Origin of the sequence: Streptomyces sp. SS7 (assembly GCF_037993025.1) — a bacterium.
Taxonomy (GTDB): domain Bacteria; phylum Actinomycetota; class Actinomycetes; order Streptomycetales; family Streptomycetaceae; genus Streptomyces.
Map to the genome: position 1 here is coordinate 5239151 of NZ_CP141223.1, position 57671 is coordinate 5296821.

A 57671-nucleotide genomic window follows, 5' to 3' on the forward strand; every position below is an offset into this window, starting at 1 on the left:
TCGGAGCGGGATCAGGTGATGACGGTCCAGCGGAGCGCTGACGGCGTCTGGGACGAGCACGACGGGTACGCCGCCCGGGCTCTCGACCACGTCTACGGCTCAGGTGTCATCGAGAACTACGTGGTGCACATCAAGGGCGGTGCGGGCCGGTCCGAGTCGCACCCGGTGGGCACGCTGGAGCATCTCTACGTCATCAGCGGCCGGGTGCGCGTCGGTCCTGTCGACAGCCCGGTGGAGTTGTCCGCCGGTGACTTCGTGCGCTACCCCGGCGACCGTGCCCACGTGTACGAGTCCCTGGAGGGAGAGAGCCTGGTGCACATCGTTGTCAGCGTGCCCCGTGCGCACCCCGGGACGTCGACCTCCCCGAGCACCCACGCGGGCGTCCCGCGCTGACCGGACCTCCGGTCAGGCTAAGGTCGCGGCCTGCCGGCCCTTGGTGAGCGTCGCCACGGCCCGCGTCGCCTCGTAGGCCACCCGGCGCAGCGCCGGAGCGAAGCGGGACGGGTCGAAGCGGTACTCGGCACCCGCGACGGAGAAGGCGGCTACCGGCCGGCCGGCGGGCCCCATGATCGGTACGGCGACGCAGGTGAGGCCGTAGGCGGCTTCCTGCCGATCGTACGCGATGCCGGTGCGGCGGATGTGGCCCAGTTCGGCGCGGAAGGTGGCGGGGTCGGTGACGGTGTACTCGGTGAGCTGCGGCAGCCCCGCGAGGACGGCGGCCTCCGCGGCGTCGTGGTCGAAGGCCAGCAGCGCCTTGCCGACGGCGGTGCAGTAGGCGGGCAGCCGGGCGCCGATGCGGGACGGGGAGCGGGCCGCGCGGTGGCCGTGGATCTTGTTGACGTACACGATGTCCGTGTCGTGCAGCACCGCGAGGTGCACCGTCTCCTGCGTCAGCACGTAGAGGTCCGCGAGGTGCGGCAGCAGCCGTTCCCGCAGATGCAGGGGGACCGGGCCGTACACCCGGTCGCCGATGTCGGAGATCCGGGCACCCAGCCGGTAGTCGCTCCCGACGCGCTCGACCATGTCGTTGCGCTGGAGAACGCCGAGCAGCCGGAAGGTCGTCGACTTGGTGAGGCCGCTGCATCGGGCCAGCTCACTCACGCCGAGTTCCCCTCCCTGGTCGGCGAGCGACTTGAGGAGGGCGAGCGCCTTGTCCACCGAGGTCCGCTGGTCGGACAGGGCTGCGGCGGCTGGGTGAGGGGGGGTGTCGGGGCGCTCGGCCAGGGGGGAGCGAAGCGTCATGGGGGGCTCCTGGAACGATGCAAAGAACACTATCGAAGTGGACGAACGTCCAACATAGAAGACGATTTCCTGGTTGTAAACGGCCGGACGGAACACCCATCCGGACATCTCGGTGTGCCGCATCCCGGCACACCGGCTGGGCGGGACGCCCCCGCTCCGCGTCTGCTGTAACCCCGCCGGATTCCCCCCACCCGTCCGACCCCGAATCAGCAGAACGGAAAGCCGCCGTGCGACCGAGCCGATCGCTCCGCCGCCTCGACCCCACCCACGCCGAGGAGTTCCACCGATGACATCCACGCCGGCCCGGCCGATGGACCGGCTCGCCCCCCTCGCGCGCCCGTCCGCCGACGTGAGCACGTGCTTCGACCTGGACAACGGGCTCGTCGACCGCACGATCTTCAGCGACACGTCCCTGTACCAGCAGGAACTGCGCCGCGTTTTCGCGCCCAGCTGGCTGTTCCTCGCGCACGAGAGCCAGTTCCAGCGGCCCGGAGACTTCTTCACCACCTACATGGGCGAGGACCCGGTCATCGTCGCCCTGGGCCGCGACCGCAGGATCCGCGCCTTCCTCAACGCCTGCCGCCACCGCGGCATGCGGGTCTGCCGCGCCGACGCGGGCGCCACCAAGGCGTTCACGTGCAGCTACCACGGCTGGTCGTACGACACCTCGGGCAAGCTCGTCAACGTCCCCAACCAGGGCGACTACCCGGACCACTTCGAGCAGGACCGCTGGGGCCTGGTCGAGGTCGCGCAGCTCGACACCTACCACGGGCTGATCTTCGCCACCTGGAACCCCGAGGCGCCTCCGCTCACCGAGGCACTCGGCGGCATGACCTGGTACATGGACGCCATGCTCGACCGCGACCCAGAGGGCACCGAGGTCGTCGGCGGGGTCCACAAGTGGGTCCTGGAGGGCAACTGGAAGCTCGCCGCCGAGCAGTTCGCCTCCGACTGGTACCACGTCAACATCTCGCACGCCTCCGCGCTGATGGTCATGTCACCCAACGGCAAGGGACCCAAGACGGACATCGTGCAGACGCCGGGCCGGCAGTACACGGACCCGCTCGGCCATGGCCACGGCTTCCCGACCCACCCCAAGAGCCGCTTCGACGACCGGGTCGTGCACGACTGGTACGACTACGACGCGCTGCGCACACGGCTCGGCGACGCCCGCGTCGAGGGACCGATGACCACCGGCCACGCCACCGTCTTCCCCAACTTCTCCTACCTCCCGGTCAACGGCTCCATCCGCGTGTGGCACCCCAAGGGCCCGGACAAGATGGAGGTCTGGGCCTGGACCCTCGTCGACAGGTCGATGCCCGACGAGGTCAAGAACGCCCAACGGCTCTACAACCTGCGGACGTTCGGACCCACCGGCATCTTCGAGCAGGACGACGGCGAGAACTGGTCGGAGGTCCAGGCCACCGCCCACGGCTTCATGTCCGGCTCCATGACCCTCAACTACCAGATGGGCCTCGGCCTGCAGAGCCAGGACGGGGTCCACCCCGGCACGACCGGCCGCCTCTATTCCGACGGTGCCGCCCGCGGGTTCTACGCCCGGTGGCGCGACCTGATGAACACCCCCGCCTGGCACGAGAAGCCCGGGAAGGACACCTCCTCATGAGCGACAACACCACCGGCGTCCAGGTCGCCTCCGTCGGCGACATCGAGGACGGTGAAGGGCTGCGCGTACCGGCTGAGGCGACCGGACACGGCGGCGATATCGCCGTCTTCCACGACGGCGGCACCTACTACGCCCTCGACGACCTCTGCTCCCACGGCCAGGCATCGCTGTCGGAGGGGTGGGTGGAGAACGGAGAAGTCGAGTGCCCGCTGCACTCCGCCCGGTTCTGCCTGAAGTCCGGTGAGCCGCAGTGCATGCCCGCCACCCTTCCCGTCGCCGCCCACCGGGTAGAGGTCCGCGACGACGCCATCTGGGTGTTCCCCGGTCAGGGGGCCACCGGATGAACCCGCTCCGGCGGATCGCCGTCGTCGGCGCCGGCCTCGCGGCCGTGTCCGCGTGCGACGCGCTGCGCGCCCACGGCTACGACGGCGATCTGGTGCTGTACTCCGCCGAGGACGGCCTGCCCTACGACCGCCCCCCGCTCAGCAAGGACGTCCTGCTCGGCAAGAGCCGCCGCGACGACATCCTGCTGCGCCCCGAACAGTGGTACGACGAGCAGCGCGTCCGGCTCCGGGACGGCACCGCCGTCCAGGCGCTCCGCCTCCAGGAGGGCGGGGTGGAACTGGACGGCGGGGTGGTCGAGACGGCCGACCGGATCGTGCTGGCCACCGGCGGCACGCCCCGCGCGCTGCCCGTACCCGGCGGCGCAGACCCGGAGATCGGCCTGCTGCGCACCTGGGAGGACGCGCGGCGGCTGCGCGAACGGCTGCTGCCCGGCGCCCGGGTGACCGTCGTCGGTGCCGGGCTGATCGGTGCCGAGACCGCTGCCGTGGCCGTCGCCCTAGGCTGCCGGGTCACCCTCGTCGACCCGGTCAGCGTGCCGCTCGCCCCGGCCGTCGGCGACGACGTCGCGACGGCGCTGCACGACCGCCACCGGGTCGCGGGCGTCGACGTGATCACCGCGGGAGTCGACCAGGTGGAGCGCCGGGAGGGCCGGTTCCTGGTCCACCTGTCCGGATCCGACGAGGCGGTGACCGCCGACACGGTCGTGGCCGGCATCGGCATCCGCCCCGCCACGCGGCTCGCCGAGGCGGCCGGCCTGCGGGTGGACAACGGCGTCGTCGTCGACGCGGACCGGCGCACCTCGCACCCGGCCGTCCACGCCGTCGGCGACGTCGCCCGCGAGGACGGACGGCGGACCCGGCACGAACACTGGGAGGCCGCCCAGCGGGACGGCGAGGCCGCCGCCCGCGGCATCCTCGGCCTGCCCGCCGTGGACGCGGGCGCGCCCTGGTTCTGGTCCGACCGGTACGGCATGCGGCTGGAGGCGATCGGCACGATGGCCGACGCCGAGCGGACCGTGCTGCGCGGCACCGTCGAAAGCGGCGCCTTCCTCACGTTCGGCCTGCGCGGCGACCGGGTGGTGGCCGCCGCCGCGATCGACCGCACGCGTGACATCAAGGCGGTCCGCAGGATCGTCGACCGGGGCATCGCCGTCGACCCCGCCGAGCTGGCCGACGAGAGCACCGATCTGCGCGGCCTGCTCAGAGGCTGACACCCCGGCAGCACAGGGGCCCGGCCCTTCGGGACGGGGCTTTCGGGCCGGGCCGAGGAGGGCCGGCGCAGCACACCGCCGACGACGCCGGGGGAGTGCGTGCCAGACGCCGACTCCGCCCGGCCCGGGCCGGAGGGAGGGAAGCCCGACCCGGCACCAGCCCCGCGGAGTGTTGCCCCGTACCGGCAGAGTTCCTGCCGTGCCGTCCACCGGCACACCCGCTCCCCGTACCCCGTACCCCGCGCTGCAATTGAGCCCGTCCGGCGTGGCCCGCAGGAGGACCGACTGATGAGCATCCACACCCCGGAGCCGGTGACGGACGCGCCCCGCGCGTACGACGACGACATCCGGCTCCACTTCGAAACACAGCGCCTGTACAGCCGGGAGGCGCAGTTCCTCGACCAGCACCGCTACGCGGACTGGCTGGAGCTGTTCACCGAAGACCTCCACTACTGGGCGCCTGTGCGCACCAACCGGCTGCGCCGTCAGCAGGCACTGGCCGACGGGGCACCCGGCGAGGTGGCGATCTTCGACGAGACGAAGGCGAGCCTGGCCTGGCGGATACGCCGCTTCGACTCCGGCATGGCCTGGGCGGAGGACCCGCCGTCCCGGACCCGGCACCTGATCACCGACGTCATGGTCCGCGCGGCCGACGAACCCGGGGAGTACATCGCCGAGTCGTCCTTCCTCTGCTACCGCAACCGCCTGGAACGCGAGGTGGACCTCTACGCGGGCGGCCGTACCGACCTGCTGCGCCGCGCCCCGGACGACGGGCGCCTGCTGATCGCCCGCCGCACGATCCTGCTCGACCAGAACGTCCTGCTCGCCAAGAACATCAGCACCTTCCTGTGAACCGGAGAACCCACGTGTCCCCTACCGAGACCGAAGAACCGAAGCTGGTCGAGCACCTCGTGCACACCCCGCTCGGGGACATGGCGGTCAGCGAGAGCGGCGCCGGGCCGGCGCTCGTCATGCTGCACGGCGGCGGCCCCGGCGCGAGCGCGGTCGCCAACTACCACCAGAACCTGCCCGCGCTCACCCGGCACTTCCGGGTGGTCCTCCCCGACCAGCCCGGCTTCGGCGGCAGCTACCGCCCCGCCGAGGAGGACCTGGACGTCCGCAGCATCACCGAGATCACCGTGGACGCGCTGGTACGGACCCTGGACGCGCTCGGCATCGACCGCTTCCACCTGCTCGGCAACAGCCTCGGCGGCGCCGCGGCCATCGCCACCGCCCTGGAGATCCCGGACCGGGTCCAGAAGCTGGTCCTGATGGCGCCGGGCGGCGGCTGGCTCCCCTTCGGCCCCACCCCCACCGAGGGGCAGAAGGCGATGTTCCGCTACTACAACGGCGAGGGCCCGACCCTGAAGAAGATGCGGGACTTCATCGGCGTGATGACCGCCGAGCCGCGCCGCTGGGCGGACACCGCCCAGGCCCGCTACGAGGCGTCCCTCGACGAGTCCCACATCGCCTTCTACCACCGCTACAACGCGTCCTTCGCGAAACGGCACGGCATGGACCCGCTGTGGCAGCGCGTTCACAAGATCAAGGCGCCCACCCTCCTGCTCTGGGGGCGTGACGACCGGACGATCACCCTGGACGGTGCCCAGCTGATGCTCAAGCAGATCCGGGACGTCCAACTCCACGTGTTCGGGGGCTGCGGCCACTGGGTACAGCTGGAACGGCAGGCCGAGTTCGAGCGGCTGGTCACCGGCTTTCTCAAGGAGAACTGAGCGTGCGCCGGGGGTGGTTGGAGGGCGATGTCGCGCTCGTCACGGGGGGAGGTTCCGGTATCGGCCGGGCCGTCGCCCTGCGCTATCTGACGGAGGGGGCCCGGGTCGCCGTCATGGGCCGGGGCGCCGCCCAGCTGGAGGAGGTGGTGGCCGCCGCCGGTGAACTCGGCGACCGCGTGCTGCCCCTCACCGGTGACGTCCGCAGCCCACAGGACATGCACAAGGCGGTCGAGGCCACGGTGGCGCACTTCGGAAAGCTGGACGTCCTGGTGCCGAACGCGGGCATCTGGGACTACCACCGCAGCGTCACCCGGTTGACCGGCGAGGAGCTGGCCGAAGCGTTCGACGAGCTGTTCGCCATCAACGTCAAGGGGTACCTGCTCGCCGTCGAGGCCGCCTGGCGCGAGCTGGTCGCCACGCGGGGCAGCATCGTGATGACCCTGTCCAACGCCTCCTTCCACACCGACGGCGGCGGCTCCCTCTACACCGCGAGCAAGCACGCCTGTCTCGGCCTGCTGCGCCAGTTCGCCTTCGAACTCGCCCCGAAGGTCAGGGTGAACGGGGTGGCCGTGGGCGGTATGCGCACCCAACTGCGCGGTCCCGAGAGCCTGGGTCTGCAAGGCCGCACCCTCGCGGCGTCCTTCGCGAAGAACGAGGCCGCCGAGGCCGCCTCGGGCGAGCGGACACCGCCCCTCATCCCGCTGTACGACTCCAGCGTCGAGCCGGAGGACTTCACCGGCCCCTACGTCCTGCTCGCCTCCCGCACCGACAGCTCCACCATCACCGGTGCCGTGATCCCCGCCGACGGCGGCATCGCCGTACGCGGTTTCCGTGCCCCCGCCGGCGGTTCGGTTCTGTGACCCGAACCGGTGAACCCCTGCCCTGAGCCCTTGTAAGGAGCCGACGCCATGGTCGCCGTCGACATCAGCCCCGCCGCCGCGCTGTACCGAAGAGCCCTGTACCCCGGCCCGCCCGCCGTGATCTACGAGGACCGGGAGATCCTCGCGGACGAACTCGGCCGTACCGTCAGTGAGTTCGCCGCCGGGCTGTCCGAGCGCGGGCTGCGGCGCGGCGACCGGATCGCGTATCTCGGCTTCAACAGCCCGGCGTTCCTCGTGACCCTGTTCGCCGCGGCCCACCTGGGCGCGGTCTTCGTCCCGGTCAACTTCCGGCTGGCCGCCGACGAGGTCCGGCACATCCTCAACGACTGCGGCGCCCACACCCTGGTCGTGGAGGAGGGCCACCGCGAACTGGTCGCCTCCGTACGGCAGGACGTCCCCGCCCGCGGCCTGGTGCTGGTCGACACCGACCCCGAGTGCCCCGCCACACCGGAGCCGGGCCCCGCGTGGACGCCGCTGTCCGCGCTGCTCGGCGCGCACCGCCCCCTCCGCGAACCCGTCGCCCTGTACGAGGGCGACCTCGCGGCTCTGATGTACACCTCCGGAACCACCGGACGGCCCAAGGGCGTCATGCTCACCCACGGCAACCTGTGGTGGAACGCCGTCAACGTGGACTCCGTCGTGGACACCCGCGCCGACGACGTCAACCTGGCCGTCGCCCCGCTGTTCCACATCGGCGGCCTCAACGCCCTGACCCTGCGCACGCTGGTGCGCGGCGGCACCGTCGTCCTGCGCCGGGGCTTCGACCCCGCCCGCTGCCTGGAGGACCTCGTCCGGTACCGGGTGAACACCTTCTTCGCGGTGCCCGCCATGTACGCGGCGCTGGCCCGCACGCCGGGGTTCGCCGAGAGCGACCTGAGCGCCCTGCGTTCCCCGATCGCCGCCGGCGCCCCGGTGCCGCCGCAGCTGATCCGGGACTACGGCGCGGTGGGGCTGCTGCTCCAGCAGGCGTGGGGGCTGACCGAGACGGCCCCGTTCGCCACCTACCTGCCGGCCCCGCTGACGTCCCGGAAGACCGGATCGGCCGGGCTCCCGATGCCGTACACCGAGATACGGCTGATCGACCCGGTCACCGGCGCCGAGATCGACAGCCCGGACACCCAGGGCGAGATCTGTGTCCGCGGCCCGAACGTGGCCGCCGGCTACTGGGACAACCCGCAGGCCACCCGGGCGGCGTTCGACGAGCGGGGCTGGTTCCGCACCGGCGACATCGCCTACCGGGACGAGGACGGCTTCTATTACATCGTGGACCGGCTGAAGGACATGATCATCAGCGGCGGCGAGAACATCTACCCGGCGGAGGTCGAGCGGGTCCTCGTGGAGCACCCCGACGTCCTGGACGCCGCCGTCGTCGGGGTACCGGACCCCAAGTGGGGCGAGACCGTCCTGGCCGTCCTGGCCTGCAGGCCAGGCGCGCGGCCCACGGTGGAGGAGGTGCGCGAGTTCACCGGCCGCCAGCTGGCCCGCTACAAGCTCCCCACACGGGTCGAGGTCCTCGAACGGCTGCCGCGCAACGCCAGCGGCAAGCTGGACAAGCCGGAACTGCGCCGCCAGGTGACCGCACGGCAGGCCGTCCCCACCCCCTGACCCCCCACACCGGGCCCCGGCACCCCACTGATGCCGTTGGCAATTGACCAACGGCATCACCCCACTGCCGGGGCCCCCGACCCCAGGAGCGGCGCCGTGGCCCTTTACTCCGACTCCGTGCCGACGCCCGAGCTGCCCGCCCTCGACGGCGGCTGGGCCCTGCGGCCGGCCGGCGCTCAGGCGCACACGTACCTGGCCTCCCACCCCGACGGCCCTGAGGCGTTCACGGTGGACGTCCGGCGCGTGTGGCAGGACCCGTTGCGGGCCGCCTACCCCATCGGCGCGCACGACATCGCCGTACGGCTGGACCCGTCCGCGCCGGAGTGCGCCGCCGGGCTGCTGCGGGCGCTCGCACCCGCCCTGTTCGCCGCCGACCCGCGCTGCCGCCGGATCGTCGCCGCGCCGCACGAGGACGACCCGCGCACCCAGCGAGTCCTGGCGGACGGCGGCTTCCGCCGTGTCGCCGAGGCGGACCTGCCCGGCGGCCCGGTCGTGCTGTTCGCCGCCGAACCCCCGCACGTCGCCGGCCTGTCCACGGCCCTCGACGACATGCCCCACTGAGCGCGGCCCTGTGCCGCAGCGGGCCGGAAGCAGCCTCCCCAGGCTTCCGGCCCGCTGCCGTGCCGTGGCCCGTGACCTGCGTGCTGCCCAGCGGCACAGCGGTTAGGGCAGGTGGGCGGCGCGGGGCGACCGTGGACGGGTGCTTGCTGCAATCGCCATTTCCCAGAGCGCCACCGACCCGTTGTCGGGGCTGGTGCTGCGCGACGTACCCGAACCTGCCCCGCGGCCGGGCTGGTCACGTGTCCGCGTGATGGCCTCGTCGCTGAACATGCATGACCTGTGGACGCTGAAGGGGGTGGGACACCCCGCGGACCGGCTGCCGATCGTCCTCGGCTGCGACGCGGCCGGCTACGACGAGGACGGCAACGAGGTCATCGTCCACCCGGTGCTGGGCGACCCCGACGCGGGCGGCGGTGACGAGACGCTCGACCCGGACCGCGCGCTGCTGTCCGAGCGCCACGACGGGGCGTTCGCGCAGTACCTGACCGTCCCCACCCGCAACCTGGTGCCGAAGCCGGACTGGCTCTCCTTCGACGAGGCCGCCTGCCTGCCGGTCGCCTGGACCACCGCCTACCGCATGCTGTTCACCCAGGCCCGCATCACCCCCGGCGACCGGGTCCTCGTGCAGGGCGCGGGCGGCGGCGTCGCCTCCGCCGCGATCCGGCTCGCGGTGGCCTCGGGCGCCGTCGTCTACGCCACCAGCCGCAGCGCCGACAAGCGCGCGGAGGCCGTCTCCTGGGGCGCGCGGGCCGCCGTGGCCCCCGGCGAGCGGCTGCCCGAGCGGGTGGACGTGGTGATCGAGACGGTCGGTGAGGCGACCTGGCAGCACTCGCTGAAGGCGCTGCGCCCCGGCGGCACCCTCGTCATCGCGGGCGCCACGAGCGGCATGAACCCGCCCGCCGACCTCGGCCGGATCTTCTACCTCCAGCAGCGCGTCATCGGCTCGACCGGCGCCACCCGGTCCGAACACGTCGCCATGCTGCGTCTGATGGAGGCCACGGGGGCCCGTCCGGTCATCGACCGCGCCCTCCCGCTCACCGAGATCCACAAGGGCTTCCAGCTCATGATCGACGGTGCGCTCACCGGGAAGCTCGTCATCCATCCGTCCGCCCCGGAAACCGGCCAGAAGTAGGGAGCCGCCATGACCGCAGCAGCCGTGGGGCTGTCCCACTCGCCCCTCATCGGCAAGAACGACCCCGCCCTTGACGTCCTGGCCCGGGTCGAGGAGGCGGTCGCGGGCGCACGGGACTTCGTCCGAGCCTACGACCCGGAGCTGGTCGTCCTGTACGCCCCGGACCACTACAACGGCTTCTTCTACAAGGAGATGCCCCCGTTCTGCCTGGCCACCGAGGCCCGCGCGGTAGGTGACTTCGGCACGCAGGCGGGCCCGCTGTCGGTCGACACGGCCGCCGCGAAGGCGCTGGCCCAGGGCGTCCTCGACCGGGGGGTCGACCTGACCGTCTCGGCCCGGATGACCGTCGACCACGGCTTCGCCCAGCCCCTGGAGGCGCTCTTCGGTGGGATCGACCGGGTGCCGGTGGTGCCGGTCTTCGTCAACGGCGTGGCCACGCCGCTCGGCCCGGTCGCCCGCGTCCGCGCGCTCGGCACCGCGCTCGGCGAGGCCGCCGCCGAACTCGGTCGCAGGACGCTGTTCCTGGCCTCCGGCGGCCTCTCCCACGACCCGCCCGTACCCGTCCTCGACGGTGCGCCTCCCAAGGTCGCCGACGCGCTCATCGAGGGCCGGCCGCCGACCCCCGAGCAGCGGGAAAGGGGCGAGCAGCGGGTGGTCAGGGCGGGCCAGGAGTACGCCGCCGGCACGACCTCGATGATCCCGATCAACCCCGACTGGGACAACCGGTTCCTCGACCACCTGGAGAAGGGGGAACTCTCGGAGTTCGACTCCTGGACCGTCGCGGGCATGGCGCGGGAGGGCGGCGGCTCCGCCCACGAGGTCCGTTCCTGGATCGCCGCGTTCGCCTCGCTCGCGGCCACCGGACCGTACGAGACGACCTCCCGCTTCTACGAGCCGATCCCCGCGTGGATCGCCGGATTCGCCGTGGCCACGGCGCAGGGCCGGTGAGCGGCATGACAGTCGAACCGCACGCGGTCGCCCGGGCCGCCGCCCGGCTGGTCACCGCGGAGCGCGAGGGCGCTCCCGTGGCCCCGGTCCGCGACCTGCTGGGCGAACAGGACATCGACGCCGCCTACGCCGTCCAGCAGGAGCTGACCCGGCGCAGGCTGGCCGCCGGCGCGGTCGTCACCGGCCGCAAGATCGGCCTCACCTCGCCCGCCGTCCAGCGCCAGCTCGGCGTCGACCAGCCGGACTTCGGCGTCCTCTTCGCGGACATGGACGTCTCGGCCATGGCGGAGGTTCCCTCCGGGCGGCTGCTCCAGCCGAAGGCCGAGGCGGAGATCGCGTTCGTCCTCGGGGAGGACCTGGCCGACGGGGTGTACGACACCGCCCGGGTCCGGGCCGCCGTGGAGTACGCCGTCGCGGCCGTCGAGATCGTCGACAGCCGGATCGCCGACTGGGACATCCGGCTCACCGACACCATCGCCGACAACGCCTCCAGCGGCCTGTACGTCCTCGCCGACCGCCGCCTCACCCTCGCCGAGTTCGAGCCGCGCGAGGTCACCATGCGGATGTACGCCGAGGGCGAGCCGGTCTCCGAGGGCACGGGCGCCGCCTGTCTCGGCGACCCGCTCAACGCCCTGGCCTGGCTGGCCCGTACGGCCCAGGCGTACGGCGACCCGCTGCGGGCCGGGCAGGTCGTCCTGTCGGGGGCGCTGGGCCCGATGGTCCCGGCACCGCCCGGCACCCGTATCCATGCCGAGATCGGACCGCTGGGCACGGTCACCGCCGCATTCTCCGAGAAGAGGGACGTGTGAAGAGAACCAAGGTCGCCGTCATCGGCTCCGGCAACATCGGCACGGACCTGATGATCAAGGTCATGCGGCTGTCGGACACCCTGGAGATGGGTGCCATGGTCGGCATCGACCCGGACTCCGACGGGCTCGCCCGCGCCGCCCGGCTGGGGGTGCCCACCACGCACGAGGGCGTCGACGGCCTCATCGCGCTGCCCGGCTTCGCCGACATCGACGTCGTCTTCGACGCCACCTCGGCCAAGGCGCACCTGGCCAACGCCGCCAAGCTGGCCCCCTACGGCAAGCGGCTCATCGACCTGACCCCGGCGGCGATCGGCCCGTTCGTCGTGCCGCCGGTCAACGGGGACGCCCACCTCGACGCCCCGAACGTCAACATGGTGACGTGCGGCGGCCAGGCCACCATCCCCGTGGTGGCCGCCGTCTCGGCGGTGACCCCGGTCCACTACGCGGAGATCGTGGCCTCCATCGCCTCGCGGTCGGCCGGTCCCGGAACCCGGGCCAACATCGACGAGTTCACCGAGACCACCTCCCACGCCATCGAGCAGGTCGGCGGCGCCGCCCGCGGCAAGGCGATCATCGTCCTCAACCCGGCGGAGCCGCCCCTCATCATGCGGGACACGGTGTTCTGCCTCATCGGGGAGGCCGACCACGACGCCGTCCGCGCGTCGATCACGGCCATGGCGGAGCGCGTCGCCCGGTACGTCCCCGGCTACCGGCTCAAGCAGGAGGTCCAGTTCACCCCGGTGGACCCCACCGAACCGGTGCACACCCTGCTCCCGCCCGACGCCGGCCCAGCCGTCACCCGGGTCTCGGTGTTCCTCGAAGTCGAGGGCGCCGCCCACTACCTGCCCGCCTATGCCGGAAACCTCGACATCATGACGTCCGCCGCACTCCAGGTCGCCGAGTCGGCCGCCCGGCACGACGCAGTCCTCGCGGAGGCCCGCCCATGACCCGCCCCCTGTACATCCAGGACGTCACCCTGCGCGACGGCATGCACGCCATCCGGCACCGCATCGACCCCGCCGACGTCGGCCGTATCGCGGCCGCCCTCGACGCCGCCGGTGTCGACGCGATCGAGGTCGCCCACGGCGACGGCCTGGCGGGCGGCTCCGTCAACTACGGGCCGGGCAGCCACACGGACTGGGAGTGGATCGAGGCAGCCGCGGCGCACCTCACCCGCGCCACCCTCACCACCCTCCTCCTGCCCGGCATCGGCACCATCGCCGACCTGGAGCGCGCCCACTCCCTCGGCGTCCGCTCGGTGCGCGTCGCCACCCACTGCACCGAGGCCGACATCTCCGCCCAGCACATCGCGAGGGCCCGCGAACTCGGCATGGACGTCTCCGGCTTCCTGATGATGAGCCACATGGCCCCGGCCGCCGAACTCGCCGCGCAGGCACGGCTGATGGAGTCCTACGGCGCTACTTGTGTGTACGTCACCGACTCCGGCGGACGGCTCACCCTGGACGGCGTGCGCGAGCGGGTCCGCGCCTACCGCGACGTCCTGGACCCCGGCACCGAGGTCGGCATCCACGCGCACGAGAATCTCTCCCTCTCGGTCGCCAACAGTGTGATCGCCGTGCAGGAGGGCGTGACTCGGGTGGACGCCTCCCTCGCCGGACAGGGCGCCGGCGCCGGCAACTGCCCCATCGAGGCGTTCATCGCGGTCGCCAACCTCCAGGGCTGGAAACACGGTTGCGACCTGTTCGCCCTCCAGGACGCGGCCGACGACCTCGTACGGCCGCTGCGGGACCGGCCCGTCCAGGTCGACCGGGAGACGCTCACCCTCGGCTACGCCGGCGCGTACTCCTCGTTCCTGCGCCACGCCGAGGCCGCCGCCGAGCGGTACGGCGTCGACGCCCGCACGCTGCTGCTGGAGGTCGGCCGGCGGGGGCTCGTCGGCGGTCAGGAAGACATGATCGTCGACATCGCGCTCGACCTGATGGCAGGGGAGACGGGCTGACGACCGGCTCCGCGCAGCCCTCCGCGGTCCGGATCACTTCCTGATCCGGACCGGCCGGCCGTGCCGCCGGGTGGAACGAGCGCATGACGCGGAGCGATCCGAGGCCATTTGCTGGTGCAGTCCAGCGGCAGGTTCTCCCTCCACTGTCCTGTCGCTGGACAAGGACCCCGCACGTTCCTCAGCAACCGACGGGAGCTCACCCATGACCGAATCGCCACAAGGGAGTGGCATGTCCGCGATACAGCAGGGGGGCCGTTGATGCGTACCAGGACACCGGCCGTCCACCTCGTCGCCGACGGCGCTCCCCCGGTCCCGCTCCTGCTCCACCGGAGCGAGAACCCCTGGGGCGCGAGCCCCAAGGCGGTGGAGGCGGCACGCTCCGAACTGCTGCGCGTCCACCGCTACCCCGACCCGCGGCACACCGCGCTCATCGACGCCCTCTGCGCCCGCCACCGCGTCACGGCCGACAGGGTCGCCGTCGGCAACGGGGTGGACGAGGTCATCATGATGCTGGCCATCGCCTCGCGCGACCTGGGCCGCGCGGTGGTCAACGAAGCCACCTACCAGGGTTACGTGAAGAGCCTGACGGCGGTGGGCCTGGAGGTCGTCCAAGTCCCCCTCGAACACCACCGCGTGGGCCCCGAGGCGCTGATCGAGGAGATGCGCAGGGGCCCGGCCCTCGTTTTCGTCTGCAATCCGCACAACCCCGCCGGGACCGTCCTGGACGCCGACGCCGTGCGGAGCCTGTGCGAGACGGCGCGTGCCACCGGATCGCACCTCGTCCTCGACGAGGCGTACGCGGAGTTCGCCGACGACTCGTTCACCTCCGGGCTGCCGTGGGCGCGGGAGGGGAGCGGCGTCAGTGTGCTGCGGACGCTCTCCAAGGCGTACGGCCTCGCCGCGCTGCGTGTGGGCGCGCTGATCGGCTGCCCCGACGCCGTCTCCCGCATCGAGACCGTGCAGGACGCCATGCCGTACCACGTGAACCGGCTCGCGCAGGCGGCGGCCTGCGCGGCTCTGGGGGACCAGGAGTTCCTGGAGCAGACGAGGGTCCGCATCGCGACGGCGCGCAGGGCGCTGTGCACCTCTCTGGACCGGCTCGGCATCACGTACCTGCCCTCGCAGACCAACTTCGTCACCGTGCATCTGCCCGGGAGCGCGTCCCGGATCACCCGGCAGCTGCTCGCCGACCACGTCCACGTGCGTGACGCCTCGGACATGGGCATGCCCGACTGGATGCGGATCTCGGTCGGCACCCCCTCCGACGTCCTCGTCCTCGTGCGCCGTCTCGAAGCCGCCCTTGCCTCCCAAAGCTGAACAGCACAGAGCGGAGCCCCCGGTTCTCCGGGGGCTCCGCTTCTCCTGTCCGCCGTGCCTACTTCTTCCGGGCCAGGTTCACGCCGTCGCCGATCGGGATCAGCACGTGCTCCACCCGGTCGTCCTCGTGGACACGGATGTTGAACGCGCGGATCCCCTGCACGTTGGTGGCGTTCTCCTCGGGGTCGACGACCTGTCCGTGGTGGAGGGTGTTGTCGGCGAGCAGCAGACCGCCGGGACGGATCCGCGGCACCAGCTCCTCCCAGTAGTCGACGTAGTCCTCCTTCTCGGCGTCGATGAAGGCGAGGTCGAACTGCGGCTCCAGCGGCAGCGCGCGCAGCGTGTCCAGCGCCGGTCCGAGCTTCAGGGTGATCGTGTCCTCCAGCCCGGCCCGCTTCCAGTACCGCTGGGCGACCGAGGTCCACTCCTCACTGATGTCGCACGCCAGCAGCGAGCCGCCGGCCGGCAGCCCACGGGCCATGCAGAGGGCCGAGTAGCCGGTGAAGCTGCCGATCTCCACGATCCGCCGCGCGCCCGAGATCTGGACGAGAAGCGTCATGAACGCCCCCTGCTCGGGGGCGATCTGCATGAAGTTGTCGTCGGGGAAGAGCTTCTCGGTCTCGTCCGCGAGGTCGAGCAGGATCTCGTCCGGAGCGGTCGCGTTCGCCGCCACGTACTCCTGGAGCTTCGGGATGAGGGAATCCGTTGTCCGCGTCATGGGCTCTATGGGCCATCAATTCCCGGACCTGCGCAAACCCCTGTTCCGCTGTACGGCACGCGGGGATGACGTGTGAAGGTCCAGAACATTTCCTGGTACCGGTGTCGGCCACGTCAGCGAGAGGAGCCCGGTCATGACCGCATCCAGGCAGGAGACAGGCATGTCCGAGGCGCAGCGTGCCGACCTGATCCGCCCGTTGCCCGAACTGCTCGCCAGACATGCCGCGCTGCGTGGGGCCAAGGTCGCATTCTCCGACGAGCGGCGGGCCGTGACCTACGAGGAGCTGGACCGGCGTACGGCCCGGCTCGGCGGCCACCTGGTCGCCCTCGGCCTGCCCCGGGGCGCGCGGGTGATGCTCCTGCTGGGCAACCGCGTGGAGATGGTGGAGGGCTACCTCGGCGTCAACCGCGCCGGCTGCGTCGGCGTGCCCGTCAACCCGCACTCCTCCGACGCGGAACTCCTGCACGCGCTCACCGACAGCGACGCCGGGGCGGTGATCACCGACACCGCGCACGCCGACCAGGTCCGCGCGCTGCTGCCGGCCGGACGGCGGCACCTCGTCGTGGTCGGCGGCCACCCGGACGCGGTGTCGTACGAGGACCTGCTCGCCCGCGAGCCGGCCGTCCCGGCCCGCGACGACCTCGGCCTGGACGAACCGGCCTACCTGCTCTACACCTCGGGGACGACGGGTCGCTCCAAGGGCGTCCTGGTCGCGCTGCGCGCCGTGCTGTGGAACGCGGCCAACTGCTACGCCCCGCTCATCGGACTGTCCGAGGCGGACACGCTGCTGTGGCCGCTGCCGCTGTTCCACACCTTCGGCTACAACCTGTGCGTGATGGGCGTGCTCTCGGTCGGCGCCACCGCCCATGTCGTCCCGGGCTTCTCCGCTGCCGAGGTCCTGCACGAACTGAACTCCCGGCCCTACACCTTCCTCGTCGGCGTGCCGACGGTGTACCACAACCTGCTCCGGGCCGCCGAGACGGAAGACCTCAAGCTGCCCGAGATGCGGGTGTGCATCATCGCGGGCGCGGTCACCACGGCCGCGTTCGCCGAGGCGTTCGAGGCCGCGTTCGGCATCTGGCTCACGGACAACTACGGCTGCACCGAGATGAGCGGGCCGATGGCCACCATGCGGCCGGGCGGTGAGCGGGTGCCCGGTTCGTGCGGTCTGCCGGTACCCGGCCTCGACCTGCGGGTGGTGGACCCCGAGACCGGCGTCGACGTGCCGACCGGCGAGGTCGGCGAGATCTGGGTCAGCGGCCCGAGCGTCATGCTCGGCTACCACAACCTGCCGGAGGCCACCGAGGCGGCGCTGAAGGGCGGCTGGTACCACACCGGCGACCTCGCCCGCCGCGACGAAGACGGCTACCTCTTCATGTCCGGCCGACGCAACGACGTGATCATCCGCGGCGGGGAGAACGTCCACCCCAGCGAGATCGAGTCCGTCCTCGGCCGGGTGCCCGGGGTGCGCGACGCGGCGGTGACGGGACGGGACGACGACGAGCTGGGCCAGGTCCCGGTGGCGCTGGTGGTGCCGGGACCCGGCGGGGTCGACCGCGCGGAACTGTTCGCGCGCTGCCGCCGGGAACTCGCCTACTTCAAGGTGCCGGTGGAGATCCGCGCCGTGACGGCGCTGGCGAAGACGGCCACCGGCAAGATCGTGCGCCAACCGCTGGCCGAGTTGCCCGGCCGGCTGCTCGCGGTCACCGGCCACCACGACGGCCTGCACCTGATGGGCGCCGACGGGGAACAGACCCTGCTCCCGGCGACCGAACTGCCCGCGGTCAGCCCGCTGGAGGGCCGCGACGTGGCCCTGACGGGAGACGCCGGCGACCTCCCGGACCTGATCGCCCACCACCTGGTGGCCGGCCACCAGGCCCGCGCCGTGGTGCCGGACGGCACGGAGCTCGCCGCCACGGTCACCGTCACCGGCTCCACCGTGACGATCACCGTCGACGGGGCCGCCCCCACCACCCTGGTGCTGGCCGACGGGCTGACCGGCCACCGGATCCGCAACGCCGTGGACGTCGCGCTGAGCCGCCCGGGCAGCACGCTGGTCGCGGCCGTCCGGTCGGCGCCGGCCGCCGACCAGGGCCGGCTGCCTGCCAGGGTCGACCTGTCCGGGCTCACCGGGGCCGACCTCGACCACAAGCTCCTCGGCCTGGTCGCGGACGAGGTCGCCGAAGTGCTGGACGGCACCGGCGGTGTCGAGCCGGACCGGGCCCTGCGCGAGTACGGGCTCACCTCGGTGGGCGCCGTCCGGCTGCGCGACCGCGTCGCCGCCGCCACGGGGCTGCGCCTGGCCACGACCCTCGCCTTCGACCACCCCTCGGTACGGGCGATCGCCCGGCATCTGCGGGACCAGCTCACCGGCACGCCCGAACTCACCGGTTCACCCGGCCCCCGGGCCACGGCCGCGACCGACGACGACCCCGTCGTCCTCGTCGGTATCGGCTGCCGCTACCCCGGCGGGGTCACCTCCCCCGACGAACTGTGGCAGCTGGTGGCCGACGAGGTCGACGCCGTCGGCGCGTTCCCGGACGACCGGGGCTGGGACCTCGACCGGCTCGGTGACACCTCGCACACCCGCTGGGGCGGCTTCCTGCGTGAGGCGGCCGACTTCGACCCCGCGTTCTTCGGGATCTCGCCCCGTGAGGCGCTGGCGATGGACCCCCAGCACCGGCTGCTGCTGGAGACCTCCTGGGAGGCGCTGGAGCACACCGGCATCGACCCGACGTCCCTGCGCGGCGCGCAGGTCGGGGTGTACACGGGGCTGATGAACCAGGACTACGTGACCGACCAGGACCGGGTGCCCCGCGAACTGGAGGGCTACGTCGGCACGGCCACGGCCGGCAGCGTCGCCTCCGGGCGGATCGCCTACGTGCTGGGGCTGCGCGGTCCCGCGCTCAGCCTCGACACCGCGTGCTCCTCGTCCCTGGTGGCCATCCACCTCGCGGCGCAGGCCGTCCGCCGGGGCGAGTGCGAGCTGGCGCTGGCCGGCGGGGTGACCGTCATGGCGACACCCCGGACGTTCGTGGAGTTCAGCAGGCAGGGCGCGCTGTCCGAGGACGGCCGGTGCAAGGCGTTCGCCGCGGCGGCGGACGGCACCGGCTGGGCCGAGGGCGCCGGGATGGTCGTCCTCGAACGGCTGTCCAGCGCCCGCCGCGCCGGGCATCCCGTGCTGGCCGTGATCCGGGGTTCCGCGGTGAACCAGGACGGCGCCTCCAACGGGCTGACGGCGCCGAACGGGGCGGCCCAGCAGGAGGTGATCCGGCTCGCCCTGCGGGACGCCGGTCTGGCACCGGATGACGTGGACGTGGTCGAGGCCCACGGCACCGGCACCCGGCTCGGCGACCCGATCGAGGCGGGCGCGCTGCTGGCCGCCTACGGGCAGGGCCGCAGCGCCCCGCTCTGGCTGGGCTCGCTGAAGTCCAACATCGGGCACGCCCAGGCCGCCGCCGGGGTCGGCGGTGTCATCAAGGTCGTCCAGGCCATGCGGCACCGCACCCTGCCGAGGACCCTGCACGTGGACGAGCCGTCACCGCACGTCGACTGGGCGTCGGGAGACGTCCGGCTGCTCACCGAGAGCATGCCGTGGCCGAAGCGGGACCGGCCGGCGCGCGCCGCCGTCTCCTCGTTCGGCGTCAGCGGCACCAACGCGCACCTGATCCTGGAGGCACCGCCGCAGCCGTCCGCGCAGGCGCCCGCAGGCGAGCCGTCCGTCGTCGCGTTGACGCTGTCGGGCAGGACGCCCGAGAGGCTGCGGGAGTGGGCGGCCCGGCTGCTCCCCGTGGCCGGTCAGGCCGCGCCGGTGGACCTCGCGCACTCCCTCGCGGCGTCCCGCGCGCACTTCGCCCACCGCGCCGTCGTCGTCGGAGGCGACCGTGAAGAACTGCTGGCCGGGGTACGGGCCGTCGCCGAGGGACAGCCGGCGCGGAACGTGGTCCTCGGAGCGGCGGACACGGAGGGGAGGACGGTGTTCGTCTTCCCGGGCCAGGGCACCCAGTGGCTCGGCATGGCCGCCGGCCTGATGGACGAGCCGGTGTTCGCCGCCTCCCTCTCCGCCTGTGAACGGGCGCTCGCCCCCCACGTGGACTGGTCACTCACCGAGGTGCTCGCCGACGGCGCCGACCGCCTGGAGCGGGCGGACGTCGTACAGCCCGTCCTGTTCGCGGTGATGGTGTCGCTGGCCGCCCTGTGGCGCTCCCGCGGCGTCGAACCGGACGCGGTGCTCGGTCACTCGCAGGGCGAACTCGCGGCGGCGTGCGTCGCGGGCGCACTGACGCTGGAGGAGGCCGCCCGCGTCGTCGCGGTGCGCAGCCAGGTCATCGCCGAACTCGGCGGCGGCGCCGGCATGGCGTCGGTGACCGCCTCGCGCTCGCAGCTGGAGTGGCTGCTGGAGCGCTGGCCCGACCAGCTCTGGATCGCCGCGTTCAACGGCCCCTCCACCACCGTGGTCGCCGGTGACGACCTGGCGATCGACGGGCTGCTCACCGAATGCGCCCTGGACGGCCTGCACGCCCGCCGGGTCCGCGTCGGCTACGCCTCGCACTGCCCGAAGGTGGAGGAACTGCGCGAGGAGCTGACGGCCCGGCTGGGAGAGGTGCGCACGACCGAGCCGTCGGTGCCCATGTACTCCACGGTGGATCTGGACTGGGTCGGCGACACCCCGCTCACCGGCGCGTACTGGTACCGCAACCTCCGGCAGCCCGTGCGGTTCCAGCAGGCCGTCGAGCACCTCGTCGACCAGGGGTTCCGCGTCTTCGTGGAGTCCAGCTCGCACCCGGTGCTGACCTCCGCGATCGAACAGACGCTGGAGGAAAGTGACACGACCGGGGTCGTCACCGGGACCCTGCGCCGCGACGACGGCGGCCTCGACCGGTTCCTGACCTCCGCCGCGCAGCTGTACACGCGTGGGCGGGACGGCGTACGCCTTGCCACCGGCACCGGGCGGCCCGTGCCCCTGCCGACCACACCGTTCCAGCGGCAGCGGTACTGGCTCACCGCGACCGCCTCGGAAGGGGCGAGGACCGGCCACCCGCTGCTCGGCAAGTTCACCGAGGCCGCCCGCACCGGCGCGTTCGTGGCCGGCGGCCGGGTCGCGCCGGCTGAGCAGCCGTGGCTGGCGGACCACGCGGTGAACGGCACCTGCCTGCTGGCCGGCACCGCCGTGCTCGACCTCGCCCTGCGCGCCGCGCACAGCGCGGGAACCGGCGTCGGTGAACTGGTCATCGGGGCGCCTCTGGCCCTGTCCCGGCAGGGCGCGGCGGAGCTCCAGGTCGTCGCGGACCCGGCCCAGCGCACGGTGGAGGTGTTCAGCAGGCCCGAACAGCCCGGCGGCCAGTGGCGACGCCATGCCCAGGGCACGCTGTCCGCCGAAGTACCGCCCCCGGCCGGGGCGTTGGCCGGGGAGTCGGCCGGGGAGCTGTCTGGGGGGTTCCCCGCCCTCCTGCCGCCGCCCGACGCCGAGGTCGTCCCCGTCGATTACGCCTCGCTGGCCGCACGCGGATACGAGTTCGGTCCCGCGTTCAGGGCGCTGCACGGGCTGTGGCGGCGCGGCGAGGAACTCTTCGCCGAACTGCGGCTGCCGGGCGAGGCGCCCGTCGGCTTCACCGGCCCCGGCCTGCACCCCGTCCTCGCCGACGCCGCCCTGCACGCCCTCGCCCTCACCGAGGAGCGCCCCGACGGACACGTCGGCCTGCCCTTCGTCTGGCACGACGTGTGGGCCGGCGACCGCCACGCCCCCCACGCCCACGCCCACCTGGCGCCGAGCGGACAGGACGAGTACACCGTCACCATCGCCACCACCGACGGCGAACCCTTCTTCCGGGGCACCCTCGGCATCCGTGCGGTGGCCCTGCGCGAGCTGACGGGAGCGGTGCCGACGGACTCGGCGTACCGGACCCGATGGACCGAACTCCCCGCCCCGCCGACGGCACCCGCGCCGAAGTGGGCCCTGCTGGGGACCGACCACCTCGGGGTGCCCGTCGACCCGGTCGAACTCGCCGACGCCGACGCGGCCCTGTACGTCCCGCCGCTCGACGACGTCCGGGCGGCGGTGCTCGACACGCTGTCCCACCTGCGGCGCTGGCTGGAGGCCGACCGTCCGGCCGACGTCCCGCTCGTCGTGCTGACCCGCAGTGACGACCTGGCCCACGCGGCGGCGCGCGGCCTGGTCCGGTCGGCGCAGTCCGAGCACCCCGGACGGTTCCTGCTGGCCGAGACGGACGACGACTCCCGTTCCCCGGCGCGACTGGCCGATGTCGTCGCCGCCGGACGGCCCCACGTGCGCATCGGCGCAGGACGGCTCCAGGCACCGGAACTGGCTCGGGTCTCCCCGGGGCGCGGCGCGAGGCCGGACCTCGCCGGCGGCACCGTCCTCATCACCGGCGGCACCGGCACCCTCGGATCACTGCTCGCCCGGCACCTGGTGACCGAGTACGGCGTCCACGGTCTCCTGCTCACCAGCCGCAGGGGAGCACGGGACGCCGGCCCGCTGCTCACCGAACTGACCGGGCTGGGCGCCGAGGTCGACGTCGTCGCCTGCGACGTCGCCGACCGCGACAGCCTCGCCGCCGCCCTCGACCGGGTGCCCGCAGGGCGCCCGCTGGTCGGGGTCGTGCACGCGGCCGGGGCGCTCGCGGACGGCGTGCTGACCGGGCTGACCGCCGAGCAGGTGGAGCGGGTGCTGCGCCCCAAGGTCGACGGCGCGCTGAACCTGCACGAGCTGACCAAGGGCACCGACCTGGCCGCGTTCGTGCTGTTCTCCTCGCTGGCCGGGGTGCTCGGCAGCGCGGGGCAGGGCAACTACGCCGCCGCGAACGCGTTCCTGGACGCCTTCGCCGAACACCGCAGGGCCGACGGGCTGTCCGCGCAGTCCCTGGCGTGGGGCATGTGGGAGGAGATCTCCGGGATGACCGAGGTGCTGCGGGAGACCGTCCGGGACGGCGGCTCTCCCGACGACACCCTGCCCCTGCCCACCGATTTCGCGCTGGCCCTGTTCGACGAGGCGCTGCGGCAGGACGACGCTGCCCTCACCCTCGCCCGGTTCGACATCGCCAGGCTGCGCACCCGCGGGGCACCCCCGTTGCTGCGCGGCCTCGTACCCGCCGGACCGGCCCCCGCCGTATCCGCCGTCCCCCTGCGCGACCTGCCCCCGGCCGAGCGGGCCGGGCGGCTGCTGGCCGAGGTGCGCGCGGCCGCCGCCGACCTGCTGGGCCACCAGGACGCCGAGGCCGTGCAGCCGGACCGGAGCCTGGTCGAATCCGGCCTGGACTCGCTCGCCTCGGTGGCCCTGCGCAACCGGCTGAGCGCCCTGACCGGGCTGCGGCTGCCGGCCACGTTCGTGTTCGACCACCCGGTGCCGCGGGCCCTGGCCGATCACGTCCTGCGGATGCTGGCCGCTCCGGCGAAGGCGAGCACGTGAGCGCGGCGCGGCTGGACCCCAGATTGTCTACGGAGGTTGTGATGTCGGAGGTTGTGATGTCTCAAGGCATGCAGGACATGACGGACCTGAGCGGCTTGCGGGTCATGGTGACCGGGGCGGCCGGCGGCCTCGGCCGGGCCCTGGCCGAGTCGCTGCACGCGGCGGGCGCGCACCTGGTGCTCACCACGCGGACCGCCGACTCACTGCCCGGCGCCGCCGCCGGGCTCGACGGGTCCGCCGAGGTCGTCACCGCCGTCGCCGACGTCCGCAACGACGCCGAGCTGGCCGCGGCCGTCAAGCTGGCCACCGAACGGCTCGGCGGGATCGACGTCCTGGTCAACAACGCCGGTGTGCCCGGACCGGTCGGACCCGCCTGGGAGAACTCCCCGGCCGAGTGGCGGCACACCCTGGAGGTCAATCTGGAGGGCCCCCTGGCCGCCTGCCGCGCGGTGCTGCCCGGCATGATCGAGCGCGGCCACGGGCGGGTCGTCTCGATCTCCAGCCACGCGGGGCACACCCGCTGGCCGTACGTCAGCGCCTACTCCGTCTCCAAAGCGGCGGTCAACAAACTCACCGAGAACCTCGCCATCGAACTGCTTCCGCACGGGATCACCGCGTTCGGTTACCACCCGGGAATCGTGGACGTCGGCCTCGGCGCGATCACCCCAGAGGCCCGGGACAGCGACAACCCCTGGGAACGCCGCCTCACGTCCTGGCTCGACGCTCAGCGCGAGGCCGGCCGCTACGTCCCCATCGACGAGGCCGTCGCCAACCTGATCCGGCTGGTCCGGGGCGACGCGGACGCCCTCACCGGGCGCTACCTGACGTACGAGGACGACCTCCAGTCCCTCGCGGCAGCCACCGGCCGCGCCTGACGCCGCGTCGGGGGAGCGCGAGCGATGCGTGAGCGGACGGGACGGCACGAGCCGACATGAGCCGGACTGGCGAACCTCCGGACGCATGCTGGCCGGGTGGTCTTGGATGCAGGAGATACATCCAGAATCACACGACAAGCTTTGGCCAGGACTTTTGATCCATTGGTTGTGGGTTCGAGTCCCACAGGGCCTACGGACGGTGGTCGGCGGATACCGCCTCCGACCTGCTGTGCGGCGCCCGTTCCGGCTTCGGCCGGGGCGGGCGCCGCGGTGTTCGGGATCATGGGACCTTCGCGCAGCCCGCCCACGACCCGAGGAGCCTCCATGACCGCCGGCATCGACACCCCCGACCCCCGGGGCCGCACCGGCCTGCACCTGCACGGCCGCGACCTCACCGGGAACCCGCGCGTCCGCATCCTCGACGTGGAGGTCCTCGCCTGCGACTGGGCGGTCCTGCGGCGGACGACCTTCGACTACCGGCACCAGGACGGCCACTGGAGCCGGGAGCGGCGGGAAACCTACGACCGGGGCGACGGCGCGACGATCCTGCTCTACGACCCCGTACGGGAAACGGTCCTGCTGACCCGTCAGTTCCGACTGCCCGCCTACGTCAACGGCCACCCCGACGGGATGCTGCTGGAGACCGCGGCCGGGCTGCTGGACGGCGACGACCCGAAGGCGGCGATCCGCCGTGAGGCCGTCGAGGAGACGGGACGTACCGTCCACGAGGTGGAGCACGTGTTCGACGCGTTCATGAGCCCCGGTTCGGTGACCGAGCGCCTGGGCTTCTTCGCCGCCCCCTACGACGGCTCGGCCCCCGGCGCCGACACTGCGGGTGTGGCGGCCGAGGGCGAGGACATCGCCGTCGTGGAGCTGCCGTTCACGGAGGCCCTCGGCCTGGTCCGCTCCGGCGGGATCGCCGACGCGAAGACCATCATGCTGCTCCAGTGGGCGGCGCTGGACGGTCCGTTCAGCCGGCGCTGAGCTGGGCCAGCGGCAGCGTGTGCTGGGTCTGGAGGACCTTCGCACGCAGATAGCGGACGTTGTGCGGGGTGGTGAACACACCGGTCGGGACCCGGTCGTGGACGTCGATGCCGAGCGCCCGCAGCTGGTCGGCCTTGTCGGGGTTGTTGGACAGCAGGTCCAGGCTGGTGACGCCGAGGGCGTTCAGCATCTGGGCGGCGGCGGTGTAGTCGCGGCCGTCCTCGGGCAGTCCGAGGGCGGCGTTCGCCTCGTAGGTGTCCAGGCCCTGGTCCTGGAGGGCGTAGGCGTCGAGCTTGTTGTAGAGGCCGATGCCACGGCCCTCCTGGCGCAGGTAGAGCAGGATGCCGCCGGTCTCGGCTATGCGTTCCACCGCCTCGCGCAGCTGGGGGCCGCAGTCGCAGCGGGCCGAGCCGAAGACGTCCCCGGTGAGGCACTCGGAGTGCAGGCGGACCAGCGGGACGGTGTCGGGCGCCGCCTCGCCGAGCACGACGGCGACATGCTCCTGCCCGTCGGCCAGGCCGTGGAAGGTGACCAGCTCGGCGTCGACGGAGTAGCCGTCGTGGAAGCGCAGCGGAACCCGGACGCGGGCGCGCTGGGTGGCGGCGGGGGTGTCGGGCATGCGGGTCTCCCGGGGCGAGTGCGGTCGGTACGGCTTCTGCTTCAGATTTGAAGCAGTGAGCCGGGTGAGACCCTACCCCATGCTTTAAATTTAAAGCAACGGGATTGTGGCCCGACTCACGAGCTCCCGGAACATCCGGATGAACGCCGCCGCCAAGGCAGTTCTTCCGGCAGCGCCTCGCCGTCCTCCTGGAATCCGGCGACCACCTGCGTGAAGATCTCCTCCAGTTGGCGTACCTGCTCGGGGGTGAGCCGGTCGAAGAGGCCGGCGCGGACGGTCTCCACATGGCCGGGGGCCAGCCGCTCCAGGGCCGCCATGCCCTCCTCCGTCAGCACCGCTACGCTGCCGCGCTTGTCCCAGCGGCAGTCCTCGCGCCGCAGCAGCCCGTCCTTCTCCAGCCGGGTCACTGCGTACGTCAGCCGGCTGCGCGTGATCTTCAGCGACTCCGCGAGATCCGTCATCCGCAGCCGCCGCTCGGGGGACTCGGACAGGTTCGCGAGGATGGAGTAGTACAGATGGGGCAGGCCGGCCTCCTGCTGGAGCTGCCGGTCGATGGCGTCCTCCAGGAGGAGATAACCGGCGACGTACGCGCGCCAGGCGCGCTGCTCCTCGGGGGTGAGCCAGCGGGTCGTCATGCGTCCAGTGTAGGTTTGTTTCAAACTTGAACCAAGACCCACCTCAGTGCCGAACCAGCCCGTGCCCCAGGGGAGCCGCGCCCATGTCGTACCCGTACGTCCTGCTGTCCGCCGCCGTCTCCCTCGACGGCTGTCTGGACGACACCACTCCCGAGCGCCTGCTGCTGTCCAGCCCCGCCGACTTCGACCGGGTCGACGAGGTACGGGCCTCGGTCGACGCGATCCTCATCGGCGCCGGCACCATCCGCGCGGACAACCCCCGGCTGCTGGTGAACTCCGCCGACCGCAGGCACGCGCGCGTGGCGGCCGGAAAGCCGGAGTATCCCCTCAAGGTCACCGTCAGTGGCTCAGGCGACCTCGACCCGGCCGCCCGCTTCTGGCACACCGGCGGCGACAAGATCGTCTACACCACGGACCGGGGCGCCCGGCGCGCCGAGGCGCTGGGCATCGCGGCCGAGGTCGTCCCGCTCGGCCCCGACCTGGACTGGCGCCGCCTCCTGGAGCACCTCCACGACGAGCGCGGTGTGCGCCGGCTCATGGTCGAGGGCGGCGGCACCATCCACACCCAGCTGCTCCAGCAGGGCCTCGCCGACGAGGTCCAGCTCGTCCTCGCCCCCCTCTTCGTCGGCGACCCCGGCGCGCCCCGCCTCTTCGGCCCCGGCGCCTACCAGGGCGGACGGCTCCGCCTGACCGAGACCCGGCAAATCGAGGACGTCGTCCTCATGCGCTACGAGCCCACCGCCCCCGGCACCGGCCCGCTCCCCTCCGCCGCCGACCGGCACTGGCTGGCCCTCGCCTGTGAGCTCGCCGCCCAGTGCCCGCCCTCCCCGACCGCCTTCAGCGTCGGCGCGGTGATCGTCGCCGCCGACGGCACGGAACTGGCGCGCGGCCACTCCCGCGAGGGCGGCGACCCCGTCGTCCACGCCGAGGAGGCCGCCCTCGCCCGACTCGACCCGGCCGACCCCCGGCTGGCCACGGCCACGGTCTACAGCAGCCTCGAACCCTGCGCCCGCCGCGCCTCCCGCCCCAGGCCCTGCGCCCGGCTCATCCTCGACGCGGGCGTGCGCCGGGTGGTCACCGCCTGGCGGGAGCCGGACACCTTCGTGACGGCCGCCGACGGAAACGGGCTGCTGACGGCCGAGGGCGTGGACGTCGTCGTCCTCCCGGAGTACGCCGAGCGGGCGAGGGTGCCGAACCTGCACCTGACCGGGTGATACAGTGGTGTCACCGACGCGGGGTGGAGCAGCTCGGTAGCTCGCTGGGCTCATAACCCAGAGGTCGCAGGTTCAAATCCTGTCCCCGCTACTGAAGGCCGAGGGCCGGAATCCGAAAGGGTTCCGGCCCTCGGTGTTTGGCGCGTGCGCCCTCCGCCCCGTGCTTGTGGTGGCTGTACCTCGCCTGTGTATTCCGGCAACTCGCCCGTTTTTCACCGGTCATGGCCCGAAAGTCCAGGCCAAAAAAGGTTGTTGATCAAGCAGAAGAGCTTGGAAAGCTACGCCCGGGTCTATTAACGTTCGATAACGCAGCGCGGTCGTCCCAGCCGTCACAAGAGTCGGCTCCGTGCGCACGCGCCGAATCCCGTAAGGGAACCGGGGAACCACCACCCTGGGGTGAATCGCACGGAAGCCGTAGTGAACTCACGGAGTCACGAACGGTTTACGCGCGTAGGAGACCTTCCCGCTCCGAACCCGTCAGCTAACCCGGTAGGCGTCGGAAGGAAAGGAGTACGCCCGCGTGGCGTCCAACCGGCCTGCTCCCGAAGCCCCCTTCGCGCCGAGCCAGCGTTCCTCTTCCGACACCTTCGGCTACGGCAGCTACCGCAGCGAAGAGGGCCCCTGGGAGGAGTGGAATCCCACCGAGGACTCCCTCGCCCCGGTCCGGGGCAAGCACCGGGTCGCCAAGCAGCGCGGCGGCGGATTCGCCCGCAGCTCCACGGTCCTCGGCGTCGGCGTCATCGCCGCCTTCAGCGCCGGCGGCATGGCCAGCGCCAACACCGGCAAGCCCCCGGTCTCCATCGCCATGCCGGACCTGCCCTCCGTGGGCTCCCTCATCTCCGACGACGACTCCGGCCAGGACACCGCGCCCGCGCTCGCCGGCTTCGGCACCGAGGCCTCCGTGGCCACCGACAACAACAGCGGCGGAGCCGCCGCCGACGCCGGCGAGGCGCTGCGCGAGCGGATCATGGCGCAGGCCGAGTCGCAGCAGAGCCAGGTCGCCGAGCGCGCCGAGGCCGCCGCGGCCAAGGCGGAGGCGGCCGCCGTCGCCAAGGCCGACCAGGACGCGAAGGCCGCGGCCGCCGCCGCGAAGAAGAAGGCCGAGCAGGCCGCCAAGGAGAAGGCCGAGGCCGCGCGCCTGGCCGAGCTGGCCAAGCAGTACACGCTGCCGACCTCCTCGTACACGCTCACCGCGACCTTCGGCCAGGCCGGCGCCTACTGGTCCTCCGGCTACCACACCGGCCTGGACTTCGCCGCCCCCACCGGCACCCTCATCAAGGCCGTCCACAGCGGCACCATCACCGAGGCGGGCTGGGCCGGCTCCTACGGCTACCGCACCATCCTCACCCTGGACGACGGCACCGAGCTGTGGTTCTGCCACCAGTCCTCGATCAACGTCAGCGCCGGCCAGAAGGTCGGCACCGGTGACGTGATCGGCCGCGTGGGCGCCACCGGCAATGTGACCGGCGCCCACCTCCACCTGGAGGTCCACCCCGACGGCGCCGCCAACGGCATCGACCCGATGGCCTGGCTGCACAGCAAGGGGCTCAACCCGTAAGGGTGCCGTTTCCTGTGCCGTCCTCCCGGTGCCGTGCTCCTGATGCCGTCCTGTCGGGAGCGGTCCTGTTCACACGTTCTTCGTATGCTTCGGCGCGACGGACGGAATGGGCCGCTCCGAAGACGGTGTTGACGTAGGACATGACTTCTCTGCGCAAGCTCGGCTCCTCGGACCTCGAGGTCTTCCCCCTCTCCCTCGGCGGCAACGTCTTCGGCTGGACCGCCGACGAGGCGACCTCCTTCGCCGTCCTGGACGCCTACGCCGCCGCCGGCGGCAACTTCGTCGACACCGCCGACTCCTACTCCGCCTGGGTCGACGGCAACAGCGGCGGCGAGTCCGAGACGATCATCGGCCGGTGGGTGCACAAGCGCGGCAACCGCGACGACGTCGTCATCGCCACCAAGGTCAGCCAGCACCCCGACTTCCCCGGTCTGACCGCCGCCAACATCAAGGCCGCCGCCGACGCGTCCCTCACCCGCCTCGGCACCGACCACATCGACCTCTACTACACCCACTTCGACAAGCCCGAGGTGCCGGTCGAGGAGATCATCGGCGCGCTGGACGAGCTGGTGCAGGCAGGCAAGGTGCGGCACATCGCCGCCTCCAACATCTCGCCCGAACGCCTCCGGGAGTCCCTGGAGTTCTCCGACCGCGAGGGCCTCGCCCGGTACGTCGCCGTCCAGCCGCACTACAACCTGGTCTCCCGCGACACCTACGAGGGCGGCCTGCAGGACCTCGCGGCCCGCTCCGGCCTCGCCGCCGTCCCCTACTACGCCCTGGCCTCCGGCTTCCTCACCGGCAAGTACCGCCCCGGTACGACGGTGGAGGGACCGCGAGCCGCGGGCGCCGGCCGGCATCTCGGCACCGAGCGGGGCGTCCGCGTCCTCGCCGCCCTCGACGAGATCGCTCGCGCCCACGGCACCGAGGTCGCCACGGTCGCCCTCGCCTGGCTCGCCGCCCGGCCGACGGTCGTCGCCCCCATCGCCTCCGCCCGCACCCTGGACCAGCTGCCGCCGCTGCTGGCGGTGGCCGAGATCGAGCTCACGGACGAGGAGATCACGCAGCTGACGGCGGCCTCGGCCTAGGCATCCCGCGCTCCCCGTCCCCTGCCCCTACGACCCTTACGACCGATAGGGGTTCTGGAGGGGATACGGCCCCGCCGGATACCCGTACCCGTAGTACCCGTGCGGGGCGCCGTAGCCCTGCGGGGCGCCGTAGCCCTGCGGGGCGCTGTACCCGTACCCGTAGACCGGCCCGGGCGCCACAGGCACCGTCATCCGCGCCGCGTGGTCCAGGGCCGGGCGGGCGACCTCCCGGCGCCGCCACAGCTCGTTCAGCAGTTCCCGTTCCCGTACGACGAAGTCGTCGCCCGCCCGCCCGCTCCGGCCCCGGTGCCGCAGGAACGCCAGCGAGGTCGCGTACGCCTCGTACTCGGCGACCGCCCGCGCGGCCGGCCGCCCCAGGTGCCGCTTGGCGTAGTCGCGGGCCAGCCGCCGCGCCCGCATCGAGCCGAGCGCGTACGGTTCGGCCGGGGTGAGCCAGCCCGCCGCCGTGTACGCGGGCAGTTCCTCGCGGACCGTGCGCAGCTCCCGCTGCCGGGTCCACACCGCCAGCCAGGTGAGCAGCCCGAACACGGGCACCATGAACGACGCGTACACCGCGAAGAACCCGAACTCGCCGAAGGCCGACGAGCCGTTCCACAGGGCGTGCATGCCCATCGCGAGGAGCAGCCCGCCCAGCGGGAACAGGACGCGGAGCACCGGCCGCCCGGGCCCGGAGCGTGCCGCGAGCCCGAAGCCGAGCCCGGTGAGCACCGTGAAGAGGGGGTGCGCGAACGGCGACATGACGATCCGCACGAAGAACGTCGCGGCCGTCACGGAGGCGATGCCGCTGTCCCCGCTGAGCTGGTCGGTGCCGAACGCGGTGCCCAGATAGAGGATGTTCTCGGTGAACGCGAAGCCGGTGGCGGTGATCCCGGCGACGACCACCCCGTCGACCGGCCCGGTGAAGTCGCGTCTGCGGAAGAGGAACACGAGCAGGATCGCGGCGGCCTTGGCGGACTCCTCGACGACGGGCGCTATGACCGTCGCCCCGAGGGTGTCCGCGCCGGACGGGTCCGCGGTGGCGGTGGCTATCCAGCGGGTGGCGAAGCTGTTGGCGACGATCGCGATCAGCGCGGCCGCGCAGGCACCCCAGGCGAAGGCGAACACCAGATTCCGCCAGGGCCCCGGCTCCACCCGGTCCAGCCAGCGGAAGGCGGCTATCAGCAGCGGCACCGGCAGTACCGCGAGCCCCAGCCCGACCAGGAACCCCTCGGTGCCGGTCTGTTCCCGCACCAGCGCCAGGATCACCAGCCCCGACAGCGTGAGCAGCGTGATGAGCGCCGCGTAGCGCACCCATCTCCTCTGCCACCAGTGCACCCGCCGGAGCCGGGCGTCCTCGTCCGGGCCGCCCGGGTGCGGCGGGTACGGCGGAAACGGGTGACTGATGGCCACGGCATCGACCCTAACGAGGGAGGGGACTGTGGTGGACGGTCTGTCGGTCAGTGATCGCCGTGCTGTACGCGACGGAAGAGGAGGTCGTTCACCACATGACCCTTGTCCAGCCCCTGGCCCTCGAAACGGGTCAGCGGCCGGAACGCGGGCCGGGGCGCGAAACCGCCGTCGGCCTGCGTGTTCTCGAAGTCGGGGTGGGCGGTGAGGACGTCCAGCATCTGTTCGGCGTACGGTTCCCAGTCGGTCGCGCAGTGCACGGTCGCCCCCGGCCGCAGCCGCGTCGCGGCCAGAGCGAGGAACTCCGGCTGGATGAGGCGCCGCTTGTGGTGGCGCTTCTTCGGCCAGGGGTCGGGGAAGAAGACGCGCAGCCCGGCCAGCGAGTCGGGGGTCAGCATCTCCCGCAGCAGGATGATCGCGTCGCCGTTGGCGACCCGGACGTTGTCCGCTCCGGCCCGGTCGGCGAGGTTGAGCAGATTGCCCTGACCGGGGGTGTGCACATCCACGGCGAGGATATTGGTGTCCGGGTCGGCGACCGCCATCTGCGCGGTGGCCTCGCCCATCCCGAACCCGATCTCCAGCACCACGGGTCTGTCGTTCCCGAACAGCTTGCCGAGGTCGACGGCGTGCCCGTCGATGTCGAGGCCCCACCGCGACCACAGCCGCTGCAGCGCGTCGGCCTGCCCGGCCGTCACCCGGCTGCGCCGGGGCTGGAAGCTCCTGATCCGCCGCTCGAAGTGCGACCCGGCGGGGTCGGCCTTCGGGCCGTCGGGGAAGCGCGGCGCCCCCTTGGCCCGGGTGTGCCGGACGGACTCGCCGGGGTGGTGCTCGCCGTCGGGAGCGGGCCGGGGGATTTCGGGGGTGTTCACGGAATCAGACACAGTGGGGTCGATTTTACTGCCGTGCGCCGGCCTCACCAGGGTCACCGGGTCTCCAGCACCTCCAGGGCCCTGCGGGCCACCTCCCGGCCGATCGGCAGCGAGGCCGTCGCCGCCGGGGAGGGAGCGTTCAGCACGTGCACCGCGCGGGCGCCCTCGCGGATCAGGAAGTCGTCCACCAGGCCGCCGTCCCGCAGCACGGCCTGCGCCCGCACGCCCGCGTCCGCCCGCACCAGGTCCGTCTCGCGGACCGCCGGCAACAACCGCCGCACCGCCTGCACGAACGCCCCCTTGGACACCGACCGCCGCAGCTCCCCGGCCCCGTACCGCCAGTGCCGGCGTCCCATCCGCCACACCCCGGGCCACGCCGCCGTCGCCAGCGCCTCCCGGGGCCGTACGACGCCCCAGTCGTACCCCTCACGGGCCAGCGCCGGGACGGCATTGGGGCCGACGTGCACCCCGCCGTCGATCCCCCTGGTCAGATGGACCCCGAGGAACGGGAACGCCGGATCGGGCACCGGATACACCAGTCCCCGCACCAGGTCGGGCCGCGCCAGTTCGTAGTACTCGCCCCGGAACGGCACGATCCGCACCTCCGGCTCGTCCCCGGTCATCCGGGCGATCTCGTCGCAGTACAGCCCCGCGCAGTTCACCAGCGCACGGCCCCGCACCACGTCCCCGCGCGCGGTGAGCACGGCCACTCCCCGCTCGGGCCGCCGGTCGATCCGCACCACCTCGGCGCCGTACCGGAGCTCCGCCCCGGAGGCCTCACCGAGCCGGTGGGCGACCGCCGTGTAGTCGCAGATGCCGGTCGTCCCGACGTGGATCGCGGCGAGTCCCCGCACCTCCGGCTCGTACTCCGCGAGCTGCGCGGTGCCCAGCTCCCGCACGGGTATGCCGTTCTCCCGGCCGCGCTGCACGAGCCCGTGCAGGCGGGGCAGCTCGTCCCGCTCGGTGGCGACGATCAGCTTGCCGGTGACGGCGTGCGCGATGCCGTACTCCGCGCAGAACTTGGTCATCTCCGCGGCGCCCCGGACCGCGTACCGCGCCTTCAGCGAGCCCGGACGGTAGTAGATCCCGCTGTGGATCACCCCGCTGTTGCGCCCGGTCTGGTGCCGGGCAGGTCCCGGCTCCTTCTCCAGCACGGTGACCCGGGTCCCGGGCGCACTCCGCGTGATCGCATACGCCGTGGACAGCCCGACGATGCCCCCGCCGACGACGAGCACGTCACAGTCGTACGCCACCACCTGCACCACCTCCGCCTTCGATAGTGCACTGCACCACTGACAGTCACTTCAAACGCAGGTCGGTACAGCCCACCCAGGGGCGCGGGGAACTGCGCGATCGACCACGACGCACCCGCACCTGCACGACCACAGCACAGGGCGGACGAGAGGCGAAGATCTTCTAGGCCGGAGCCATCAACAGCGGCCGTGCCCGCTCCCGCAGCTCCACGACCCTCGGCTCGTCCCCGTACGGCTCCAGCCGGTGCAGCAGGTCCTTCACGTACTCGGTGGTCCGCGCGGACGAGATCCGCCCCGCGACCTCCACCGCCCGCACGCCCTGCTCGCACGCCGCGTCCAGGTTCCCCGACTCCAGCTCGGCGACCGCGGACACGACCAGCCTGAGGCCGTGCGAGCGGACGAACTCCTCCGTCGGCTGCGACAGGGCCTGCTCGGTGAAGCGCCGCACCTGCCGCGGCGCCTTCAGGTCCCGGTAGCACTCGGCCGCGTCGGCGGCGAACCGGTCGTACGAGTAGAACCCGAGCCACGAGGGGTCGTGATCCCCCTCCCGCGCCCGCTCCAGCCAGCTCTCCGCCGCCTTCAGCGCCGCCCCGGCGGCCTGCGCGTCCCCCGCGCGGGCATGCGCGCGTGCCTCGACGAGCCGGAAGAAGCTCATCGTGCGGGCGGTCGCCAGCCCCCGGTTGCGCTCCAGAGCGGCCTGCGCGAGGTCGACGCCCTCGTCGCCGAAGCCCCGGTACGTCGCCTGGAGCGACATCGACGCCAGCACATACCCCCCGAGCGGTACGTCCGCCGCCGCGCGCGCGAGCCGCAGCGCCTGGATGTAGTACCGCTGGGCGGCCTCCTGCTGACCGGTGTCGAAGGCCATCCACCCCGCCAGCCGCGTCAGTTCGGCACTCGCCCCGAACAGGGCGCGCCCGACCTCGTCGGAGTACGCGCCCAGCAGCAGCGGCGCCGCCTCCACGCGCAGGCACTCGGGGACCATCGACGAACGCCAGTCCCCGCCGCCGTACTTGGAGTCCCACCGTCTGGCGTCCTCGGCGGCCTCCCGCAGCTTCTGCACATCGCTGTGGCCGACTTTGAGCGGTGCGCCGGTCCCCTCCAGGGAGTGGGCCTCACGCGCCACCGAACTGTCGGCCGGGGTTATCAGCCAGCGCGACGCGGGCGTTGCGTATGCGCTTACTGCGAATGATCCGGCCAGGGACTGCCAGATGCCCCCCGAACCGGCCCGGCGGCCGGCCAGGTCGAGGCGGTAGAGCTCCGTCGCCGAGCGCACGGCCTGGGCGACGTCCCTGGGGAAGGCGAGGCCCACTTCGGGCGCGGGGTCCGCGTCCGCCAGGCCGATCTCGTGGAGCGGCACCGGGCGGCCGAGCTTCTGCCCGATGGCGGCCGCGATGAGGTGCGGCGCGGCGCCCTGCGGCACCATGCCCTTCGACACCCAGCGCGCCACGGACGTCTTGTCGTAGCGAAGAGTCAACCCGCGTTGAGCGCCAAGGTCGTTGACGCGTCGCGCGAGTCCTGCGTTGCTGATTCCCGCGAGGGCGAGAACGGCGCCGAGCTTTTCGTTCGGCCCGCGTTGCTCCCTGGACATTGCGCCACCCCTCGACACATCCGGCTGCCGCTCTGGCATAACCACGCGGCATTCGTAAACCCAGCGTAGTTCGCCGCATCCCAAGCGTTAAGGGGCATTCTGCCGGTTGGCGGGATTGTGGTCCGTACGCGAGTGCGGGCCTCGGCACGGTCCGTCGCCGCGTGCTCCCGCTGTGTGGCCGTGCGCCTGCGTGTGCGCTCTTCTCCGGCCATCGGGGGAGCGGTTCCATAGGCCGTGCGTGGGTCGGCCCGCTGTACTGGATCCAGTGGGCTGGGGGACACCGCCGCCTTCATCCCCGCGGGCGGCGGAGCGGTCCGGGAGGCGCTTTCCGTCTCCCGGGCCGGCGCGGCCCGTGACGGGCACGCGCGTGTGCACGGAGCGTGTGCGGAGCCTGCGCACGGGACGGCCGACGGGACTCGCCCGCGCCGGATTTGGCCGAAAATCGACCCCGCGTTCCATGGGTGACAACGCCTCCGACCATGGAAATCGAGGGCGCACAGGGCGACTTGAGGGAGCGTACCGGGGGCGCATTCATGCCGCAGACACCGGGGTCCCTGCGGCCGCGCGGGCCGGCGCCGGCCCATCGAGGCGGGCGCACTCCCCGGATCACAAGCGGCGTCGCCTCCCTCTGCGGCGCGTTCTTCGTGGCAGCATGGTGCCCGTTCGTACGGTGCACTCGGTTGTCCACGGCCCGTGGAGGCGTCGATGCGGTGGTTGGTGGGATGGAGCAGCACCGCCGCGGGTGCGCCGGGCGGGGCGGTCGGTCACGACGACGGCGACACCTACGGCGGTCGGATCGGCCACGACGGCGAGACGTTGCAACCCGTCGGCTCCCAACTCCTGTGGGGCGACCCCGATCCGCTGTGGGCGGTGGGCGACTGGCGCCCCGACGAGGTACGGGTGGTCGAGGCCGACGCCCAGACCCGGATCGCGGTCCTCGGCACCTGCGGGGCGAGCGACGAGCAGCTGCGCGTCGGACTGTTCGCCGCCCGCGGGGGCGCACTGCGCCATCTGACGGCCTGGCCCGGCAGCTACACCGCCGTCGTCCAGGTCGGCCGCCGGGTCACCGTCTGCGGCGACCTCGCGGGCGCCCGCCCGGTCTTCCACACCCCCTGGGCAGGCGGAACCGCCTACGCCACCGCCGCGCTGCCGCTCGCCGACCTCATCGAGGCCAACCTCGACTTCGCCCACCTGGCCGCGCTCCTGGCCGCCCCCGACGTCCCCGCGGCCCTGCACGACTCCACCCCGTACGACGGCGTGCGGCGCGTTCCGCCGGGGCACGCCCTGATCCTGCGCGCCGGGGCGCGTGAGATCGCCGGCTACGACCCGGTCGCGTCCCTCGCCGTGGCGGCGCCGCCGGCCGACCCGGACAGCGCGGTCGACGCGGTGCGCGACGCGCTCGTAGACGCCGTACGCGCGCGTCTGTCCGCGCCCAGACACGTGCCCGACATCGATCCCGGTCCCGTGCCCGGAATGGGTCCCGCCGAACGGCGCGCCGCGCGCGGGATGCCGGTCCCGGGCATCGGCGCCGACCTCTCCGGCGGCCCGGCCTCCGGCACGCTGGCACTGCTGGCGGCCGGCCTGCCCGGCATGCCGGGCACCGTCCTCGGCCACGGCACCGGCGCGGGCGAGCGGCTGCTGGCCGTCACCTTCAACGACCTGACCACGCGCGCGCGTGCGGAGGAACTGCAACGGGCCGGAACCCTGGCGGCCAACCCGCGCCTGCACCACGTCGTCGTGACCGGCGCCGAGGAGACCCTGCCGTACGCCGACCTGGACGGCCCGCTGACCGACGAACCCGGCCCCAGCCTGGTGACCGCCGCCCGCCACCGCGCGCGCCTCGCGGCGGGCAGCGCCGACCACTTCACCGGCCACGGCGCCCGGCAGGTCCTGGACGCCCACCCGGCCCGCCTCGCGGACCTGCTCATGGACCGCAAACGCCGTCACCTGGTCCGCCCCGTGGCCGCCCTCACCAAGGCCGACGGCTCGGTGCTCGTCCCCGCGCGCGTGTACGGCGCGGCCCGAAGACTCGCCCGTACGCCGTACCGCGCGGGCGTCGAGAACCTCGCCGACCGCCTGCTGCACCGCAGCTTCGAGGACGACCCGGGGGGCGCGGTCGGCGCCTCGCTCGCGGCACTGACCTGGGCCGGACCCGGCCCGGCGGCGCGCTGGCTGACGGGAGAGGCGCTGGCTGAAGTATCGGTTCTTCTGCAGAATTCGGCCCATCGCGCCGGCGTCGGCCCCGGCCAGCGCCCGGGCGACTACCGCGCGCGGGCCGCCCTCACCCGGCACGCGGCCGACCTGCGCATCCTCGAACAGGCCGCCGAGATCCGCTCCCAGCGCCTGCACGCCCCCTTCCTCGACAACCAGGTCGTCCGCGCCTGCCGCGCCCTCCCCGAGACCCTGCGGGTGCAGCCGGGCGCGCGTGCCGCGATCCTGCGGACCGTCCTCAAGGGCGCAGGCATCACCGACCTGCCGCCCGGCTGGGGCGCCCCCGCCCACGGCACCACCGCCACGACCGCCCGCAACGGCCTCCGTCTCGCCGCCGACCCCCTCCTCACCCTCTTCGACGCGCCCCTCCTCGCGGAGGCGGGCCTGATCGAGGCGCGGGTCGTCCGCAAGGCGGTCCGCGCGGCGGCCTCCGGCGAACCCCTCCCTCTGGACGGCCTCGCCGACCTGATCTCCCTCGAACTCTGGCTCCGCCGCCTGCTCTCCCGCCGCGGCACCTGCTGGACCGGCACCCCGGCCCGCGCCCGCGCGGTACCGGCCGGCATCGCCCCGCAACGCCGGGCGGTGTCCTCCGGAGGCTGAGCCGGGGGTGGGGAGGCGTGCCGCTCGTTTCGGGGTGCGGGAGTCCTTGAGGTGCGGTCGTCGTCGTTCGGGTGCGGGGATTGTCCTTGCAGGGGGGCGTCGTCGTTCGGGTGCGGGGAGTTGTCCTCGCGGTGCTGCCGTCGTCGTTCGGGTGCGGGCCGGTCGTGGGCGGTCGCGCGGTTCCCCGCGACCCCAGGGGGTTGTGGCTGCGTTGGCTGGTCGCCTGCCGACGAGAGCGGGCGCGCGATGCCCGGTCCGGCACCCCCGCGGCGCAAACCCCGTGCCCCCGCCGCGGCCCCCGGCGACAATGTCCCCGTGCGGTTCAACATCCTGGGTGTCACCCAGACCGAGGACGACCAGGGCACCCCCATACCCCTCACGGCCCCCCGCGTCCGTGCCCTCCTCACCGCCCTCGCCCTCCGGCCGGGCCGGCCCACACCCTCCGAAACCCTCATCGACGAGATCTGGCCCGAGGCCCCGCCCCAGGACGCCCCCGCCGCCCTCCAGGCCCTCGTCGGCCGACTCCGCCGTACCCTCGGCAAGGACGCCGTCACCTCCGCCCCCGGCGGCTACCGCCTCGCCGCCACCGAGGCCGACGTCGACCTCCACGTCTTCGAACGCCTCGTCCACGAGGCCACCGCCACCCTCCAGCGGGGCGGTGACCCCGCGACCGCCGCCCGCACCCTCGACGACGCCCTCGCACTGTGGCGCGGTCCCGCCCTCGCCGACCTCCCCGACCGCACCCCGGCCGCCCGCCCCGAGGCCCTCCACACCGAGGCCCTCCGCGCCCGCGCCGAGGCCGACCTGCGCCTCGGCCGCGCCCGCGAAGCCGTACCCCGCCTCCGCGAACTGGCCGCCGCGCACCCGTACGACGAACCCCTGCACGCCCTCCTCATCCGCGCCCTGCGCGACACCGGCCGCGCCGCCGACGCCCTCGCCGCCTACGAGACCGCCCGCCGCACCCTCGCCGACACCCTCGGCACCGACCCCGGCCCCGAACTGCGCGCCGTCCACGCCGAACTCCTCGCCCGCCCCGAGCCCCGGCCCCTCGCACCGCCCCCACCGCCCGAGCGCAACGGCAACCTCCGTCCGCGCCTTACCTCTTTCGTGGGCCGGGAACCCGAGATCGACGCCATCCGTTCGGACTTGCACAGGGCCCGCCTCGTCACCCTCACCGGACCGGGCGGCTCCGGAAAGACCCGTCTCGCCGAGGAAGCCGCCGCCGGGCTCCCGCAGGCGTGGCTCGTCGAGCTGGCGCCGCTCGACCGGCCGGAGGCGGTACCGGGCGCGGTGGTCAGCGCCCTCGGTCTGCGCGAGACCGCCCTGATGGCCACCGACCTCGCGCCCCCGCAGGACGACCCGGTCGCCCTGCTCGTCGAGTACTGCGCCCCGCGCAGCCCGCTCCTGATCCTTGACAACTGCGAGCATGTCATCGACGCGGCAGCCGCCCTCGCCGAGACCCTCCTCACCCGCTGCCCCGGGCTCACGATCCTCGCCACCAGCCGTGAACCCCTGGGCGTCCCCGGCGAGTCGGTCCGCCCGGTCGACCCCCTCCTCCCCGACCAGGCGCACCGCCTCTTCCGAGAGCGCGCCGCGGCCGTCCGCCCAGCCACGGCCACCGCCGCGCCCGAGCGGGACCACCGGGACGAGCAGGCGGTCGCGGAGATCTGCCGACGGCTCGACGGACTGCCCCTGGCCATCGAGCTGGCCGCCGCCCGGCTCCGGCTGCTCACCCCCCGCCAGATCGCCGACCGCCTCGACGACCGCTTCCGTCTCCTCACCTCCGGCAGCCGCACCGTCCTGCCCCGCCAGCAGACCCTGCGGGCCGTCGTCGACTGGTCCTGGGACCTCCTCGACGACGCGGAGCGGACCCTGCTGCGCGAGCTGTCCGTCTTCGCGGGCGGCTGGGACCTGGAGGCCGCCGAGGCCGTGTGCACCGGCCCGGTCGCCGCGCTCGTCGGCGCGCTCGTCGACAAGTCCCTGGTCGTGGCGGCCCCCCAGCCGCCGGACAGCGCCGACGGCGGCGCGGGAGGCGACATGCGCTACCGCATGCTGGAGACGATCCACGAGTACGCCGTGGAGCGCGCCGCCGAGGACCCGCCCGCACGCGCGGCGGCCGAGCGACGGCACCGCGCCTGGGCGCGGGCGCTGGTGGAGCGAGCCGACCCCCTGCTCCGCTCCGCCGCACAACTCCCCTGGATCTCCCGCCTGGAGACCGAGCTGGACAACATCCGGGCGGCGACCCGGCGCGCGATCACCGCGGGCGACGAGGAGGACGCCGCCGCCCTCTGCCTCGCCATGGGCTGGTTCTGGTGGCTGCGCAACCACCGCCAGGAGGGCGCCGCCTGGACCGACCGCGTGCTGCGCCTGGGCGCGGCCCTGGACACCCTCCCCACCCCGCCGACGGACCCGGCGCCCGCCTCCTCGGTGGCACCCGCACCCACCTGCTGCTCCCTCCCCGTCCCCGCCGACCTCGCCGCCCGCATGGCCGCCGTCGACCCGGTCGAGGCCTTCCTCGCCCAGCCCGACGCCGAGGGCGAACCGGACGACGACGGCGGGGCGCGGGGTCACCCCCGGCACGCGCAGCGCATGGACCTGCGGATGCTGCACGTCTTCCTGCTCTCCGAGTCCGAGCCCACAGAGGTGGAGCGCGACCCCCGCTACCGCGCCTACCTCCTGCGTCTGCGGTCCTGCTTCCAGCCGGGCGGCCCCGCGGCGGCCCGGATGCCCGGTCTGGTCTGGCCGGTGGCGACGGCCTTCGAGATGCGGGGCACGCTCGACGTCCGCGGCGTCCTGGACGCGGCCGTCGCCAACTGCCGTGCGCACGGCGGCGACTGGGAGCTGGGCTGCTCCCTGATGTTCCGGACGCACATGATCGTCGACTCCCCCGGCGGGATGGCCGGCGTCGACGACGACCTGGCGGAGCTGCGCCTGATCAGCCGACGGGTCGGCGACCGCTGGATGCTGGCCCAGGTGTGCAGCGCGGCCGCGGAGGCGGAGATGGCGCGCGGCCGGCTCCCGGAGGCGGAGGCGGAGTACCGGGAGGCGCTGCGGCTCGCCTACGAGGTCGGCGCGTACGCCGAGGCGCCGTTCCTGATGGCCCGGCTCGCGGAGATCGCCTACCGCTCGGGCGATCTCCCCGGCGCCATGGCCGTCCTGGACGAGGCGGCCGCCGCCGCCGACCGGCAGGGCGTGGCGGACGCCCAGGCCTTCGTGATCCTGCTGCGCGCGTGCATCGCGCTGGAGGAGGGGGACGTCGTCCGCGCGCGCGAACTGTGCGACGTGACCCTGGTGACGGTGCGGCAGGGCACTCCGCCACCCCAGTTCACCGCCGCCCTGACCCTGCTCGACGCGGAGCTCACCGGCCTGGAGTCGGGCCCGGAGCACGCCCTGCCGATGCTCGCCGAGGGGCTGCGCCGGGCGGTGGCCGACGAGTGCAGCGAGGCGATCGTCGCGGCGGTCGTGGACGGCGCGGCCGACCAGCTCGCCCGGCTCGGGGACTTTCCGCGGACGGTGGCGCTGCTGGCCGCGGCCGACCGGCTGCGCGGTCCGCTCCCCCGTGTGGCCCTGCGGTGGGAGCGCGTCGACGAGGCGCAGGCGCGGGCCCGTCTGGCCCTGGGCGGCGAGCGGTACGCCGCCGAGCGGGCCCGGGGCGGCGACCTGACGGTGACCGAGGTCCAGAAGGAGCTCGCCGAGGCCGTACGGGCGTACCCGGCGCCGGCCGTGAGCCCGTCGGCCGCTACGGACAGCTGAACTTCGACTCGGCCCAGTCCGCGAGGGCCACCCCGTCGAAGGGGCCGCGCGGCTCGACCACCAGCCGGACGGTCGTCCGGCCGCCGAGGTCCACATGGACGGGCACCGCGGGCTCACCGGCCCTCACCGTCCCGGACGTCCACAGCCGGGCCCCGTCGGCGTAGACGGAGAAGGTCACCTCGCCGAGGTCCAGCGTCAAATCGTCGAGGCCGACCAGCGCGTCGTACGCGGTGCAGGCGCGGTTGAGGTCGACGGTCACGGCGGACCGGCCGTGGACGGTCACCCCGCGCGCGTACTGCCGGCCGGCGACGGAGACCTCGTACCGCTGCCACACCCAGCTGCTGTCGTCCAGCCGGATCTCCGGTCCGGTGCCGTCGCCGACGACGTCGAAGGACAGCTCGCTCAGCGGGTAGACGGCGGGGGCGGGCGGAGGAGTGGGCGCCGGTGGCGGGGGCGAGGCGGTCGGGGACGCCGGGGCCGTTGGGGGAGTCGGTGTGGGGGTGGCCTTCGGGGTCGGTGCGGTCGTCGGGCGCGGGGCGGGGGAGGGGGTCCGGGGCGGGGCGGCGGCGGGGACGACCGCCTCGGGTTCCACCGGCTCGGTCGATGCCGTCGTACGCGCGGGGGCGGGCGTCGGGTCCTGCGGGCGGGCCACGGGCGCGGAGGCCACGGGCGCGGAGGCCGCGGGTGCGGCCTCGGGCTGCCGGGCGGGGCTCTCGTCGCCGACGAGGGCGAGGGCCAGCGCGGCGGCCGCGACCGCGACGACACCGGCGGCGATCCCGGCCTTCACCGGCGCGCCCACCCCCTCCGAGACGACCGCGCTCCCACCGCCCCCACCGGAGGCGCCACCGCTCCCGGCCGCGCCGCCTGCGGCCGCCCCTGCGCCGACCGCCCCTCCCGGGGCGCTTCCGCTCGCCGCGGCGGCCGCGCCCGCCGCACCCGCGGCCCCGGCCCCCGCCCCGCCGGCGACGAGCCCGAGGGCCTTGGCGTACCCGGCGGCGCCGAACCAGCCGATGACCGCGACCGGCACGACGGCGGGGATACCGCTCGCCACCTCCTCGATCTGGAGGGCGGCGAGCCGGCACCTGGCGCACTCCTCCAGGTGCTTGCGCAGCCCTCGTTCGGCCCGGGTGCGCAGCCTGCGGCGGGCGTAGCCGCCGAGCTGGTCGGCGTAGCGGGCGCACTCCTCGTCGCTGGTGAGGGTGGTGCTGACATGGGCCTGCAGGTAGGCCTGCTTGAGGCCCTCGCGGGCGCGGCTGGCGAGCACGCGCGTGCCGTTGGCGTCGAGGCCGAAGAGCATCGCGACCTCGCTCGGCGACTCGTCCTCGACCTCGGTGTGCCACAGCACGGCCTGCCAGCGCTCGGGCAGTGAGCGGAAGGCCTGCATGGCCATGGACCGCTCGGCCTCGTGCAGGGCGCGCACCTCGGCGCCGACGTCCAGGCCCGCGCCGAAGGTCCCCGGGGACGCCGTGTCGTCGGACGCCTCCGAGGCGCGGCCGGCCTGGGCGGCGAACAGGGCGAAGTCGTCCACGAGCTGCTCGCGCTTCGCCGACCGGGTCCAGCCCGCGGCGACGCGCCGGACGGAGGTGAGGAGATAGGCGCGGACGGCGTACTCGGGCCCGGAGCCGCCGCGTACGGCCTGGAGCATGCGGGCGAAGACCTCGGCGGTGAGGTCGTCGGCGGTGTGGGCGTCCCGGCAGCAGGTGCGCGCGTAGCGGCGCACGGCGTCTGCATGGCGCCGGTACAGCTCCTCGTACGCCGTGTCGTCGCCCTCGCGCATCCGGGCGATCAGGTCGGTGTCGGCGGCCGGCGGATCACGGGGCGGCGGCAGGACGCCGTCGCCGGACCGTTCCCACTGCGCGGGGACCCCGCCCGCCGGGGCGGTGCGCCTGCCCTGGCCCGGTACCTGCTCGTCCCGCCCGTCAACGCCCATCGCGGAAAGCCCCCGCCGCCTGCCCTACCGGTCCCGACATCGGGTCAGAGTGCCATAGCGGCTTTCAGCCGGGACCGGACGGGACGGGCCCTCCACTCGTCCGTGGGGACCTGTCGCATTCCAGTACTGAACGTCACTCGTACGGGAAAGGTTCAACTGTCGTGCCCAGAGCGTGAGTTGAGGTGCCGGAGTGCATTGCGCCGCATGTGCGAGCGATGCGGGGCGGGGGCGGGAGCCCTGCCCCCGCCCCCGCCCCGCTCACCTCTTCGAGCGACCCCCGCGCCTCCCTCAGGAGGACTGCCGCGAGCGCAGCCCTTCCAGCAGGATGTCCAGCAGCCGCGCCGACGCCGCCGCCTGCTGCGCCGCGTCCGGCAGCGAGGGAGCCGCCGTCGCGATCACCAGCAGCACGTCCGACACCGACACGTCGGGCCGCAGCTCACCCGCGGCCCGCGCCCGCTCCACGAGCTGGCCCACCACCTCGAGCAGCGCCGCCGCCCCGGCATCGTCACCCACGGAGCCCAGGGAGCCCGCGGAGCCGACCGAGCCCACCGAACCGACCGAGCCCACCGAACCGACCGAGCCCACCGATCCGGCCGAGCCCACCGAACCGACCGAGCCCACCGATCCGGCCGAGCCCACCGATCCGGCCGAGCCCACCGATCCGGCCGAGCCCACCGATCCGGCCGAGCCGCCGGCCGCCGCACCGTCCTCGGCGACCAGCCGCAGCTCACCACCGCCCGGCTGGGTCCGCTGCTGCGGCACCCGCGGCTCCTCGGACCCAGGACGCTCCACGCCGTCCTCGGCGAAGGCGCCGACCCGCAGCACCTGAGGCGGCAGCAGCCGCCCGGCACCCGAGGCCACCGAGGTCCGCAGGAAGCGCGACAGCGCCGACCACGGCTCGTCCTCCTGGCCCAGCGCAGCCCGCGCCTGGCCGGTCAGCCGGGACGTCTCCTCCTCGGCTATCCGCCGCACCAGGACGTCCTTGCTCGGGAAGCGCCGGTACACCGTCCCCACGCCCACCCGCGCGCGTCGCGCCACGTCCTCCATCGGCGCGCCGTAACCCAGCTCGCCGAACACCTCGCGCGCCGCCCGCAGGACGTGCTCGAGATTGCGCTGTGCGTCCACGCGCAGCGGCGTGGTCCGCGGGCCGTCCCCGCGTCCGTTGCCCACCGCCGCGCTCACGCCGCCGCCATGCGCGAGCGCGGCGGCGGACGACCAATGCGTGTCCTGAATATGCATGAATGATCCCCCGGTAATGACGTCTCCCCCCGGAGACTCTCCCCGCCATCAAATTCCGGGATGCGTGGAACAGGGGACCGCCTCCCGGACCCGCCCGTCGCGGACCGTGGAGCGCGCTTCCCCCTGACACCCCGTCGACACGAACATAGTTGAGAGGCAGTCAATTCAGAAGGGGCAGGTTCCGCACGGAGCGCCCCCCGATTGGAGTACGGGTCGTTTACGTCCCGATTGCACCCCTTCCCGCACCCCGGCGCACACCCTCTGACCTGCGCACCTGCCCCGCACGCCGGTGTTTCGGCCAACCCCGCGCGCACACGATCGGCGGTCACACAAATGGTCGGGGCTGTGGACAAACTCCGGCGCCGGGTGCGTCATGGGATGGTGAAGGAACGTGCGCGCATTCTCGTTGTCGGCGGTGGCTACGTCGGGATGTACACGGCCCTGCGGCTCCAGCGGAATCTGAGACAGGAACTCGCCCGGGGCGAAGCGGAGATCACCGTGGTCACCCCCGAGCCGTACATGACCTATCAGCCGTTCCTCCCCGAGGCCGCGGCAGGCGCGGTCTCCCCCCGGCACGTCGTCGTCCCGCTGCGCCGCGTCCTGCCGCACTGCCGGGTCGTCGTCGGCGAGATCACCGCCGTCGACCACGCCAAACACACCGCCACCCTCACCACCCTCGCCACCGAGGAGGAGGGCGCCGGCGCCCAGCAGCTGACGTACGACGAACTCGTCCTCGCGCCCGGCTCCGTCGCCCGCACGCTCCCCATCCCGGGACTCGCCGACCACGCCATCGGCTTCAAGACCGTCGAGGAGGCCATCGGCCTGCGCAACCACGTCATCGAACAGATGGACATCGCCTCCTCCACGCGCGACCCCGCGATCCGGGACGCCGCCCTCACCTTCGTCTTCGTCGGCGGCGGCTTCGCCGGCGTGGAGGCGCTCGGTGAACTGGAGGACATGGCCCGCTACACCACGCGCTACTACCACAACGTCAAGCCCGAGGACATGAAGTGGATCCTCGTCGAGGCCTCCGACCGGATCCTGCCCGAGGTCGGCGAGGAAATGGGCCGCTACACCGTCAGTGAACTGCGCCGACGCAACATCGACGTCCGTCTGAACACCCGCCTGGAGTCCTGCGTCGACCGCGTCGCAGTCCTCAGCGACGGCGCCCGCTTCCCGACCCGTACAGTCGTGTGGACCGCCGGCGTCAAACCCCACCCCGTGCTCGACGCCACCGACCTCCCCCGCACCGAGCGAGGTCGGCTGAAATGCACCCCCGAGCTGACCGTCGAAGGCGTCACGCACGCGTGGGCGGCCGGAGACGCGGCCGCCGTCCCCGACGTCACCGCCGCCGAACCCGGCACCGAGACCGCCCCCAACGCCCAGCACGCGCTCCGCCAGGCCAAGGTCCTCGGCGACAACATCGCGCACTCCCTGCGCGGCGAGCCCCTCCAGACGTACGCCCACGCATACGTCGGCTCGGTCGCCTCGCTCGGCCTCCACCAGGGCGTCGCCCACGTCTACGGCCGCAAGCTCAAGGGCTACCCCGCCTGGTTCATGCACCGCGCCTACCACCTCAGCCGCGTGCCCACCTTCAACCGCAAGGCGCGCGTGCTCGCCGAATGGATCCTCGCCGGGCTCTTCAAACGCGAGATCGTCTCCCTCGGATCCCTCGAACACCCGCGCGCCGAGTTCGAACTCGCTGCCGGGGGAAAACCTTCTGACGAGTCGTCCGACGACCCGAAGGGGTTGTCCTGACCCGATACAGGAACTCCCCCGGCCGCCCCCACGTCTGACGAATGTCGGCCCGGACCGCGGCCACCCTGCCAGACTGCTCCCTGCTCAAAGCCCCCACTCACGAGCTGTCCCCCAGTGCTCCACACCTGGGTGCTGCAACAATGTGCGGCCACCGCCGCGCGGCCCCCGGAGCCCAGGCCGGGCCCGGAGCCGGCCGACGACGACTACACGAGGCAAGGATTCGTGAACTTCACGCGCTGGAGCTCCCGGCTCCCCGGAACTCAGCGCCGCGCCGCCGCGCGGGCCGAGCACACGGTCACCACCACGGACCGGCGGAGCGAGGGCTCCGTACCCGCAGCCCGCGGCGAACAACTGACCGACGAGCCGCCGCCCGTCCCCGCCGTCGACGAACTCCCGGTCCGTGAGGTCCTCGACCGCGTCCCGGCCCTCGTCGCCCTCGTCCACGGCCCCGACCACCGCCTCGCCTACGTCAACGACGCCTACACCGCGGCCTTCGGCACCCGCCCCTGCGGCGAACCGGCCGCCGAGGCCCTCCCCGAACTGCGCGACCTCGGTCTCATGCCCCTCCTCGACCAGGCCCTGCGCAGCGGCAAACCCCGCACCCTGAAGTCCCGCAAGGCCCCCGACGGCCGCCACTACACCTTCACCTGCACCCCCGTGGCCGAGGACGACGCCGACGGCACGCGCAGCGCCGTTCTCGTCTTCGCCACCGACGTCACCGACCACGCCGAGGCCGCCGAACGCCTGCGCGCCAGCGAGCGCCGCCAGCGCGAGACCGCCGTCACCCTCCAGCGCTCCCTCCTCCCCCAGGAACTCGAACAACCCGACGACCTGAGGATCGCCGCCACCTATCAGCCCGGCGGCACCGAAGCCGCCGTGGGCGGCGACTGGTACGACGTCATCACCCTCGGCGGCGGCCGCACCGCCCTGGTCATCGGCGACGTCATGGGACGGGGCGTCCGCGCTGCGGCCGTCATGGGCCAGCTCCGCACCGCCGTCCGCGCCTACGCCCGCCTCGACCTCCCCCCGCACGAGGTCCTCAACCTCCTCGACGGCCTCGCCACCGAGATCGACGCCAACCAGATCGCCACCTGTGTGTACGCCGTCCACGACCCCAACGAGGGCCGCCTGGTCTACGCCTCGGCCGGCCACCTCCCCATCCTGGTCCGCGACGACACCGGACACGTCCAGCGCGCCGACGAACCCACCGGCCCGCCCCTCGGCACCGGCGGCTGGATGCACGCCTCCGGCTCCATCCCTCTCGGCCCCGGCTCCACCGCCGTCCTCTACACCGACGGACTCGTCGAGCGCCGGGACGAGGACCTCGACGAAGGCATCGCCGCCCTGGAGCGCGCCCTGGCCGGAGCCACCGGCACCCCCCAGGTCGTCTGCGACCGCCTGGTCCGCTCGGCCGGCGTCACCGCCGACCACGACGACGACGTGGCGGTCCTGGTCCTCCAGCACCCCGCCCGCACCGGCCCCGACAGCGAACTCTTCCGCAACGCCGCCCTCGAACTCCTCGGCGGCGTCGAAGCAGCACCACGCGCGCGTGCCTTCGCCTCCGGTGTCCTCACCAGCTGGCGCTTCCCCAGCGACCTCCATGACGCCGGCGTCCTCGCGACCAGCGAACTCGTCGCCAACTCCCTCCAGCACGGCACCCCGCCCATGCGGCTGCGCCTGCGCCGCACCGACCGCCGGCTGATCATCGAGGTCACCGACGGCGACGACCACCTCCCGCGCCGCCGTCGCGCCGAACCGGGCGACGAGTCCGGCCGGGGCATCGCGATCGTCGCCACCATCGCCTCCCACTGGGGCAGCAGACGCACCCCGGGCGGCGGAAAGGCGGTGTGGTGCGAGTTCGTCCTGCCGACGACCTAGTGCCGTGACCGGAAAGGTTCACCGGCTCGCGGCGTCCGGCACGGCACCTCGCCGCGTTGTCGCATCACCCGAGTACATCCGGTACGCGGGCGACGCTCCGCCTTGCGATGCACCGCACCGGACGCCGCGAGCTTCCCGGCAAACCTTTCCGGTCACGGCACTAGGCGAATCCGCTCCCCGGTGCTAATTGCTTCCCAATGGCAGACGCAACGGGCTTTCACCTCAAGGGAAGCGCCCCCGAGCGCTACGAACACTACGTCGCGCCCCTCATGGCGCCCTTCGTCACCGCACTCGTGGACGCCGCGGACCTGTTCCCCGGCGCCACCGTCCTCGACCTCGCCTGCGGCACCGGCTTCGCGGCCCGTGCCGCGGCGGCCCAGGCAGGTCCCACCGGCCGCGTCGCCGGGGTGGACGTCAACCAGGGCATGCTCGAGATCGCCGTAGCGTGCCACCCCCGCCTCTACCCGGACATCGCCTTCACCGCCGCCCCCGCCGACGACCTCCCCTACCCCGACGCGACCTTCGACGCCGTCCTGTGCCAGGAGGGCGCCCAGTTCTTCCCCGACCTCGACGCGGCCCTGCGCGAGACGGCCCGTGTCACCCGCCGCGGCGGCCGCTTCGCCGCCACCGTCTGGTCCCACCTCGACGAATCCCCCTACTTCGTCGCCCAGCTGCGCGCCGTCGAGCAGCACGGCACCCCGGAGAGCGCGGCCGGCTTCCGGTCGGCCTTCGCCGCCGCCGACCGCCTGACCACGTCCCTGACCGGCGCCGGCTTCCACGGCCTGAACCTCCGCGAACTGACCTTCGCGATCACCCTGCCCCCGCTGGAGGACTACGTCCCCGGCCACCTGGCGGCGATCCCCTGGGGCCAGGCACTCATCGAGACCGCAGGAGAGGAAGCCCTCGCCCGGGCAGCCGACACGGTCCGCGCCCACCTCCCCACCGACACGACGACCTTCCCCTTCAGCGCCACCCTGGTGACCGCGGTCCGCTGACCGCACCAGAGCCGAACACACGGAGAACCCGCAGAAGAGGGCGGCCGCCGTCCCATCCGGGAACGACGGCCACCCTCACCGGCCCTGCGCAGGCCTGCGCCTCAGGCCTGCGCCTCCGCGGCCACGGCCCCCACGGCGGCCCCACCCTTGGCCACGACCCGGTTCCGCGCCAGCAACGGCTGATCCTGTACGGCGGTCAGCTCCCGCCCCAGCCGCAGCGCCAGCCAGGTGATCCCGAGCGAGAACAGCAGGAACGTCACGATGTACGGCGCGTGCAGTGAGGCCCCCATCGGCCCGCCCACCGCCGGCCCCACGGCCAGCGCCAGCTGCTTCACCAGGGCGAACGCGGAGTTGTACTGCCCCGCCATCCCGCTCGGCGCGAGATCGGCCACCAAGGGCGCCACCGTCGGCGACAGCATCGCCTCACCCAGGCCGAACAGGGCGTACGTCGACACGAACGCGGCCGTCGCCATCTCCCGGCTCCCGTGCCCCAGCCCGGCATACCCGGCCACGACCCACGCCACCGCCCAGATCAGCCCGACGACAGCGATCATCCGCGACCGCTTCTGCCGCTCGACGAACCGCAGCACGGCGAACTGCGCCACGACGATCACGGCCGTATTGGCGGCCAGCGCCGTACCGAGCGCCGAGGTCGAGATCCCGACGGCCTCGACCCCGTAGGCGCTCAGCCCCGACTCGAACTGCCCGTAACACGCGAAGAACAGCACGAAGCCCAGCACCGACAACTGCACCATGGCACGGTTGCCGAGCAACTGCCGCCAGCCGCCGCGGGCCGACTGCCGGGGCGCCTCGCCGATCCGCGGCGCGGACGGCACCCGCACGGTGGCCATCACCGCGACCAGCAGCAGGAACATCGCCGCCTCGATCGCGAACAGCAGCGTGAACGACGACACGCGCGTGGTGTCGACGAGGTGTCCGCCGATGAGCCCGCCGATGCCCAGCCCGAGGTTCTGCAGGAAGAACTGCATGGCGAACGCCCGCGAACGCGTCTCGGTCGTCGAGCAGTCCACGATCATCGTCGCCAGCGCCGGCTGCATCACGGCCTGTCCGGCTCCGAGCGCCGCAGACGCCGCCAGTACGGCGGTGGCGGTACCGGCCAGCCCCAGACCCAGGGCGCCGACGGCAGCGGTGACCAGGGCGGCCAGCAGGACCGGCAGTGGACCGCGCCGCACGATCGCCCGTCCGGCGAACGGCAGCACGATCAGCGCGGCCACGGCGAACACGGCGAGGACGAGCCCCGCCGTCATGGCCCCCAGCCCCCGCACCTGCGCCACGTAGACGTACAGGTAGGGGACCGTGAAACCGAGTCCGAAAGCGCTGAGTGCGTTGCCCACGTGGATCCGGCGCATCGCTGCGCCCTTGGCCCTGGTCACGTTCACCTCTCTCACTAGTTAGGAGTGAAGACTTCAAAGCTAAAGTTCGAAGCTAAAGAGTATAGATCGAAGGACTTCAACGCAAAGGATGTGCGTGCGATACTGCGCACATGGCCGAGACCCCCGGCGTCACAGAGCCGACGCTCGAAGAGCAGATCGCCGCCTACCAGCGCGAGTTCCGGGGCCTCGACCCCCAGGTCGAGAAGATCGTCTCGGCCCTTTCCCGGCTCAACCGCCGGATGAACGTCGCCTACGGCCGCCAGACCGCCGAGCTGGGCATCAGCAGCGCCGAGTGGGAGGTCCTCAAGGCCCTCGTCCTCTCCGGCGTCCCCTACCGCCTCGGCCCCAGCGACCTGGCCAAGCGCCTCGGTCTGACGCCGGCCGCGATGACCCACCGGATCGACCGCATGGTCACCGAAGGGCTGGTGACCCGGGAACGCGACGAGTCCAACCGCGTGCGCGTCATCGTGGAGCTGACGCCGGAGGGGAGGGAGAAGTGGCTGGAGGCGATGCGCCTGGCCACCGTCTTCGAGGAGGACCTGCTCCAGGACCTCTCGGCCGCAGAGCGCACGGCCCTCGGAGACGTCCTCACCAGGCTGCTGCGCCGGGTGGAGCACGCCCAGCCGGACGCCGGCGGGCGGCTCAGCGACCTCGACTGACCCGGTCGGAAAAGATCTTGACATGGGGTGCTTGACGCGCCTCTGCGGGGCGCGTAGAGTTCTTCGGGTTGTCGGGGAGCCGGAACGGTTCTTCGATGACACTCCCGCCGCAGCAGCGGCACCTCACACCATCAGCACGATCTCCCAACGGGGTCGAATTCGGTGCGCCCGAATTCAATTCGATTTGGGGTCGGCAGCTCGATTAGGAACTGCCGAGCGGATCCGCTAAGGTTTGAGACGTCGGAACGGCCGAAGGGCCGGGAGGACAAGCCCCCTGACTGGGAATCAGACGCCGAAAGGATCTGATAGAGTCGGAACCGCCGGAAAGGAAACCGCGAAACAAAAGCGGGAACCTGGAAAGCACCGAGGAAATCGGATCGAGAAAAGATCTGATAGAGTCGGAAACGCAAGACCGAAGGGAAGCCCGGAGGAAAACCTGAGAGAGTCTCTCAGGCAAGTACAAAGGAAGCTTTCGTTCCTTGAGAACTCAACAGCGTGCCAAAAATCAACGCCAGATTAGTTGATACCCCGTCCCCGGCAGTGATAGCCGAGGATGAGGTTCCTTTGAAAAAATACAGCGAGGACGCTGTGAACGGTCGGATCATTCCTCCGACTGTTCCGCTCCCGTGAGAAGCATTCACGGAGAGTTTGATCCTGGCTCAGGACGAACGCTGGCGGCGTGCTTAACACATGCAAGTCGAACGATGAAGCCCTTCGGGGTGGATTAGTGGCGAACGGGTGAGTAACACGTGGGCAATCTGCCCTTCACTCTGGGACAAGCCCTGGAAACGGGGTCTAATACCGGATATCACTCTCGCAGGCATCTGTGAGGGTCGAAAGCTCCGGCGGTGAAGGATGAGCCCGCGGCCTATCAGCTTGTTGGTGAGGTAACGGCTCACCAAGGCGACGACGGGTAGCCGGCCTGAGAGGGCGACCGGCCACACTGGGACTGAGACACGGCCCAGACTCCTACGGGAGGCAGCAGTGGGGAATATTGCACAATGGGCGAAAGCCTGATGCAGCGACGCCGCGTGAGGGATGACGGCCTTCGGGTTGTAAACCTCTTTCAGCAGGGAAGAAGCGAAAGTGACGGTACCTGCAGAAGAAGCGCCGGCTAACTACGTGCCAGCAGCCGCGGTAATACGTAGGGCGCAAGCGTTGTCCGGAATTATTGGGCGTAAAGAGCTCGTAGGCGGCTTGTCACGTCGGGTGTGAAAGCCCGGGGCTTAACCCCGGGTCTGCATTCGATACGGGCTAGCTAGAGTGTGGTAGGGGAGATCGGAATTCCTGGTGTAGCGGTGAAATGCGCAGATATCAGGAGGAACACCGGTGGCGAAGGCGGATCTCTGGGCCATTACTGACGCTGAGGAGCGAAAGCGTGGGGAGCGAACAGGATTAGATACCCTGGTAGTCCACGCCGTAAACGGTGGGAACTAGGTGTTGGCGACATTCCACGTCGTCGGTGCCGCAGCTAACGCATTAAGTTCCCCGCCTGGGGAGTACGGCCGCAAGGCTAAAACTCAAAGGAATTGACGGGGGCCCGCACAAGCAGCGGAGCATGTGGCTTAATTCGACGCAACGCGAAGAACCTTACCAAGGCTTGACATACACCGGAAAGCATTAGAGATAGTGCCCCCCTTGTGGTCGGTGTACAGGTGGTGCATGGCTGTCGTCAGCTCGTGTCGTGAGATGTTGGGTTAAGTCCCGCAACGAGCGCAACCCTTGTCCTGTGTTGCCAGCATGCCCTTCGGGGTGATGGGGACTCACAGGAGACCGCCGGGGTCAACTCGGAGGAAGGTGGGGACGACGTCAAGTCATCATGCCCCTTATGTCTTGGGCTGCACACGTGCTACAATGGCAGGTACAAAGAGCTGCGAAACCGTGAGGTGGAGCGAATCTCAAAAAGCCTGTCTCAGTTCGGATTGGGGTCTGCAACTCGACCCCATGAAGTCGGAGTTGCTAGTAATCGCAGATCAGCATTGCTGCGGTGAATACGTTCCCGGGCCTTGTACACACCGCCCGTCACGTCACGAAAGTCGGTAACACCCGAAGCCGGTGGCCCAACCCCTTGTGGGAGGGAGCTGTCGAAGGTGGGACTGGCGATTGGGACGAAGTCGTAACAAGGTAGCCGTACCGGAAGGTGCGGCTGGATCACCTCCTTTCTAAGGAGCACTTCTAGGCCGCTCTGCGGTCCAGAGGCCAGTACACCGGCGAACGTCCGGTGCTGGTTGCTCATGGGTGGAACGTTGATTATTCGGCACGGTCTGGATGTCTCCTGCTAGTACTGCTTCGGCGTGGAACGTGGAGAGGACGGACAGATCGGGTCGGGCACGCTGTTGGGTGTCTGAGGGAATGAACCCTCGGATGCCGGCCCCGGTGAAGCATCAGAGTTCTGGTGTGTGACGGGTGGCTGGTCGTTGTTTGAGAACTGCACAGTGGACGCGAGCATCTGTGGCCAAGTTTTTAAGGGCGCACGGTGGATGCCTTGGCACCAGGAACCGATGAAGGACGTGGGAGGCCACGATAGTCCCCGGGGAGTCGTCAACCAGGCTTTGATCCGGGGGTTTCCGAATGGGGAAACCCGGCAGTCGTCATGGGCTGTCACCCGCTGCTGAACACATAGGCAGTGTGGAGGGAACGCGGGGAAGTGAAACATCTCAGTACCCGCAGGAAGAGAAAACAACCGTGATTCCGGGAGTAGTGGCGAGCGAAACCGGATGAGGCCAAACCGTATGCGTGTGAGACCCGGCAGGGGTTGCGCATGCGGGGTTGTGGGATCTCTCTTCCACGGTCTGCCGGCCGTGGGACGAGTCAGAAACCGTTGATGTAGGCGAAGGACATGCGAAAGGTCCGGCGTAGAGGGTAAGACCCCCGTAGTCGAAACGTCAGCGGCTCGTTTGAGAGACACCCAAGTAGCACGGGGCCCGAGAAATCCCGTGTGAATCTGGCGGGACCACCCGCTAAGCCTAAATATTCCCTGGTGACCGATAGCGGATAGTACCGTGAGGGAATGGTGAAAAGTACCGCGGGAGCGGAGTGAAATAGTACCTGAAACCGTGTGCCTACAAGCCGTGGGAGCGTCGGAACAAGGCTTGCCTTGTTCTCGTGACTGCGTGCCTTTTGAAGAATGAGCCTGCGAGTTTGCGGTGTGTTGCGAGGTTAACCCGGGTGGGGTAGCCGTAGCGAAAGCGAGTCCGAACAGGGCGTTTCAGTAGCACGCTCAAGACCCGAAGCGGAGTGATCTAGCCATGGGCAGGTTGAAGCGGAGGTAAGACTTCGTGGAGGACCGAACCCACCAGGGTTGAAAACCTGGGGGATGACCTGTGGTTAGGGGTGAAAGGCCAATCAAACTCCGTGATAGCTGGTTCTCCCCGAAATGCATTTAGGTGCAGCGTCGTGTGTTTCTTGCCGGAGGTAGAGCACTGGATAGGCGATGGGCCCTACCGGGTTACTGACCTTAGCCAAACTCCGAATGCCGGTAAGTGAGAGCGCGGCAGTGAGACTGTGGGGGATAAGCTCCATGGTCGAGAGGGAAACAGCCCAGAGCATCGACTAAGGCCCCTAAGCGTACGCTAAGTGGGAAAGGATGTGGAGTCGCAGAGACAACCAGGAGGTTGGCTTAGAAGCAGCCACCCTTGAAAGAGTGCGTAATAGCTCACTGGTCTAGTGATTCCGCGCCGACAATGTAGCGGGGCTCAAGCGTACCGCCGAAGTCGTGTCATTGCAGCATTAACGCCCAACGGCGGCTGTGATGGGTAGGGGAGCGTCGTGTGCCGGGTGAAGCAGCACCGGAAGGTAGTTGTGGACGGTTCACGAGTGAGAATGCAGGCATGAGTAGCGATTCACACGTGAGAAACGTGTGCGCCGATTGACTAAGGGTTCCTGGGTCAAGCTGATCTGCCCAGGGTAAGTCGGGACCTAAGGCGAGGCCGACAGGCGTAGTCGATGGATAACCGGTTGATATTCCGGTACCCGCTGTGAAGCGTCAAACATCGAACCAGGCGATGCTAAGTCCGTGAAGCCGCCCCGGAGCCTTCGGGCAAAGGGGAGTGGTGGAGCCGACGGACCAGACTTGTAGTAGGTGAGTGATGGGGTGACGCAGGAAGGTAGTCCAGCCCGGGCGGTGGTTGTCCCGGGGTAAGGGTGTAGGCCGTGCGATAGGCAAATCCGTCGTACATGTGGCTGAGACCTGATGCCGAGCCGATTGTGGTGAAGTGGATGATCCTATGCTGTCGAGAAAAGCCTCTAGCGAGTTTCATGGCGGCCCGTACCCTAAACCGACTCAGGTGGTCAGGTAGAGAATACCGAGGCGTTCGGGTGAACTATGGTTAAGGAACTCGGCAAAATGCCCCCGTAACTTCGGGAGAAGGGGGGCCACGTCTGGTGAGGGGACTTGCTCTCCGAGCTGGGGGTGGCCGCAGAGACCAGCGAGAAGCGACTGTTTACTAAAAACACAGGTCCGTGCGAAGCCGTAAGGCGATGTATACGGACTGACGCCTGCCCGGTGCTGGAACGTTAAGGGGACCGGTTAGTCGAGATTCGTCTCGGCGAAGCTGAGAACTTAAGCGCCAGTAAACGGCGGTGGTAACTATAACCATCCTAAGGTAGCGAAATTCCTTGTCGGGTAAGTTCCGACCTGCACGAATGGCGTAACGACTTCTCGACTGTCTCAACCATAGGCCCGGTGAAATTGCACTACGAGTAAAGATGCTCGTTTCGCGCAGCAGGACGGAAAGACCCCGGGACCTTTACTACAGTTTGATATTGGTGTTCGGTTCGGCTTGTGTAGGATAGGTGGGAGACTGTGAAGCTTGGACGCCAGTTCAGGTGGAGTCGTCGTTGAAATACCACTCTGGTCGTGCTGGATGTCTAACCTGGGTCCGTGATCCGGATCAGGGACAGTGTCTGATGGGTAGTTTAACTGGGGCGGTTGCCTCCTAAAGAGTAACGGAGGCGCCCAAAGGTTCCCTCAGCCTGGTTGGCAATCAGGTGTTGAGTGTAAGTGCACAAGGGAGCTTGACTGTGAGACCGACGGGTCGAGCAGGGACGAAAGTCGGGACTAGTGATCCGGCGGTGGCTTGTGGAAGCGCCGTCGCTCAACGGATAAAAGGTACCCCGGGGATAACAGGCTGATCTTCCCCAAGAGTCCATATCGACGGGATGGTTTGGCACCTCGATGTCGGCTCGTCGCATCCTGGGGCTGGAGTCGGTCCCAAGGGTTGGGCTGTTCGCCCATTAAAGCGGTACGCGAGCTGGGTTTAGAACGTCGTGAGACAGTTCGGTCCCTATCCGCTGTGCGCGTAGGAGTCTTGAGAAGGGCTGTCCCTAGTACGAGAGGACCGGGACGGACGAACCTCTGGTGTGCCAGTTGTTCTGCCAAGGGCATGGCTGGTTGGCTACGTTCGGGAGGGATAACCGCTGAAAGCATCTAAGCGGGAAGCCTGCTTCGAGATGAGGACTCCCACCCACTTGATGGGGTAAGGCTCCCAGTAGACGACTGGGTTGATAGGCCGGATCTGGAAGCACAGTAATGTGTGGAGGTGACCGGTACTAATAGGCCGAGGGCTTGTCCTCAGTTGCTCGCGTCCACTGTGTTGGTTCTGAAACCACGAACAGCCCCGTATGCCACATACGGTGCGGCTGACAGTTTCATAGT

At 71.7% G+C, this 57671-nt stretch carries 38 protein-coding genes, 1 tRNA gene, 2 rRNA genes and 1 riboswitch (1 of these 42 cut by a window edge); of the genes, 30 read left to right on the top strand and 11 right to left on the bottom strand.

The features are described 5' to 3' along the window. Window positions 1-393: the 3' portion of an XRE family transcriptional regulator gene (locus U5640_RS24255; protein WP_340377847.1), read on the top strand. 201 nt of this gene lie to the left of the window's left edge; the window shows 393 of its 594 coding nt (coding positions 202-594); its start codon lies off the left edge, out of view; its stop codon occupies window positions 391-393. Window positions 394-405: 12 nt separating this feature from the next. Here the strand turns inward: U5640_RS24255 and U5640_RS24260 are convergent, their stop codons facing one another. Beyond that, the gene (locus U5640_RS24260) at window positions 406-1242 is read right to left on the bottom strand and encodes an IclR family transcriptional regulator (protein ID WP_340377848.1); all 837 of its coding nucleotides are present in this window, start codon (window positions 1240-1242) and stop codon (window positions 406-408) included. A gap of 286 nt (window positions 1243-1528) precedes the next feature. Between U5640_RS24260 and U5640_RS24265 the strand changes: the two genes are divergently transcribed. The 14 genes from U5640_RS24265 to U5640_RS24330 all read left to right on the top strand — a co-directional run bounded on the left by U5640_RS24265 (window position 1529) and on the right by U5640_RS24330 (window position 15367). Beyond that, the gene (locus U5640_RS24265) at window positions 1529-2866 is read left to right on the top strand and encodes an aromatic ring-hydroxylating dioxygenase subunit alpha (protein ID WP_340377849.1); all 1338 of its coding nucleotides are present in this window, start codon (window positions 1529-1531) and stop codon (window positions 2864-2866) included. Further along, complete coding sequence (locus tag U5640_RS24270; protein ID WP_340377850.1) at window positions 2863-3210, top strand: bifunctional 3-phenylpropionate/cinnamic acid dioxygenase ferredoxin subunit; 348 nt, start codon at window positions 2863-2865, stop codon at window positions 3208-3210. Before U5640_RS24265 ends, U5640_RS24270 begins: the two co-directional genes overlap by 4 nt. Further along, window positions 3207-4421: an FAD-dependent oxidoreductase gene (locus tag U5640_RS24275; protein ID WP_340377851.1), complete on the top strand. Its 1215-nt coding sequence runs from the start codon at window positions 3207-3209 to the stop codon at window positions 4419-4421. Before U5640_RS24270 ends, U5640_RS24275 begins: the two co-directional genes overlap by 4 nt. Before the next feature lie 288 nt (window positions 4422-4709). Next, complete coding sequence (locus U5640_RS24280) at window positions 4710-5273, top strand: 3-phenylpropionate/cinnamic acid dioxygenase subunit beta (protein WP_340377852.1); 564 nt, start codon at window positions 4710-4712, stop codon at window positions 5271-5273. Window positions 5274-5287: 14 nt separating this feature from the next. Beyond that, window positions 5288-6154, top strand: a complete 867-nt coding sequence (locus U5640_RS24285; RefSeq protein WP_340377853.1) for an alpha/beta fold hydrolase — start codon at window positions 5288-5290, stop codon at window positions 6152-6154. Between the two features lie 2 nt (window positions 6155-6156). After that, the gene (locus U5640_RS24290; RefSeq protein WP_340377854.1) at window positions 6157-7014 is read left to right on the top strand and encodes an SDR family NAD(P)-dependent oxidoreductase; all 858 of its coding nucleotides are present in this window, start codon (window positions 6157-6159) and stop codon (window positions 7012-7014) included. 48 nt (window positions 7015-7062) lie between these two features. Next, on the top strand, window positions 7063-8640 hold the full coding sequence (locus U5640_RS24295) for a long-chain fatty acid--CoA ligase (protein ID WP_340377855.1): 1578 nt from the start codon (window positions 7063-7065) through the stop codon (window positions 8638-8640). A 96-nt stretch (window positions 8641-8736) separates the two neighbouring features. Beyond that, window positions 8737-9201, top strand: a complete 465-nt coding sequence (locus U5640_RS24300) for a GNAT family N-acetyltransferase (RefSeq protein WP_340377856.1) — start codon at window positions 8737-8739, stop codon at window positions 9199-9201. Window positions 9202-9340: 139 nt separating this feature from the next. After that, window positions 9341-10333: a zinc-binding dehydrogenase gene (locus U5640_RS24305; protein WP_340377857.1), complete on the top strand. Its 993-nt coding sequence runs from the start codon at window positions 9341-9343 to the stop codon at window positions 10331-10333. Between the two features lie 9 nt (window positions 10334-10342). Continuing rightward, on the top strand, window positions 10343-11281 hold the full coding sequence (locus tag U5640_RS24310) for a 3-carboxyethylcatechol 2,3-dioxygenase (protein WP_340377858.1): 939 nt from the start codon (window positions 10343-10345) through the stop codon (window positions 11279-11281). Window positions 11282-11286: 5 nt separating this feature from the next. After that, window positions 11287-12090 carry a fumarylacetoacetate hydrolase family protein gene (locus U5640_RS24315; RefSeq protein ID WP_340377859.1) on the top strand — a complete coding sequence of 268 codons (804 nt, stop codon included), beginning with the start codon at window positions 11287-11289 and terminating at the stop codon, window positions 12088-12090. Next, entirely contained in the window at window positions 12087-13037 is a 951-nt protein-coding gene (locus U5640_RS24320; protein WP_340377860.1) for an acetaldehyde dehydrogenase (acetylating), read from the top strand. Before U5640_RS24315 ends, U5640_RS24320 begins: the two co-directional genes overlap by 4 nt. Continuing rightward, entirely contained in the window at window positions 13034-14050 is a 1017-nt protein-coding gene (gene dmpG / locus U5640_RS24325; RefSeq protein ID WP_340377861.1) for a 4-hydroxy-2-oxovalerate aldolase, read from the top strand. Before U5640_RS24320 ends, dmpG begins: the two co-directional genes overlap by 4 nt. Before the next feature lie 258 nt (window positions 14051-14308). Further along, a complete protein-coding gene (locus U5640_RS24330; RefSeq protein WP_340377862.1) occupies window positions 14309-15367 on the top strand; it encodes a histidinol-phosphate transaminase in 1059 nt (352 codons plus the stop codon). A gap of 58 nt (window positions 15368-15425) precedes the next feature. On the opposite strand, the gene U5640_RS24335 is transcribed toward U5640_RS24330, so the two are convergent. Next, window positions 15426-16085, bottom strand: coding sequence for an O-methyltransferase (locus tag U5640_RS24335; RefSeq protein ID WP_340377863.1), 660 nt, complete (start codon window positions 16083-16085; stop codon window positions 15426-15428). Window positions 16086-16218: 133 nt separating this feature from the next. Between U5640_RS24335 and U5640_RS24340 the strand changes: the two genes are divergently transcribed. The 3 genes from U5640_RS24340 to U5640_RS24350 all read left to right on the top strand — a co-directional run bounded on the left by U5640_RS24340 (window position 16219) and on the right by U5640_RS24350 (window position 25370). Then, the gene (locus U5640_RS24340; RefSeq protein WP_340377864.1) at window positions 16219-23511 is read left to right on the top strand and encodes a type I polyketide synthase; all 7293 of its coding nucleotides are present in this window, start codon (window positions 16219-16221) and stop codon (window positions 23509-23511) included. 77 nt (window positions 23512-23588) lie between these two features. Beyond that, window positions 23589-24386 carry an SDR family oxidoreductase gene (locus U5640_RS24345; protein ID WP_340377865.1) on the top strand — a complete coding sequence of 266 codons (798 nt, stop codon included), beginning with the start codon at window positions 23589-23591 and terminating at the stop codon, window positions 24384-24386. 324 nt (window positions 24387-24710) lie between these two features. Next, the gene (locus U5640_RS24350; protein ID WP_340377866.1) at window positions 24711-25370 is read left to right on the top strand and encodes an NUDIX domain-containing protein; all 660 of its coding nucleotides are present in this window, start codon (window positions 24711-24713) and stop codon (window positions 25368-25370) included. On the opposite strand, the gene ribA is transcribed toward U5640_RS24350, so the two are convergent. Together ribA and U5640_RS24360 are read right to left on the bottom strand one after the other, a co-directional pair. Then, window positions 25357-25989: a GTP cyclohydrolase II gene (gene ribA / locus U5640_RS24355; protein WP_340377867.1), complete on the bottom strand. Its 633-nt coding sequence runs from the start codon at window positions 25987-25989 to the stop codon at window positions 25357-25359. The two genes, U5640_RS24350 and ribA, sit on opposite strands and share 14 nt — an antisense overlap. Window positions 25990-26105: 116 nt before the next feature. Further along, the gene (locus tag U5640_RS24360) at window positions 26106-26624 is read right to left on the bottom strand and encodes a MarR family transcriptional regulator (protein ID WP_340377868.1); all 519 of its coding nucleotides are present in this window, start codon (window positions 26622-26624) and stop codon (window positions 26106-26108) included. A gap of 83 nt (window positions 26625-26707) precedes the next feature. Here U5640_RS24360 and U5640_RS24365 point away from each other — a divergent pair, with 83 nt between their 5' ends. The 4 genes from U5640_RS24365 (at window position 26708) to U5640_RS24380 (ending at window position 30481) form a co-directional block, all read left to right on the top strand. Next, window positions 26708-27838: a dihydrofolate reductase family protein gene (locus U5640_RS24365; protein ID WP_340377869.1), complete on the top strand. Its 1131-nt coding sequence runs from the start codon at window positions 26708-26710 to the stop codon at window positions 27836-27838. Between the two features lie 17 nt (window positions 27839-27855). Beyond that, a tRNA-Met gene (locus U5640_RS24370) sits at window positions 27856-27929 on the top strand. Between the two features lie 254 nt (window positions 27930-28183). After that, window positions 28184-28351: riboswitch (cyclic di-AMP (ydaO/yuaA leader) on the top strand. A 7-nt stretch (window positions 28352-28358) separates the two neighbouring features. After that, window positions 28359-29396, top strand: coding sequence for a M23 family metallopeptidase (locus U5640_RS24375; protein ID WP_340377870.1), 1038 nt, complete (start codon window positions 28359-28361; stop codon window positions 29394-29396). 140 nt (window positions 29397-29536) lie between these two features. Continuing rightward, the gene (locus U5640_RS24380; RefSeq protein ID WP_340377871.1) at window positions 29537-30481 is read left to right on the top strand and encodes an aldo/keto reductase; all 945 of its coding nucleotides are present in this window, start codon (window positions 29537-29539) and stop codon (window positions 30479-30481) included. A gap of 36 nt (window positions 30482-30517) precedes the next feature. Here the strand turns inward: U5640_RS24380 and U5640_RS24385 are convergent, their stop codons facing one another. The 4 genes from U5640_RS24385 to U5640_RS24400 all read right to left on the bottom strand — a co-directional run bounded on the left by U5640_RS24385 (window position 30518) and on the right by U5640_RS24400 (window position 35598). Further along, entirely contained in the window at window positions 30518-31816 is a 1299-nt protein-coding gene (locus U5640_RS24385; protein WP_340385291.1) for a PrsW family intramembrane metalloprotease, read from the bottom strand. A 122-nt stretch (window positions 31817-31938) separates the two neighbouring features. Then, window positions 31939-32769 carry a tRNA (guanosine(46)-N7)-methyltransferase TrmB gene (trmB, locus tag U5640_RS24390; RefSeq protein WP_340377872.1) on the bottom strand — a complete coding sequence of 277 codons (831 nt, stop codon included), beginning with the start codon at window positions 32767-32769 and terminating at the stop codon, window positions 31939-31941. A gap of 41 nt (window positions 32770-32810) precedes the next feature. Next, a complete protein-coding gene (gene lhgO / locus U5640_RS24395; RefSeq protein WP_340377873.1) occupies window positions 32811-34022 on the bottom strand; it encodes an L-2-hydroxyglutarate oxidase in 1212 nt (403 codons plus the stop codon). Between the two features lie 151 nt (window positions 34023-34173). Beyond that, window positions 34174-35598 (bottom strand): hypothetical protein, encoded by a 1425-nt coding sequence (locus U5640_RS24400; RefSeq protein ID WP_055638960.1) that lies wholly within the window; start codon window positions 35596-35598, stop codon window positions 34174-34176. 705 nt (window positions 35599-36303) lie between these two features. Here U5640_RS24400 and U5640_RS24405 point away from each other — a divergent pair. Both U5640_RS24405 and U5640_RS24410 read left to right on the top strand, forming a co-directional pair. Continuing rightward, window positions 36304-38409, top strand: coding sequence for an asparagine synthase-related protein (locus tag U5640_RS24405; protein ID WP_340377874.1), 2106 nt, complete (start codon window positions 36304-36306; stop codon window positions 38407-38409). Between the two features lie 315 nt (window positions 38410-38724). Continuing rightward, window positions 38725-42162, top strand: a complete 3438-nt coding sequence (locus tag U5640_RS24410; RefSeq protein WP_340377875.1) for a BTAD domain-containing putative transcriptional regulator — start codon at window positions 38725-38727, stop codon at window positions 42160-42162. Here the strand turns inward: U5640_RS24410 and U5640_RS24415 are convergent. Together U5640_RS24415 and U5640_RS24420 are read right to left on the bottom strand one after the other, a co-directional pair. Beyond that, window positions 42149-44092 (bottom strand): sigma-70 family RNA polymerase sigma factor, encoded by a 1944-nt coding sequence (locus tag U5640_RS24415; protein ID WP_340377876.1) that lies wholly within the window; start codon window positions 44090-44092, stop codon window positions 42149-42151. The two genes, U5640_RS24410 and U5640_RS24415, sit on opposite strands and share 14 nt — an antisense overlap. Window positions 44093-44380: 288 nt before the next feature. After that, window positions 44381-45331, bottom strand: a complete 951-nt coding sequence (locus U5640_RS24420; protein WP_340377877.1) for a helix-turn-helix domain-containing protein — start codon at window positions 45329-45331, stop codon at window positions 44381-44383. Between the two features lie 378 nt (window positions 45332-45709). Here U5640_RS24420 and U5640_RS24425 point away from each other — a divergent pair, with 378 nt between their 5' ends. The 3 genes from U5640_RS24425 (at window position 45710) to U5640_RS24435 (ending at window position 49962) form a co-directional block, all read left to right on the top strand. Next, window positions 45710-47089: an NAD(P)/FAD-dependent oxidoreductase gene (locus tag U5640_RS24425; protein ID WP_340377878.1), complete on the top strand. Its 1380-nt coding sequence runs from the start codon at window positions 45710-45712 to the stop codon at window positions 47087-47089. A gap of 222 nt (window positions 47090-47311) precedes the next feature. Beyond that, window positions 47312-48967 (top strand): SpoIIE family protein phosphatase, encoded by a 1656-nt coding sequence (locus U5640_RS24430; RefSeq protein ID WP_340377879.1) that lies wholly within the window; start codon window positions 47312-47314, stop codon window positions 48965-48967. 197 nt (window positions 48968-49164) lie between these two features. Continuing rightward, window positions 49165-49962: a methyltransferase domain-containing protein gene (locus tag U5640_RS24435; protein ID WP_340377880.1), complete on the top strand. Its 798-nt coding sequence runs from the start codon at window positions 49165-49167 to the stop codon at window positions 49960-49962. Between the two features lie 101 nt (window positions 49963-50063). Here the strand turns inward: U5640_RS24435 and U5640_RS24440 are convergent, their stop codons facing one another. Further along, complete coding sequence (locus tag U5640_RS24440; protein ID WP_340377881.1) at window positions 50064-51362, bottom strand: MFS transporter; 1299 nt, start codon at window positions 51360-51362, stop codon at window positions 50064-50066. Between the two features lie 104 nt (window positions 51363-51466). Between U5640_RS24440 and U5640_RS24445 the strand changes: the two genes are divergently transcribed. The 3 genes from U5640_RS24445 to U5640_RS24455 all read left to right on the top strand — a co-directional run bounded on the left by U5640_RS24445 (window position 51467) and on the right by U5640_RS24455 (window position 57589). Next, window positions 51467-52015 (top strand): MarR family transcriptional regulator, encoded by a 549-nt coding sequence (locus U5640_RS24445; RefSeq protein ID WP_340377882.1) that lies wholly within the window; start codon window positions 51467-51469, stop codon window positions 52013-52015. 636 nt (window positions 52016-52651) lie between these two features. Further along, window positions 52652-54177, top strand: a 16S ribosomal RNA gene (locus U5640_RS24450). Between the two features lie 291 nt (window positions 54178-54468). Further along, window positions 54469-57589, top strand: a 23S ribosomal RNA gene (locus U5640_RS24455). Together the 16S and 23S rRNA genes form the textbook arrangement of a ribosomal RNA operon. Window positions 57590-57671: the final 82 nt, after the last annotated feature.

Coding starts and splice junctions, on each gene's coding strand:
- U5640_RS24315 (WP_340377859.1), top strand. CDS start 11,287: ATGACAGTCGAACCGCACGCGGTCGCCCGGGCCGCCGCCCGGCTGGTC.
- dmpG (WP_340377861.1), top strand. CDS start 13,034: ATGACCCGCCCCCTGTACATCCAGGACGTCACCCTGCGCGACGGCATG.
- U5640_RS24265 (WP_340377849.1), top strand. CDS start 1,529: ATGACATCCACGCCGGCCCGGCCGATGGACCGGCTCGCCCCCCTCGCG.
- U5640_RS24435 (WP_340377880.1), top strand. CDS start 49,165: ATGGCAGACGCAACGGGCTTTCACCTCAAGGGAAGCGCCCCCGAGCGC.
- ribA (WP_340377867.1), bottom strand. CDS start 25,989: ATGCCCGACACCCCCGCCGCCACCCAGCGCGCCCGCGTCCGGGTTCCG.
- U5640_RS24280 (WP_340377852.1), top strand. CDS start 4,710: ATGAGCATCCACACCCCGGAGCCGGTGACGGACGCGCCCCGCGCGTAC.
- U5640_RS24260 (WP_340377848.1), bottom strand. CDS start 1,242: ATGACGCTTCGCTCCCCCCTGGCCGAGCGCCCCGACACCCCCCCTCAC.
- U5640_RS24330 (WP_340377862.1), top strand. CDS start 14,309: ATGCGTACCAGGACACCGGCCGTCCACCTCGTCGCCGACGGCGCTCCC.
- U5640_RS24415 (WP_340377876.1), bottom strand. CDS start 44,092: ATGGGCGTTGACGGGCGGGACGAGCAGGTACCGGGCCAGGGCAGGCGC.
- U5640_RS24445 (WP_340377882.1), top strand. CDS start 51,467: ATGGCCGAGACCCCCGGCGTCACAGAGCCGACGCTCGAAGAGCAGATC.
- U5640_RS24275 (WP_340377851.1), top strand. CDS start 3,207: ATGAACCCGCTCCGGCGGATCGCCGTCGTCGGCGCCGGCCTCGCGGCC.
- U5640_RS24270 (WP_340377850.1), top strand. CDS start 2,863: ATGAGCGACAACACCACCGGCGTCCAGGTCGCCTCCGTCGGCGACATC.
- U5640_RS24295 (WP_340377855.1), top strand. CDS start 7,063: ATGGTCGCCGTCGACATCAGCCCCGCCGCCGCGCTGTACCGAAGAGCC.
- U5640_RS24310 (WP_340377858.1), top strand. CDS start 10,343: ATGACCGCAGCAGCCGTGGGGCTGTCCCACTCGCCCCTCATCGGCAAG.
- U5640_RS24380 (WP_340377871.1), top strand. CDS start 29,537: ATGACTTCTCTGCGCAAGCTCGGCTCCTCGGACCTCGAGGTCTTCCCC.
- U5640_RS24340 (WP_340377864.1), top strand. CDS start 16,219: ATGACCGCATCCAGGCAGGAGACAGGCATGTCCGAGGCGCAGCGTGCC.
- U5640_RS24425 (WP_340377878.1), top strand. CDS start 45,710: ATGGTGAAGGAACGTGCGCGCATTCTCGTTGTCGGCGGTGGCTACGTC.
- U5640_RS24420 (WP_340377877.1), bottom strand. CDS start 45,331: ATGCATATTCAGGACACGCATTGGTCGTCCGCCGCCGCGCTCGCGCAT.
- U5640_RS24350 (WP_340377866.1), top strand. CDS start 24,711: ATGACCGCCGGCATCGACACCCCCGACCCCCGGGGCCGCACCGGCCTG.
- U5640_RS24335 (WP_340377863.1), bottom strand. CDS start 16,085: ATGACGCGGACAACGGATTCCCTCATCCCGAAGCTCCAGGAGTACGTG.
- U5640_RS24400 (WP_055638960.1), bottom strand. CDS start 35,598: ATGTCCAGGGAGCAACGCGGGCCGAACGAAAAGCTCGGCGCCGTTCTC.
- U5640_RS24365 (WP_340377869.1), top strand. CDS start 26,708: ATGTCGTACCCGTACGTCCTGCTGTCCGCCGCCGTCTCCCTCGACGGC.
- U5640_RS24360 (WP_340377868.1), bottom strand. CDS start 26,624: ATGACGACCCGCTGGCTCACCCCCGAGGAGCAGCGCGCCTGGCGCGCG.
- U5640_RS24345 (WP_340377865.1), top strand. CDS start 23,589: ATGACGGACCTGAGCGGCTTGCGGGTCATGGTGACCGGGGCGGCCGGC.
- U5640_RS24405 (WP_340377874.1), top strand. CDS start 36,304: ATGCGGTGGTTGGTGGGATGGAGCAGCACCGCCGCGGGTGCGCCGGGC.